This is a genomic window from Alsobacter sp., from assembly GCF_059501845.1.
This window is the reverse complement of record NZ_JCACDK010000009.1, coordinates 1-53,851: the sequence shown is the minus strand read 5'-3', so window position 1 is coordinate 53,851 and position 53,851 is coordinate 1. Positions and strand designations below refer to the sequence as shown.

Sequence of the window (53,851 nt, the reverse complement as noted above, 5' to 3'; positions counted from 1 at the left end):
GGTGGAAACCAGGGCGGCCAGTCCGGCGGTAACCAGGGTGGCCAGCAGGGTGGAAACCAGGGCGGCCAGTCGGGTGGCAACCAGGGTGGCAACCAGGGTGGCCAGTCGGGTGGAAACCAGGGCGGCCAGTCCGGCGGCAACCAGGGTGGCCAGTCGGGCGGAAACCAGGGCGGTCAGCAGGGCGGCAACCAGGGTGGCCAGTCGGGCGGAAACCAGGGTGGCCAGCAGGGCGGCAACCAGGGTGGCCAGTCGGGTGGCAACCAGGGCGGCCAGTCCGGCGGCAACCAGGGCGGCAGCCAGGGTGGCAAGCAGGGCGGCAACCGCTCCTGATTTCACCTCACCAGGAATGCGGAGCGGGCGCCTCGGGCGCCCGCTTTCTTATGACTCGAGGAACTCGCGTCGAATCGCGGCGCTGTGCTCGCCCACGGCTGGAACCGCGCCAAACGCCCTGGCTGCGCCTTGCCAGAGGACTGCGGGAGCCGGAATGCTCGCCTCACCGCGCGGCGTGGGTACCGAGATGCGGCGAAGATGTGGGTGCCCGGACAGGTCCGCCATGGTGCTGACGCGGGCGAAGGCGATGTCGGCTTCGGCGAGCTTTCTTTCCATCTCCGCCGCGGTGTGAACGCCAAACACCGCGCCGACCTTTGCATCCGTGTCGGCCCGCCGTGCCACCCGGGCCACATTCGTCGCAAAATCCGGGTCGGCGGCCAGTGCTGGGTCGCCCATTACGTCGGCGGCCAGCACGCGCCACTCGCGGTCGCTCTGGATCGAGATCAGGATGGCCTGCCCGTCCGACGTGGCGAAGACGCCGTAGGGTGCGATGGAGGGGTGCCGCAGGCCGACCCGGCCCGGGGACTTGCCGCCCTCGTGCTGCAGCAGCGGCACGGTGAGCCAGTCGGCCATCGCGTCGAACATGGAGATGCGCAGGTCGGCGCCTTCACCCGTCCGGCCGCGCCGGATCAACGCCTCGAGGATCGCCTCGTAGGCGTTCATTCCGGTGGCGATGTCGACAACAGACACTCCCACGCGCGCCGGCCCGTCCGGCCCGCCGGTGACCGAAGCCAGACCCGACTCGGCCTGGATCAGCAGGTCGTAGGCCTTGCGGTCGGCGTAGGGTCCCTCCTCGCCGTAGCCGCTGATCGAGGCCATGATGAGCCGCGGGTAGTCGCGGGCTAGCCGCTCGCGTGCGAAACCGAGCCGCGCGATCGAGCCCGGCTTGAGGTTTTGCACCAGCACGTCCGCCTTGGCGATTATCGCCTCCAGTAATGCGGCGTCCTCCGGCCTGGTGAGGTCGAGCGCGACGGATTGCTTTCCGCGGTTCAGCCAGACGAAATAGGAACTCTGCCCCGCGACCACGTCGTCGTAGCCACGGGCGAAGTCACCCTCCGGCCGCTCGATCTTGATGACGCGGGCGCCTGCGTCTGCGAGGCGGCACGTGCACATCGGTGCGGCCACAGCCTGCTCCAAGGCGACGACGAGAAGTCCTTCCAGCGGCAGCGGCATCGTTCCCTCGGCCAGTCGCGAGTGGGCAGGTGTTCGTACCTGCGCCGCGCCAATTCCCAGCCTCGCGGTGGATGCGCCATGGGGATTGTGGGAATAACTGTCATCAGGACCAATTGTGGCCGGCGCCGCGGCCCGGACAGGTCTGACCTTTGCATACAATAGCTGAAATTACGGGGGTCCCTTGGCGGTGGCCGTGTCACCGCCGCTAGGATTGCCGCAAGCGACAGCGAGGGGAGAAAACATGATCCGGGTCGGAGTCGATGTCGGAGGCACGTTCACGGACATCGTGCTTGAACGTGGCCTGCCCGGCGGCGGTCAGCAGGTCGTTGTCCACAAGGTGCCGAGCACGCCGGCCGACCAGTCCGAGGGTGTCGTACGCGGCGTCATCGAGATCTGCGGCATGGCGGGCGTGTCGCCTGGCGACGTCGACTTCCTGTTCCATGGCACCACTGTGGCCACGAATATGGTCATCGAGCGCAACGGCGCCGACGTGGGCATGATCACCACGAAGGGCTTTCGCGACATCCTCCACATGGCCCGCCACAAGCGGCCGCACAATTTCTCCCTGCAGTTCGATGTTCCCTGGCAGTCGAAGCCGCTCGTCAAGCGCCGCAACCGCATCGCGGTCTCCGAACGCGTCATGCCGCCCGACGGCACGATCGCGGTTCCGCTCGACCGGGACGAGGTGAAGCACGCCGCCGAGCTCTTCGCCAAGCGCGGCCTCAAGGCGGTCATCGTCGCCTTCCTCTTCTCCTTCCTGAACGACGAGCATGAGCGGGTGGCGGCCGAGATCGTCCGCTCCTACCTGCCGGATGCATACATCTGCACGTCGTCCGAGGTGGTGAACGTCATCCGCGAGTACGAGCGCTTCTCGTCCTGCGCGATGAACGCCTATATCGGCCCGAAGACCTCGGCCTACCTCAACATGCTCGAGGGGCGGCTGCGTGGCGCCGGCGTCAAGGCCGCCGTGCGTATCATGCAGTCGAACGGTGGCATCTCCACCATCGACAACTCGTCCAAGCACCCGATCGGCCTGCTGCTGTCCGGCCCGGCCGGCGGCGTCATGGGCGGGCGCTGGACGGGCGAGGCCTGCGGGTCCCCCAACGTCATCACCATCGACATCGGCGGCACCTCGGCCGACATCTCGGTCATCCAGGGCGGTGAGCTTCGCATCAAGAACCCGCGCGATACCGAGGTCGCCAGCCTGCCCGTGCTCGTGCCGATGATCGACATCGACGCGATCGGCGCGGGCGGCGGGTCCATCGCCTATATCGACGCCGGCGGCGCGTTCCGTGTCGGCCCGCGCTCGGCAGGTGCCGATCCCGGCCCGGCGGCCTACGGCAAGGGCGGAACGGAGCCGACAGTCACCGACGCGCAGGTGGCGCTCGGACGCCTCGACCCGCAGCAGTTCCTGGGCGGCGACCTGAAGCTCGACAAGGAGCTTGCGGTCAAGGCCGTGAAGACGCACATCGCGGACAAGCTCGGCCTCAGCGTCACCGACGCGGCGCTCGGGATCCTGAAGATCATCAACAACAACATGGCGCTCGCCATCAACGCCAACTCGGTGGCGAAGGGCATCGACCCCCGCAACTTCACGCTCATGGGCTTTGGTGGCGCCGGACCACTGCACGCTGTCGCGCTGGCCGAGATGATCCATGCGAAGGACGTCATCGCGCCGCTTCATCCCGGCATCACCGCCGCGATGGGGCTGCTCGTGACGGAATTGCGGTACGAGTCCACCCGCTCGGTTCTCACCGTGCTTCAGAAGGCGACCGCCGCCGACTTCGCGGCGATCAACGAGAGCCTGGAGAAGCTGACGGCGGACGCCGCCGCGCAGCTGGAATCCGACGGCATCCCCGCCTCGCGGCAGAAATTCACCCGCATCGCCGAGTGCCGCTATCTCGGCCAGGGCTTCGAGCTGCGCGCCGACATGCCGTCCGGGCCGCTCGGGCCTGACAACGTTGGAGAGGTGACCAAGAGCTTCTTCGCGGCGCACAAGCTCGTCTACGGCCACGCCTTCGAGGACCAGCTCGTCGAGATCGTTACGGTCCGCGTCGTCGCGACCGCCGACGTCGAGATGCTGCGGCTGCCCGATCTGGAGAAGGGCAACCGCAAGGATCCCAAGGACGCGCTGCTCTACACGGCGGAGACGATCTTCGACGACGGCAAGGCGCACGCCACGCCGCGCTACGCCCGCGGCCAGCTCCTAGACGGCGATACGATCACCGGCCCGGCCCTGATCGTGCAGCACAACTCCACAACCCTGGTGCCGCCCGGCTACAGGGCGAGCGTCCTGTCGCATGGCGACATGCGCATCACCCGCGCCTGAGAACGGGAAGGATTTCGACCATGACCGCGACCGTCGATCCCATCACCCTCCAGGTTGTCGGAGGGGCACTCCATTCCATCGCCGAGCAGATGGGCAACGTGCTCTACCGGATGTCCTACTCCTCGATCATCCGTGAATCGCAGGACCTCGGCGCCGGCCTGTTCGACAGGCACTTCAACACGCTGTGCGAGAGCGACTCGACGCCGATGCATATCGGCTCGCTGCCGGGCTACCTGAGGGGCATCGAGAAATCGATCCCGCTCGACGCCTGGAAGCCGGGCGACTGCGTCATCCACAACCACCCCTATTTCGGCGCCAGCCACTCGCCAGACATCGCCATCGTCATGCCGGTGTTTCACGAGGGTGAACTCGTCGGCTTCTCCGCCAACACCGCGCACCACGTCGACATCGGCGCGGCCACGCCGGGCCTCATCATCGACGTGCCTGACATGTATGCCGAAGGCATGCTGATGAACGGCCTGAAGCTCTACGAGGAGGGCAAGCGCAACGAGTGGCTGTGGAAGTACATCCGCGACAACACGCGCGTGCCCAGCCTCGTAATGGGCGACCTGGAGGCGCAGATCGCTTCCGCCGAGCTCGGGGTCCGACGCTTCCAGGAACTGCTCGGCACCTATGGCCAGGACCTCGTCCTGCGCTGCTGCAGCCAGCTCATGGACTATTCCGAGCGGATGATGCGCCGCGCCATCGCGGCCATCCCGGACGGCGAATACACGGCCGAGGGCTTTCTCGACGATGACGGCCGCAACCGCGACAAGACCCTGCCGATCAAGGTGACGGTGCGCGTGCAGGGCGACGGCGTCGAGGTCGATCTCACCGGCTCCTCGCCCCAGGTGCCAACCGCGTTCAACGTTCCCTTCGAGGGCTCGACCAAGGTGGCCTGCTACTTCGCGTTCCGCGCGCTGCTGCTGGACACCTACACGAACCAGGACCCGGTGCCGGCCAACGAAGGCTCGTTCCGTCCGGTGAAGGTGACGGCGCCGGAAGGCTGCATCTTCAACCCCATCGCGCCGGTGGCGGCCGAGGCCCGCTTCTGCCAGATCCAGCGCGTGGTCGACCTCATCATCAAGGCGCTCGCGCCGGTGGTGCCGGAGAAGGCGACGGCCGGCAACTCGGCGACGCTGTCATTCGCCGCCTATTCCGGTGTCCGGCCGAATGGCGACTACTGGGTGTTCCTGGAGGTCAACGAGGCGGCCATGGGCGGCCGGCCCTTCTCCGACGGGCCCGACACGGTCGAGGAGCTGATGCGCAACACGCGCAACAACCCGCTCGAGGACCTCGGCATGCACTTGCCGCTGATCTGCGACCGCTACGAGGTGCGCGACGACGTCATGCCGGGAGCGGGCAAGTTCCGTGGCGGCCAGGGCGTCGTGAAGTCCCAGCGCTTCCTGACGCCGGGCTTCGTCACGCACGAATCCGACCGCCACAAGGATACGCCGTGGGGCATCTTCGGCGGCAAGGAAGGCGCTGTCGGCAAGTTCGAGATCTACAACGCCTCGGCTCCCGACAAGATCACCCAGATGCCGGCGAAGTTCTCCGGCATGCGCGTCAACGAGGGTGACGTCGCGTCCTACTTCTCGCCTGCAGGCGGCGGCTACGGCAGCCCGCTGGAGCGCGATCCGGCCAAGGTGCTCGACGACGTGCTGGACGACTTCATCACGCCCGAGCACGCAAGGGACGTCTACGGCGTGGCCCTGAAGGCCGTCGACGACGGCTATGGATGGGCCGTCGACGAGGCCGGCACGAAGACGCTGCGCGCCGGCATGGCTGGCTGATCACGCCCGCCCGCGCCGCTGCGGGACCCGCAGCGCGCGGACGAGCTCGACGAACCGGGCGGCTGCCGGCACGGCAGCCCCCGTGTTCCAGGCGAGCACCGTCTGGATCCGGTTCGGCGCATCGGCGATGGGCCGGAACACCACGCCCTGTGGCCTCGTCCGCATCATCGTCTCCGACTGTACGGTAGGGCCAAGGCCTGCGGCCACGAGACCCAGGATTCCGAGAGTCCCCGTCGCCTCGCAGGCCACCGTCACGGGAAGGCCGACCGCGGCGAAGACGTCGAAGACGAGGGCGCGAAAAAATTCCCACTCCTCGCCGCTTCCGAGGACGAGCGGGTGGGACGCCACTTCCGCCAGCGTGGGCGCCGGGTTCTGCGCAAGCGGATGGTCGTCGGCCACGAGGATGCCGAGCCGCTCCTCCGACAGCGTCAGCGAGCGCAGCGCCCGGTCGCGCAGCGGCCCCAGCATGAACCCCAGGTCGATCTCACCGCGCAGCAGCGCTTCCCGCTGCGGCCTTGTGCCGAGATAGAAGGGGTCGACCGCCACCTCAGGATAGGCCAGCGCAAAGCGCCGGACCGCCTCGGGCATCTCGGCCAGCGCGGCGAAAGACATGTAGCCGATGCGCAGCCGTCCCGCCCGCCCCCGGGCCAGGGACCGCGCCTCCTCGGCTGCACGGTCGAGATCCCGCACGACGGCGCGGGCGCGCTCCAGGTAGGCCCGGCCCGCCTCCGTCAACACGACGTCGCGCGTGGTCCGCCGCGCCAGGCGGATGCCGAGATCCTCCTCCAGCTGCCGGACCCGGCGGCTGACGAGCGACGGGTCAACGCCCAGGCGGTCCGCCGCCTTTCGGAAGCCGAGTGTTTCACCGAGAGCGATAAAGGCCCGAAGGTCGCGAAGGGCGGGTTCGGCCGGCTCGGACATTCGTGCACTCTCCTGCTGGATCGCGCGTCTTCAGACGCCCAGTGAGCTGACCCATGCGGGTCTGAAGACCCGCGCTCCGCGCATTGTTGCACACTTCGCATGAATAATGGAGCAGCATGCTGTTTCCGCACGGACCGATCGGGTGTCTGATGCAGGTCAGAAGGCGCCTGCCGGGCGCTGCGGCAAAGGGACCGCGACCATGACCATCAAGATCGAGAACCTCGACGCCATCCTGCAGCAGGCCTTCGACGAGAGCACCCGCATCTATCGCGAGCGCGGCTTCCAGCGCCGTATCGGCTTCGGCAAGAAGCCGGCCCTCATCAGCGTCGATCTCGCCAACGCCTGGACGCGTCCCGGCAACCCGTTCACCTGCGAAAACATCGACGACCAGATCATCCCCGGGATGCAGAAGCTCCTCAAGGCGTTCCGCGAGACGAACAACGTCGTCGTTCACGTCACCACGGCCTACCAGAACACGGACCGCAATGACCCCAAGAGCGACATGGGCCTGTGGCACCACAAGATCCCGGTCGAGGCCGTCGACATCAAGGACGAACACCTCTGGGCCATCGACAGCCGCATCGCTCCGATCGACGGCGAGTATGTGATGCTCAAGAAGCGCGCCAGCTCCTTCAGCGGCACCCCGCTCGCGGGTTATCTGCGCGCAGCGGGCGTTGACACGATCCTCGTCACCGGCGTGACCGCGACGGCGTGCGTGCGCACCACGATCTGCGACGGCCTCGCCGAGGGATTCCGTACCATTGCGGTCAGAGAGTGCATCGGCGATCGCGTCCCGGGCGCAGTCGCGTGGAACCTCTACGACATCGACGCCAAGTTCGCCGACGTGGAAAGTGTCGACCGGTGCATCGATTACCTGTATTCCACGAAGGGGTGACGTTCCGACGTTGCGTGTAAGGAGCGGGATGGACAGGTCCGATCTCGTCGAGTTCGATCTTCTTCGGTCACTGGTCGCCGTCGTCGACGCGGCCAGCATGACTGAGGCGGCCTCGCGCCTGTCCCTTACGCAGCCCGCCATCAGCAAGCATATCGGCGCGCTGGAGAAACGCTACGGAGCGCGGCTTCTCCATCGCGACGGACGGGGCGTGTCCCCGACCGCGATCGGCGAGCTTCTCGTCCGGCGGGCGCGGATGATCCTGCGCCAGCTCGACGCTCTCGAGGCAGGCCAGGCCTTCTGCGACATGGGCCGCGTCGTCCGCGTCGCCCTGATGCCGACCGTCGCCGACCTCCTGGTCGTTCCGCTGGTTCAGGCTCTCGCGCGCAGGGAGCCGGAGCTTCAGTTGCGGGTTTCGGAGGGGTTCAGCGGACACACCGCCGAATGGCTCAGGGAAGGCCTGGCTGACGTCGCGGTCTGCTACACAACCGCCAACATGACCGGCCTCACAGTGGCCGCGACATTCACCGACACGCTCCACCTCGTCGTGCCCGCATCGACGCGCCTCCCGCCGGACGGCAGGCTGCGGCCCGCCGAGCTGGAGAAGCTCGATTTCGTGCTGCCGGGTGAGCCGCACGGCCTGCGCCAGTTGGCGGACCAGCTCGGCGCGAGCTTCGGCTTCAAGCTGCGCGTCACCTACGAGATCGCGTCCTTCGTCCTCATGCGCCGTCTCGTGACGGAGGGGCTGGCCGCGACCTTCCTGCCGTGGAACGCGGTGGCCGAGGAGGTTCGCACGGGGCGCGTCAAGCTGGCCACGGTGGACGGCGTTCAGACCGCCCGCTCCATGTCGGTGGTGACGTCGCCCGCGCGTCCGGTCACGACGGACATTCAGCTGGCGATCGACGAACTCTGTGCCCTGCTCGACAAGCGGCTCGGAGATGCCGCCCGCGACAGGGCACGGACGATCTCAAAGCTCGCCGAGCCATTCGCCCTTCTGGACGAGATTGCGGGCAGTCGCCACGCATAGCCTCGCCGCGGTGCGGGCCGCCGCCGTCAGGGGGCGTGCAGTCGTCGTCGCCAGGCACAGCGAGCGCTTGAGGTCGGGCTCGACGATGGGCCGCGCCGCGAGGATGCCCTGGGCGATCTCGCGCGAAACCGCGCAGCTCGGCAGGATCGTGTAGAACCCGCCCTGCCTGCAGAGATCCTTCGCCGGCGGCATGGCATCGATCTCGATGTGCACGTTCAGCGTCAGGCCGAGGGCTCGCGCCTCCCTGTCGACCAGCTGCCGCAACCCGTGGCGCTTGCTCGGCAGGGCGAGCGGCAGCGCGTAGGCGTCGCGCAGCGGGATCGCCGGCCGGGAGAGGGCGGGATCGCCGGCAGCGCCGACAAGGACGAGGCGCTCGACCAGGACGCGGTCGGCGGGCATGCCGGTGTGCGACTGGCCGGAATACAGGATGCCGATGTCTGCTTCCCCGTCGATCAGTGCCTTCTGGATGGCGCCGCTATAGCCTTCCAGCACACGCACCGTTGCTCTCGGCAGCGCCTCGCGGAGCGCCGTGATCAGCGGCGGCGCCAGCACGTGGCAGACGGAGGGTGGCAGGCCCAGCGTCACGTGTTCCGCCGGCTCGGCGCCCGCCTTGGCCATCTCGGACTCGAGGGCGTTCAAATCGGCGACGATGTCGCGCGCCATCCCCAGGGCGCGAACGCCCGACGGCGTCGCCACGATGCCGCGGCCGGTGCGCTCGAACAGCGTCTGTCCCAGCTCGGTTTCGATGTCGGTGATCGCCTGGCTCAGCCTCGGCTGCGAGACCCCGAGCAGGTGCGCCGCCCGCGAGATCTTGCCGTGGCGCGCCGCCTCCAGCAGGAATACGAGGCTCTGGGTCTTCATCCGTCTCCACTCCGGGCCATCATCGAGATGTCATCTGGGCCGGAAACGCGAGTGGGCGCAAGCCCGGGCTGTAGCTTGCGAGGGAACCTCCTCCATCCCACTTGCCGCAGTTGCGCGGGCGGTGGCTGGAGCGGGGCGCTTTCGCCGCGTTTCGTACACTGGCCGTGCCTGTCGAACTCGCCACGCGGGTCATTCATTTGATGTCGGGGGGCCCTGCAGAGGCAAGGCCATGAGACTCCTGACGCTCCTGGTCGCGGCAACCCTGGCGGCTCCCGCCATGGCCCACGACATCTATTCCAACCTCTACTCGCCCGCCGGCAAGCTGTGCTGCGGGGGCGATCCGGTGACCGGCGATTGCGAAGCCGTAACCTACCGCATGCAGGCGACAGGCGACGTCGAGGTGCAGAGCCGCCGGTACGGCGCAACGGTTCTCGTCTCGCGCGACAAGGTCACCTGGTCCGCCGTGCCCGGCAGCAAGGACGAGGCCCACTGGTGCGGCAAACCGCGGGCCAGCGGCGGGCCGAACTGGCCGGTCCAGTCCGACGACCCCGACCCGTCCTTCCACACTTTCTGCGCCTTCATCGCGCCGGGCGGGGCCTGATCGGCTTACCTTCCCGGGATGCGCGCCGGCTCCGCCTTGTGCCCGTACCGTTCGAAGTGCAGCGTCACCACCTCCGGTCCGAATCGGCCGGTGGTGGAGGCAAGCGTTGGTTCAGGATCCGGTCGAGGCGCTGCGGCGGAGTTTCGGGCATGCCGCCTTTCGCGGGCGGCAGGAGGAGGTCGTTCGCCACGTCGTGGCTGGCGGCGACGCCGTCGTGCTCTTCCCGACCGGCGCAGGAAAATCGATCTGCTACCAGGTGCCCGCCCTGTGCCGGGAGGGTTGCGCGATCGTGGTCTCGCCTCTGATCGCGCTGATGCGCGACCAGGTGGAGGCGCTGCGCCAGGCGGGTGTTCCCGCCGCGGCGCTCAACTCGTCGCTGACGGGCGCCGAGGCCGGCCAGGTCCGGCGCGACCTCGCCGAGGGCCGCCTCAAACTGCTCTACGTCACGCCGGAGAGGCTGGTCACCGACGGATTTCTCGACCTGCTGGAGCGCAGCCGGATCGCCCTTTTCGCCATCGACGAGGCGCATTGCGTGAGCCAGTGGGGCCACGATTTCCGGCCGGAATATCTGCAGCTTGCTCTTCTGGCGACACGCTTCCCCGGCGTGCCCCGCATGGCGCTGACCGCCACGGCAGACCCGCAGACCCGCGAGGATCTGCGGCGGCGCCTCGCGCTCGACACGGCCGAGGTCTTCATCACGAGCTTCGACCGGCCCAACATCCGCTACGAGATCTTCGACCGCGTGAAGCCGAAGCGGCAACTCCTGGACACGCTGGCGCGCCACCGCGGCTCGACCGGAATCGTCTACTGCCTCAGCCGCCGCAAGGTCGAGGACATCGCAGCGTTCCTGAACGGGGAGGGGATCCGCGCGCTGCCCTATCACGCCGGAATGGAACGGGCGGACCGTGACGCCAACCAGGACGCGTTCCGCCGCGAGGAGGGGCTGGCACTCGTCGCCACGATCGCCTTCGGCATGGGCGTCGACCAGCCCTCCGTGCGCTATGTCGCGCATCTCGACCTGCCCGGCTCGGTGGAGGCCTACTACCAGGAGACCGGCCGCGCCGGCCGCGACGGGCTGCCGAGCGAAGCGTGGATGATGTACGGCATGAGCGACATCGTCCGCCGGCGCCAGATGATCGACGAGGGCAACGCCCCGGACGAGGTGAAGCGCATCGAGCGCGGCAAGCTGTCGGCGCTGCTCGGCATCTGCGAGACGCCGGGATGCCGGCGCCAGGCCCTGCTGGCGCACTTCGGCGAGGCACATCCGGGCAGATGCGGAAACTGCGACACCTGCCTTGCGCCGGTCGAGACATTCGACGGCACCGAGGCGGCGCAGAAGGCACTCTCAGCGATCTACCGCACCGGCCAGCGCTACGGGGCCGCGCACGTCATCGACGTTCTGCGCGGCATCGGCTCGGAGAAGGTGCTCCGGGCCGGTCACGACAGCGTGCGCACCTTCGGCGTCGGAGCCGATCTCGGCGAGCAGGCGTGGCAGTCCGTCATCCGGCAGCTCGCAGCCTGTGGCGCCATCCTCGTCGACCATGAGAGCTACGGGGCGCTCGTGCTCGGCGACCCCGCCCGCGCCATCCTGAAGGGCGAGAGCCGCGTGCCACTGCGCCGCGACCGCGTCTTCAAGGCCGAGAGGGTGACGCAGAAGGCCCAGCGCAGCGCGGCGGCAGCGGCGCTGGACGCACCGGCGCAGCGGGTGTTCGAGGAACTCCGGGTCGAGCGCATGACAATCGCCAAGGAGCAGGGCGTGCCGCCCTACGTCGTCTTCCATGACTCCACGCTGCGCGACATGGCAATGTTGCGCCCACGCGACAGGACCGAACTCGCCGCCGTGCAGGGCGTCGGCGAGTCAAAGCTCGAGCGCTATGGCGCGCGCTTCCTGGCGGCGGTTGCCCGCGCGGTCGCCTGATCAGGGCGCGATGGCGTAGGTCACCTGCACCCGCGCACGGATCGCGACCTCTCCGCCCTCGATCGGGACAGGCGGTGCCGCGTCGGCCGCCATCGCCATGCGCGGCTGCGCGAATTTCGGCTCGGGGAAGCCGAACGCCTCCTCGCCCACGGCGCGCAGGGCGCCGAGCTTGACCCCGCCCGTCTCGGCATAGAGCTGCGCCTTGCGCATGGCCTCCTTCATGGCGCGCTTGCGTGCCTCATCCTGCAGGCCGCCGCGCTCGGCGAGGCCGAAATTCAGGCCGCGCAGTTCGTTGGCGCCCGAACCGACGCTCTTGTCGAGCAGGGTCCCGAGCTTCGACAGGTCGCGGACCCGCACCGTGACGGTGTTGCTGGCGCGGTAGCCCGCGAGCTTGGGGGGCTGGTTGTTGCGCATTGGCTCGTAGCGGGGATCGAGCGACAATCCGCTCGTCTGCAGGTCGCGGCTTTCGATGCCGTCCTTCTTCAATCCATCGATGACCGCCGTGAGCGCCTGCGAGTTCGCCTGCAGCGCCGCGGCGGCGGTGGCACCATCGGCGACGACGCCGATGCTGACGTCCGCCATGTCGGGCGCGGCGGTCACCTCACCCTCGCCGGTGACCGTGATCAGGCCGGGAGCCTGCGCCGGTGCCGGCGCATCCTGCGCCAAGGCCGTTCCGGCAGTCCCCGCAGCCGCTGCCCCGAGCGCCGCGGCGAGCAGCATCTGCCGCGCCAACCGGCCGTGGCGGAGGTCTTGGATCACGGTCCCCATCATCTTCGTCGTCCTCGCAAGCCGGATGCCCCGGCCGCCGCGAGGGTAACCGCAATCGCGGCTTTATTCCGGCGGGTCTGCAACCTGTGGACGGGTTTGCAGCATCTGCTCCAAACCAATGCAGATTAAAGCAAAGTTCGCCCCGTCCGGCTAACGTGTCTCCCGGGGAGACACTTCTGGAATGCCTCGCGCGACACGCCAGACGAGCCATCTGACGGGACGTTGGTTCGCCGTGCTCGGAGGTCTCGGCCTCGGCCTCATCCTCGTAGGCATCGCTGCCATGGCGTACGCCCTGGCGGGCTGACGCCCTCCGCAGCGCCTGGAACGATCCGCCTCTGCGCAGTGGTGAGCGCAAGTCCGCCCCGCTATGATGGCCCCGAACAGGGAGCCGCAGACGCGGAGGAATGATGGCGTCGTTTCTGAAGTCGTTGCTCGGGTCCGTGATGGGTGGAGGCTGGTCCGGAACTGGCCCCGCGCCCGAGGAGGCGACGGAGTACAATGGCTACCGGCTCTACGCGACGCCCTTCAAGGACGAGGGCCAGTACCGGACGGCCGGGCGCATCGAGAAGGATTTCGACACCGGCGTGAAGGAACACAAGTTCATCCGGGCCGAAAAGCACGCGAGCCTCGACGAGGCGCAGGACTTCTCCCTCAACAAGGCCCGGCAGATCGTCGACCAGAACGGCGACCGGATTTTCTCCTGAGTCACGCCCGGGGCGCGGCGGCCGCGAGGCTGCGCTTCATGTCACTGGCCATCTCCAAGCGAGACTACCGGACCTCCTGCGGCCTCCGCGTCCTCGGCATCGTGGCTGACGAGGATCGCGGGGATGTCGCGCGCGCGCAGGGCCTCCAGGACGAAGCTCCGGAACCGGCCGCGGAGGTCCGGGTCGAGCGCCGCGAAAGGTTCATCGAGAAGAAGCGCCCGTGGCTCGGCCACGAGGGCCCGCATCAGTGCGACACGGGCCTTCTGGCCTCCGGAGAGGGTGGCGGGGTCGCGCGGGCCGAAGCCTGCGAGGTCCGCCGCCGCGAGCGCTTCCTCGACGACACGTGCCCGTTCGCTTCGGCCGCGAACCGAACCGGCGAGGCCGAACGCCACGTTCCCGGCCACGCTGAGATGCGGGAACAGCACACCGTCCTGCATGATCAGTCCGATCCGGCGGCGCTCGGGAGGAAGATGGTCGACCCGGCTGTCTCCGAGCCACACCTCTCCGGCCACGGTGAAGGCGGGCGCCGCAGTCCCAGCGATCGCCGACAGGAGCGTCGACTTCCCTGCGCCGCTTGGACCCGTCACTGTCGCCACGACGCCGGGCGGAACGACGAGGTCGAGGGACGCCAGCGTCCGCGCTCCCAACGACACTGAAAGGCGGCGAAGCTCGAGTGTAGGGGGGGTCAATGCTGCATTCCCCGGCGATGGCGGAAGAGGAACGCCGGAATGAGTGCGGCCGATACGAAGCCGAGGAAGGGCATGGCGGCCTGGGCCAGGCCGTAGGCCGCCGCCACCCGGCGGTCACCGCTGCCCGCGAGCGCGACGGCTTCCGTGGCCAGCGTCGCCACCCGCCCCCCGCCGACCAGCAAGGTGGACAGGTATTGCGCAAGGCTCACGGAAAAGCCGAGCGCGAGTGCTGTCGCAAGTGGCCTCGCCAGGACCGGGAACCGGACGAACAGCAGGCGCGCGACGGGTCCATATCCCATCGAAGCCGCCACTGCGTCGTACCGCGGATCGAGGCGCCGCCAGGGGTCGGCCAGCGACAGAGCGACGTACGGGAGTACGAATACGAGATGCGCGATGACGACGCCGGCAAGCGGAGCCTCGATGCCGGCTGCGAGCAGGGCGCTTCGAAGCCCCGCAAGAAGCCCGATGTCCGGCAGCAGCAGCGGCAGATAGAGCAGAGGAAACCAGCTGGCCCCGGGTTCCGAACGCCGCTCGCCTTCAAGGAACGCGATGGCAAGCGCGAGTGAGAGCCCGGCGACGAGCAGAGCCAGCATCGCCGTCCCACCCGAGAGCGGCAGGAGCTCTTCCTGCCTCGTCCACACGGAAAGGCCGAAACCTTCCGGAACAAGGGAGGGAAAGGTCCACCGGGTAGCGAAGGACCAGACCGCGAGGCTCGCCAGGGCGGCGGCAGCGGAGGCGGACAGCAGGAGGGCGAGTGCGACCGCGGCGCCCCGGAAGCCCGCATCTCCCATCTGCCGCCTGCCCGCAAAGGCGGCGCGCCGTGCCACCCGGCCGCACAGCGCTTCTCCGGCGAGCCATGCGAGAAGGGCCGTGCCCGCCACGAGGACGACGCCCAGGGCGGCCGCCGCTGCGACGAAACGAAGTGACAGGTCCGGGTCTGCGCCGAGCCTCACGGCCTCCACTGCGAGGGGAGCCGGACCTATCGGGCCCAGGATCCGAGCCATGTCCACGGCCGAAAGCGAATATGCGAGCACAACCAGCACGGGTAGCCTGAGCAGCCGGTAGAGCCCGGGCCACACGGTGTGCAGGAAGGCGCTAAATGGCCCGTAGCCCAGGGAGCGCGCCACCGCGACGCAACGATCCGCGTCCAGCCGGGGCAACGCTGCCAGCGCCATCAGCAGCAGGAACGGCGTTTCCTTCACCACCAGCCCGGCGATCATGGCGAGGCCTGCCGGGTCATTGACGATCAGGAGGTCGGGCGGCCGGTCCCACCCCGTCGCCCAGGGCGACAAAGCGCGCGCGACCAGCCCGGAGGGTGCAAGCAGGAACGCGAAGCCGAGGGCGAATGCGGCATGAGGCAGCGCCAGGATCGGCGACAGGGCCCGCCGCATCCAGGCGAATGCCGGCGTGCCCCACAGGCCGGCACACAGGAGCAGCGTCGCGGCGAGCGACAGGACGGTGGAGGCGAGCCCGATCCAGGCCGTCAGGAGGATGGAGCGGCCGATCCCGGGTTGGCTGGCGAGATCCCGCCAGGGGTCAAGCGAAAATGACGTGCCGCCGAGGGCGGGCCACCAGCCGAAGGCGGGCAAGAGCGTGGCCGTCAATCCGGCAACGACCGGCAGGCCGACGGCGGCCAGGGCAGGCAGGCGCAGGACCAGAGACGCTTTCACCGGGTCAGCTTGCGCCGTAACGACGCCGCCACTCCATGCTCGCGAGAGTCATCCAGCCCGGATGCGGCTCGGGCAGCACGGGTCCCAGCTGTTCGGGCCGGACCCCGGCAGGCCCGGGATCGACGGCCGCGAACCATTTTCTTTCCCCGGGCGGAAGGGCGGCGACGTCGAGCACGGTCAGGGCGCCCCACACGGCCGGGTCCAGCTTGCGCGCCTGTGCCTCCGGCGAGAGCAGGAAGTCGGCCACCACCATGGCGGCCTCGGGGCTGGCAGCGTTGAACGGGATCGCCACGAAGTTGGCGTTGCCAAGTGTGCCGCCGTCCAGCGTCCAGACGCGAACGCCTGGAGCGAGCTCGCCGGACGTGACGGAGGCGGCGGCCTCTGCCGGGTCGAACGAGAGGCCGATCTCCACCTCGCGGTCGGCGACCAGCCGCCGCAGAGCGGCGCTGTCGGCGGGGTAGGCCCGGCCCTTGCGCCACAGGTTCGGGCGCGCTTCGTCGAGCCAGCTCCACATGGGCGCGAGCGCGGCCTCGGCATCCGGACCCGGAGCGGCCTGGAGCCTGCCTGGATCCGGCGTCCGGGTGATCAGCACCTGCTTCAGGAAGGTCGCGCCGAGAAAGTTCGAGGCATCGGGATAGGTGAAGCGCCCGGGATTGGCGCGGACCCAGGCGAGCAGATCTGCGATGGACCGGGGCGGCGAGGGCAGGGCGGCCAGGTCCGCGTAGAACACCAGCTGCGCCATGCTCCAGGGTGACTCATATCCCTCCACCGGCACCGTGAAGTCGCTCGCCAGCCCGGGCTTACCCTTGCGATCCAGCCATTTGGCGTTGGGCAGGCCGTCGGCCCACTCACCCAGCAACAGGCCCTTCTCCTTCATCGACGCGAAGTTTGGGCCGTTGATCCAGACGAGGTCGACGCTTCCGTCGCGGGTGCGTCCTGCGGTCTTCTCGGCGAGCACGGCCGAGACGGCGCTGGCGGTGTCCGTCAGCTTCACGTGCACGATCTCGACGCCGAAGCGCTCCTTCGTCTGCCGTCCCGCCCAGGCGATGTAGTCGTTGATCCGCGGTTCCCCGCCCCAGGCGTTGAAGTACACGGTGCGCCCCCGTGCCTGACGCAGGATCCCGGCCCAGTCCGTGGCGGAGGCACGAACGGGCCCAAGCCCACTCAGGGCGAAGAGGGAGGCGGCAGCGAGGAACTGGCGGCGACTGGGCATGCGTGGCTCCGGACGACCGGACAGGACCGGCCTGAGCGGAACCTAGGGTGGAGAGGTACCCATGGCCAGAGCAGGGTGCGCTGTGGGCGGCCGCTTTCCGACTACACTGCCGGTCAACCCGGCGTTTCGCCCCAGCCGGTCGGCAGGCCATCGATGCTTTCGCGATTGTGCTCGTCCCGGTAGGCAGCCGCGCCTTCCGGGCCTTTGGCCTGCCAGTACTTCTGCAGCGTGTCGCGTTCGCTCACCAGCTTCATTTCGGGCACGGCGTAGCCGCAGGAAGTCTGCGCCTGCGCGACCGAGATGCGGATGAACTGGCGCAGGCCCGTGTAGGCAGGAAACAGCGCGGCGAGGTCGCGGCCCTCCGCGCCGTCGGCGGGCACCACCCGGCCATGGCCGAACAGCCGCAGAATGCGGGCGTTGCGGGTGAACGAGCAGAACATCACCGTGATCCGGCCGTTCTGCCACAAATGCGCTGCCGTCTCGTTGCCGCTGCCGGTCATGTCGAGGTAGACGACCTCGTTCGGCCCGAGCACGCGGAACGTGTCCATGCCCTTCGGGCTGATGTTGACGCGGCCCTCGTGCGGCGCGCTGGCGACGAAGAACACCGGCTGGTCCTCGATGAAGGCGCGCAGCTTGTCGTCGATGCCGTCGTAGAACTCGGCCATCTCGTTTCCCTCACGCCGTCGCGGCGGCGCCCGTGTCGCCCAGCGCGTCGCGGGTCTCGGCCGCGAGGGCCTCCGCGAAGCGCGGGTCGTTGATATGCAGCGGCAGCCTGATCAGCCTGCGCCGCGCGGTCTGCACCAGCGTCTTCTCGATCGCGTCGAAGAGCGCGGCGTCCGCGACCGGATCGTGGAACGCCTGGCCCGCGGCGTCCAGCGCGGAAACTCCTCCTTCCGGGATGAGCAGCCGCACGATCCCGTCATGGCGGTTCAGCTTGCCCGCAATCCAGGTCCCGATGGCCGTGTTTTCCTCGGGGGTCGTGCGCATCAAGGTGACGTTGGCGTTATGGACGTGGAAATGCCGCCCGGCATAGCGCGGCGGCACGGTCTCCGGGCCCCAGAAGTTGACCATGTCGATGGCGCCGAGGGAGCCGATCCAGGGTGTCCCCGTGCGCGCGCAGGCCTCGAACCGATGCGGGCCGGCGGTGCAGACGCCGCCCAGCAGGTGATCCGCTGCCTCGGTCGTCGTGACGTCCACCACGGCCGCGACCAGTCCGGCATCGACGAGCGATTCCAGCGCGAGCCCGCCCTTGCCGGTGGCGTGAAAGACGAGGCAGTCGTACCGATCCTCGAGAAGCCTGTTGAGCTCCAGCACGCAGGCGGTGGTCACGCCGAACATGGAAACGGCCAGGGCCGGCCGCTCGTCCGCCTTCTCCGGCACCGGGTTGAGCAGCATGCCGGCGAGCGCGTGCGCGGCGTTCGCCAGCACTTTTCGCGACAGCCTGTTGAGCCCGGCGATGTCGGTGACCGGGAACACCATGGTGATGTCGGTGAGCCCGACATAGGGCGACACGTCGCCCGCCGCCAGGGTCGAGACGAGCACCTTCGGAGTGCCGATCGCCAGCGCCCGCATCGCGGGTGCGATCATCGTGGTGCCGCCGGAGCCGCCGAGGCCGATGATGCCGCCGAGATCCTCGCGGGAGGCGATGTAGAGCCGCAGTGCCTCGCCCATGGCGGTCACGGCCAGGCCGCGGTCTCCCGCCTCGAAGACGGCCGACGCGCCGTCCGGGTGGTGCGCGGCCAGCGCGTCCGCCGTCACCTCGGCGGCGGCGCCGCGCCCCTGCGTGCTGATGTCGACCCTGACCACCCGCAGCCCGGCGGCCGAAAGCAGCCCTGCGACGTAGTCGAGCTCGGCACCCTTGGTGTCGAATGTGCCGACGACATAGACGGCCTTGCCGTCGCCGCTCATGGGGACGCTCCTTGTTTCAGCGACTTGAACGGGCGTGGGCGCCTGACCGCGGCCGGCCTTGCGAGCAACGCGAAGCAATCCATGGCTGCTCGCCTTTTATGGCGGTTGCCAGGATTGCTTCGTCGCTGCGCTCCTCGCAAAGACGCTCGTGCCAGACCGGCCCGGGGGCCGGTCAGCTCGTTTCAGGACGCGGCGCCGCGCAGCTGGACGGGCTCACTGTGGTCGATGCGCGTTCCCAGCACGTTCAGGCACTCGCGCATGAAGGCGGCAAGCCCTGGCCAGCCCTTGGCGGAGACGAGGTTGCCGTCCACATGCGCACCGTTCGGCGGCACGTCGACATAGATACCACCGGCGAGGCGCACCTCTGGCTCGCAGAACTCAAGCGCCGCGCAGCGCTTGCCCTTGAGGACCCCGTCAACCGCCATCAGCACCTGCACACCGTGGCAGATCGTGAAGATCGGCTTCCCGGTCTCGTGGAAGTGGCGGACAATGGCCTGCACCTTCGGGTTGATGCGGATGTATTCCGGTCCACGACCGCCTGCCGAATAGACGGCGTCGTAGTCGGCCGGGTTGACGTCGTCGAACGTCTTGTTGAGCGTGTAGTAGTGGCCCAGCTTCTCGGTATAGGTCTGGTGCCCCTCGAAGTCGTGCAGCGAGGTCTGGATGTTCTCGCCGGCCTTTTTGCCGGGGCAGACCACGTGAACCGTGTGCCCGACCGCATGCATCGCCTGCTCGAAGACGAAGATTTCGTATTCTTCGCTGAATTCCCCGGTCAGCATCAGGATCTTCTTGCCCGGCATCGCACTTCTCCTTGTCGTTGTTCCGTCCGTCTGTGCGGACGTCCTGGGTGGCCGCCATGCGGCCCGATGGGCGGTCTCGCCGCCCGGTTCCTGCGCCGGGGGAGGCGGGCTGTCAGCCGCCCTGCATGCTGCGCAGATAGACGCCGTAGAGCAGGGCGGACCCGATCGCGACCGCCACGACCACGAAGAAGATGCCCAGCACGATCAGCCCGACCCGGATCACGCCGGAGAGCGGATAGCCCGGTTCGCACAGCGGGAGGAGGTTGTTGATCAGCCCGGCGACGACGACGAGCACGCAGCCGATGCTGAACAGCGTGAGGTTGAAGGGCTGGAATATGAGCAGCAGGGCGAGAACGCCGAGCCCGATGATCCCGTATTCCAGCCGCGTCGCGGTGCGGACGGACATGCCGCCCTTTGGTGTGGCCCCACTCATGAGCGCACCGCCTTTCCGCCCTTGTCGAACACATGGGTCTGGCGCGGGTCGCAGCGCAGATGCACGACCTCGCCGATCTTCATCCGCCGGTCGCGCGGCACGACGACACGAAGGTCCTGACCGGCCGCGCCGCGCGCATGCACCAGCGTCTCCGCGCCCATCGGCTCGATGAGCTCGGTGGTGGCGACAATGGTGTCGCCGGCCGCCGCATCCGCCACGCTGAAGGCGCGCGGGCGTATGCCGATGGTGACGTCGGATGCACCGAGACGGGTTGCGGCGGGATCGACCTGAAGCCGGATCTCCTCGCCGCCGACGTTCAGCACGGCCTTGCCGTCCTGCACCGAGAGCAGCTTCCCCGTGATCAGGTTCATCTGCGGCGTCCCGATGAAGCTGGCCACGAAGACGTTGGAGGGCTTGGCGAACACGTCGTGCGGCGAGCCCAGCTGCTCGATGATGCCCTCGCGCATGATGGCGATGCGGTCGGCCATGGTCAGCGCTTCCAGCTGGTCGTGCGTCACGATCACGGTCGCCTTCGAGAGCCCCGACAGCACCTCCTTGATCTGGCTGCGCATGGATTGGCGCAGCTCGACGTCGAGGCGCGACAGCGGCTCGTCGAAAAGGAAGCAGTTGGGGTCCCGCACGATGGCACGCGCCACCGCGACGCGCTGCTTCTCGCCTTCCGAGATCTGGCCGGGAAGGCGGTCGAGCACCTCACGCAGATGCAGGATGTCAGCGACCTTGCCCACCCGCCGCTCGAGTTCGTCGGCGCTCGGGCGCTCGTAATGGAGGGGAAAGGCGATGTTCTGGCGAACCGTGAGGGCGGGGTAGAGCGCGTAGAACTGGAACACCATGGAGATGTCCCGGTCCTCCGGCTTCAGGTCGTTCATGCGCCGTCCCGCGATGGTCACATCGCCGGCGGTGGCGCGCTCCAGGCCCGCGATCATGCGCAGCGTCGTCGTCTTGCCGCAGCCGGAGGGACCGAGGAGGCAGACCACCTCGCCCGCGGACACGGACAGGTCGACGTCACGCACGGCGGTGAAGCTGCCGAAGCGCTTTGTGAGTTTCTTGAGTTCGATCGTCGACATGGCGTCTCAGCGCTTGATGGTGCCGAACGTCACGCCGCGCAGCAGATGGTTCTGCAGAGCAAAGGTGACGACGATGACAGGGATGAGGAACAGCGTCTCGATGGCGGCGAGCAGACCCCAGCGCACGCCGATGTCGCCGCCGATGGTCTGCGCCATCGCGACTGGCACCGTGCGCGTCTCCACGCCCGTCAGCAGCAGCGCGAACAGGAACTCGTTCCAGGTGAGGATGAGGCCGAACACGGCGGTGGCGGCGAGACCCGCCTTTACCTGCGGCAGGCAGATCTTGAAGAACACGCGCCTGTCCGTCGAGCCGTCGAGGCGGGCGGCGTCCTCCACGTCCGGCGAAAGCTCGTCGAAGAAGCTCTTCATCATCCAGATCGTGAAGGGCAGGTTGAACGCCGTGTAGAGCAGGATGATGCCGGCGTAGGTTCCCGAAAGTCCGACGATGCGGAACATCAGGAAGATCGGGATGATCACCACGATCGCCGGCAGCATGCGCGTCGTCAGGATGATGAAGAGGTAGGTGTCGTTCCCCTTCAGCGGATAGCGCGAGAAGCCGAACGCCGCGAGCGTGCCGATGATCAGCGCCAGCAGCACGCTGGTCCCGGCGATGAAGATCGAGTTGAAGAAGTAGAGGCTGAAGCCCGTGTCCTGCGCCGCCGCCCCGGTGGAGTAGGCGCGGCTGAACACGTTGATGAAGTTCTCCAGCGTCGGCGTGAAGAAGAAGCTCGGCGGCACCGCCAGCGCATCGTTGTGCGTCTTGAAGGCGGTGAGGATGATCCACAGCACCGGGAAGAAGTAGATCAGGCTGATGACCCCGGCGAGGACCGTCCAGCCCCAGCCGGCTTCGCCCACGCCATGCTGCCGCTGCAGGCCGAGGCGTTCGAGGATGGTCTGGTCTGCGCTGTCGGCCATGGTCACGCTTCCTTGGCCCGCCGGTTGGCGAGGTAGAGGTACAGGTTGGTCAGCACGATGACCGTGAAGAGCAGGATGTAGGCGAGGGCGGTCGACTCGCTGGTCTTGAAGTACTGGAAGGCGACCCGGTAGACGTAGACCGCGATCGTCTCCGTCGACGTTCCCGGCCCGCCATCGGTCAGCAGGAACACCACGTCGAACAGCTTGAACGCCTCGATGGTGCGAAACAGCAGCGCCAGCATCAGCAAGCCGCGGATGTAGGGGAAAGTGATCGACCAGAAGCGCCGCCAGGACGAGACGCGGTCGATCGCGGCCGCCTCATAGAGGTACTTCGGCACGCTCACGAGGCCCGCGAGCACCAGCAGCATGACGAAGGGCGACCACATCCACGCATCGGCGAAGACGATGCCCGCCATCGCGCCCTGCGTCGTCTTGAGCAGGATGTAGGGCTCGCCCGTGAACAGGCGCACCGCCTGGCTGAGCAAGCCGAAGGTCGGCTCGTAATAGTAGCGGAAGAAGGCACCCACCGCGACGAAGGACAGCATCATCGGCGTGAGCACGAGGATCAGCAGGTAGCGCCGCAGCGGGAACTGCTTGGCGAAGAGCATGGCCAGCAGGAAGCCGATCACCATCTGCAGCGTGACCGTGAGGATCACGAGGATCGCGGTCGTGTGCAGGCGCTCCCAGACGACGGGGTCGGTGATGACCTTCTGGTAAAAGTTGAGGCCCGCAAAAGTTGGCGGGGCGGCTCGGTTCGCGCGGTAGTTGAAGAAACTCAGGCCAAACGACCACAGCAGCGGGAAAATGTTCATCACGAAGAGCATCGCGATGGCCGGTGCCACGAGAAGCCCGCCGGTGTGGCGGCCCCACGCGTTCACGACCAGCGACAGCGCGACGAGCGTGACGGCGGCTCCCGTCACCCAGAACGAAGCTGCCGGCGGAAGGGTCGCGATGGCCACCACGCTGACGACGATGGCGACGAGAAGGGCGAGCCGCCAGTTCGACCAGCGAAGCGATAGAAATGCCGGCGCCGGTGGAGCCGTCCGGAGTGTATCGGTCATGAATCAGCTGTCCCGAGCCGCTGCTGGACCGGCGCCCTGCGTGGGCGCCGGGAACATGGTGAGAAAGGCCGCGCGGACACCTGCCGCGCGGCCTGCAGTCATCACTCGATGAGGCCGTTTTCCTTCAGGAGCTTCTCCTGGAAGTTGGCGATGGTATCGAGCGTCGCCTTGGCGTCCTGCTGGCCCGTGATCGCCTTGTCGAACTGCTCCTGCTGCTGCACGAGGAGTTCGTAGAACACCGGCACGTGCCAGACGTCCTTCTGCCAGTCGAGCTGCGGCGCCCAGGCACGGTTCCAGGGACGGAACGTGTTGTAGGCCGGGTCAGTATACACCGACTTGATCGCGCTCTGGCCGCCGGCCTTCGCGAAGGAGATCTGGACGTCCTTGGACAGCCACCACTTCACGAAGTCCAGGGCTTCCTTGTTGGTCTCGTCGGTGTTCCAGGTCATCAGCACGAAGGGCTGCCCGCCGATGTTGTTCCAGCGGGTGATCTTGCCGTCCGCACCGCGCACGCCCGGGGTCTGGGCGAAGGCGATCTTGTCGACGACCTTCGACGTGGACGGGTTGATCGAGCTCTCGGCGAAGCCGATCCAGTTGATGTTCGAGGCCGTCTTGCCCTCGCGCCAGAGCTCGTCGGTCTTGAAGATGTCCATCGAGCCCGTCTTCACCACCGGCGGCATGTACTGCAGAAGCCGCAGGTAGTTGTCGAGGCCCTTCACGGACGCCTCGGAGTTCACCTGTCCGATGGCCTTGCCCTTGGGTGCCTTGGTCTCGTCCCAGATGTCTCCGCCGTACTGCCAGACGAAGCCGTTCACCTGCATCGACGAGAAGTCGTAGGCCTTGCCGGCCTGGTAGGAGATTCCGTAGAAGTCGTCGTCGAGCGCCTTGCCGGCGAGCTGCTCGCCCTTCTTGCGCTGGAAGAACTTCCCGAAGTCCTCGTACTGCTTCCAGTCGACGTTATCCATCTCCTCCGGCGTGCAGGGGAGCTTGTAGTTGAACTTCGCCTGGAAGTTCTTCTGCTCCGTTTCGTCGCAGAAGATGTCCTTGCGATAGTAGTTCACGAGGATGTCAGGGAACTGCGGGAACCCGTACAGGTTGTCGGACTTGTAGGGATAGGTGGAGTAGGCGTTCTTGACCGCAGGATGCAGCTCCTTGAAGACCTCCTGCAGGCCCGGGTCGGCATCCACGAACTTGTTGATCTTGAGGTAGTAGCCACCCTCGATGAAGGCGCCGAGCCACTGGCTGTCCGAAACCGCCATGTTGTACTTCTTCTCGCCCGAGGTGAGCGAGGCGGCGAGACGGGTGTAGTAGTCGGGCCAGGGAATGAAGTCCGGCTCGAGGCGGACGGTGTTGCCGCTCGGAGCCTTGTAGTTCTTGTCGGCCAGTTCCTTCATGATGCGGGTCGGCGGCCAATCCGGCACGGCCATGCGCAGCACGATTTCCTTGGCGGATGCCGGTGTCATCGCCGCGCCTGCGGCGGTCAGGAGAGCCGCGGTGGCCGTCATCGCGGCTGTCACGTAGAGTCTCGTCTTGCGTGCCATGGGTTGCTTTTCCCTCCCTGGATGGACCCCGTTTCCGTCCCGGAACCGTTCAGAGCATTGCCGAACCGTCCTGGGCACGGAAAACGTGGATCTTCGCCGGATCGATGACGACCGGAAGGTCGTCGCCCGGCTTGAGATGCGCCGCCTGCTGCTCCGGCAGCAGGATGCGCAACGCCGTGTCGCCGCTCTCCAGTGACACGACGGTCACGTCTCCGAGCGGCTCGATGAGGTGAATGCGGCTCGCTACGGCGCTCTCGCCGGGGCTGGCCACGCGGATGTCGCTGGGCCGGATGCCGATCAGCGCCTGCTCCCCGCCCTGGGCGGAGGCACGCGGCCGCGGCAGGCCGAAGGAGCCGAAAGCCGTCTGAACGCTGGCGCCGCCCGCCCCGACGGAGCCCTTCACCACGTTGATGGTGGGCGAGCCGATCTTTGACGCGACATAGAGGTCGGACGGCTGCAGATAGAGCTCGTCGGGAGTGCCGCGCTGGACCACGTGCCCGTCGCGCATCACGGCGATCTCGTCGCCCATGGACAGGGCCTCGAGTTCGTCCGGCGTGGCGTAGACGATCGTCATGCCGAACTGCCGGTGCAGCCGCTTCAGCTCGGCCCGCATCTCGTGGCGCAGCTTGGCGTCGAGATTGGTGAGAGGCTCGTCCAGCAGCAGGATGCGCGGCCGGCGGATCAGGGACCGCCCCAGCGCGACACGCTGCTGCTCGCCGCCGGACAACGTGTTCGGCTTGCGCTCCAGCCTGTGCGAAAGCCGCAGCATCTCGGCCGTCTCGCCGACACGCTTCTTGATCTCGGCGGCAGGCACGCCGCTCTCCTTGAGCGGATAGGCGAAGTTCTGCGCGACCGTGAGGTGGGGATAGAGCGCGAAGGACTGGAACACCATCGACACGCCGCGGCTCATGATCGGCGCAGCCGTCATGTCGACACCGCCGATCTCCACGCGGCCCGAATCCGGGATCACGAGGCCCGCAATGGTCCTGAGGGTCGTGGTCTTGCCGACGGAGCTTGGACCAAACAGCGCGAAGAAGCGTCCCTCCTCGACCTCGAACGAAAGGTCACGCAGAGCGGTCACGCGGCCGTAAGCCTTCGTCACCTTCTGCAATCGGAGCGCGAACTTGCCGCCTGGCTGCATCCTGATGTGTCCTCCCCGAACACCTCAACCCTGGATCATCGACTGGCCGGTCTTGTTGCCGGGCTTTACGCCTCTTCACGGGCGCGGGACGGGATTAGAACTGTGTTTCTTCCCAAGCGCAAGTCGAAGTCCCTCTCTCCCAAGAGATTTCTGTGTTGCGGTACGCCCATCAGGATTTGATGCACAGCAATCAGCCGCAATGCAACTTTCCTGCATTTCACGCAAGTGCTGCTTCGGAACGCCGGACGCTACTTTACACCAGTTCTTCGAAGCTTGTTCTTGCTGCATTGCAGCAATGCCTGCGAGGAGCAAAGAGGACCGGTCGTGAGCCGGCCCCTGGGTCCCTCGACCCGGCTAGCCCTCCGACACGTCCTCCCATTTCCGGGATGCGGCCGAGGCCAGAACGGCGTCGGTCACCCGGTCGGTCGCCAGCGCGTCGCGGAAGGTGGGGGCGGCTGGCTTGCCGCTTTCCAGCCCCTTAATGAAGTCGGCGACCTGATGGATGAAGGTGTGCTCGTAGCCGATCTGCAGGCCCGGCACCCACCAATGCTTCATGTAGGGATGGTCGCCGTCGGTGATGTGGACGGACCGCCAGCCGCGCAGCGGACCCTCGTCCTTGTGGTCGAAGAAGGAGAGGCGATGCAGGTCGTGCAGGTCCCACGCGATGGAGGCGTGCTCGCCATTGATCTCGAGCGTGTAGAGCGCCTTGTGACCGCGCGCATAGCGCGTCGCTTCGAACAGGCCCAGCGAGCCGTTTCCGAAACGGGCAAGGAAGGCGCTGGCATCGTCGATGCCCACCTTCTCCTTCTTGCCGGTGAGGACGTGCTGGCGCTCCTTGATGAAGGTCTCGGTCATGCCGGAGACACAGTCGATCCCGCCGTTCAGCCACATCGCCGTGTCGATGCAGTGCGCCAGCAGGTCCCCCGTCACGCCGCTGCCCGCGACGCCCGCGTCGAGCCGCCAGAGGCCTGCGCCGCCTTGCGGCAGGTCGGCCGATATCGTCCAGTCCTGCAGGAACTGCGCCCGGTAGTGGAAGATCTTGCCAAGCCGGCCGGAGGCGACGATCTGCTTGGCCATCGTCACTGCCGGCACCCGCCGGTAGTTGTACCAGACCATGTTGGCCACGCCGGCCACCTCGACGGCCTTCGTCATGGCCTCCGATTCGGAAGCGTTGCGGCCCAGCGGCTTCTCGCACATCACCATCTTTCCCGCCTTGGCGGCAGCGATGGCGATCTCGAAATGGGTGTCGTTGGGGCTGGCAATGTCGATGACGTCGATGTCCTTGCGGTCGACGAGCTTGCGCCAGTCCGTCTCGGCGCTCTCATAGCCCCACTGGTCGGCGAAGGCGTCGATCTTTGCCCTGTCGCGGCCACAGACCGCCTTCAGGACCGGCCGGTGCTGAAGGTCGAAGAAATGGCCGACCTGGCTGAAGGCGTTCGCGTGCGTGCGGCCCATGAAGCCGTAGCCGACGACGCCGATGTTGAGAGGCTTCTTCGCGCTCATCGGTCCGCCCTCACTGCTGCCAGCCATGGGCGTCGCGCACGGCGACCATGGCTCCCAGGATATCGGTCCACGTTTGAGGATCGCGCATCACCGTGTTGGGGAACATGCAGCCATCCCAGCAGATGTGCTGGAATGCCTTGGTGAGGTTGCCGTTGCCGTCCCGCAGCCAGTAGCCGGCGTGGCGGGCGATATCGAGCTTGCCGTTCGGATCCTTCGGCAGGCAGTGCCGGCCGGTCTTGTCGTGATAGCCGAGCCCCTTCACCGTGCCGTCATTCTGGGCGACGTGGAAGTCGGTCGTCCAGGGCCGCAGCGCGTCCGTCATCTCCTTGATGGCAGCGTCCAGCACCTTCGGGTCCTTCCAGTCATAGCCTTCGGGAAGGATCCGGTTGCTCTCGGCGTTGTAGCCCATCGTGTACAGCAGGGTGTGGGCCATGTCGGCCTGGAAGCCTAGCGTCTTCGGCCGGTCCACCATCTGAAGCAGCTCCACCATGTGCTTCCAGCCGTGCATGCCGCCCCAGCAGATCTCACCCTCCGCGGCCAGGCGCTCGCCATGCTCCTCGGCGATGTCGCAGGCCCGGCGGAAGGTGTCGGCGATCTTGCGCTGGCTGGCGACGGCATCGGCGTCCCACGCCTCCACCCCCGTCGAGGAATCGATACGCACGAGGCCGTAGGGGCGTACCCCAAGCTCCTTCAGCGCCTTGCCGATGCGGCACGCCTTGCGCACCTGGGTGAGAAACCGGTCGATTTCCTCGGGCGAGCCCATGGCCGAGCCGCCTCCGGTAGGCGGCCACACCGGCGCGACCAGTGATCCGATGGCGAAACCGTAGCCGCGCACCTTGTCAGCCAGCTTCTGCAGGTCCGCGTCGGTGGAATCGATGCTGACATGGGGGTCGGAGACGAAAAGGTCGACGCCGTCGAACTTCTGGCCGTTCACGTTGGCCGCGGCCGTGAGGTCGAGCATCTCGTCGAGACCGATGCCGGGCTCGCTGTCCGGGCCCTTGCCGACGAGGCCGGGCCACATTGCATTGTGCAGTTTGGGATACGTGTTCGTGTGCGCCACGTCGGACCGTCCTTCTGCCGTTTCCTCACGGGGACGGTCCCGCCGGCCGAGGCCGAGTGGCCGTCCTTGGACCCGTTTTGGGTCTTGCCGCAGGCAGCCGATCGCGTTGCGTCGGCCATCTCTGGCGGCGCTTCATGAATGCATGAATTCGGTGCGCTGTGAACCGCCTTTGAGGTGCGCCGCTCAGCGGAGCAGCCTGGGCCGTGCAACCCGCAGGCGCGCAACATGTCCGGCAGCCTGACGATAAGAAAAAGGCGGCGTGGAGATCCACGCCGCCCCAATCTTCAATTCGACAAAGGCCGTCAGCGGCGGCGGGAGCCGCCGATCAGCATGCCCACGCCGAACGCGATGCTGAGTGCCAGGAGCGGGTTGGACTTCACATAGTCGACCACGGCACCGCCCGTATTGGCGGCCACGGCGCGGGCCTGGTTGGCCGTGTCGCGGGCCTGTGCGGCGAGGTCGTCGCTGGAATGCCCGGTGAGACGCTCGGCGCCGGAGCGGAGTTTCTCGGCCCCCGCCTCGAGCGAGGAGCGGACGCTGGAGACCGTGTCCTGGACACGCTCGCCGATAGCATTGGACGGGTTGCCACGCTCGTCGAGCGCAAGGGTGGCCTCATCGTCGAGGATGGACGTGACGCGCTCGAACTCCTCGCCCATCACGGCGACACGGACCACGTAGCCAGCGGCCGAGGATCCCGAGCGGGAGCCTTCCTCGATCTTGACCCGGTCGGCGCCAAATCCGGCGCTGCGAAGGTTCTCGGTGGCCTTGTCTGCGGCACGCCGCGTTGCGAAGAAGGCCGTGACGTCGCGGTGCTCGCCGCTCTCCTGCATGGACATGCTGCATCCCTCCGGTAACGAGTTGCGAAGTGGCGCGCGCCGGCGCGGTTCGGCATGACAACCCTACGGCCCTGTTCGAGTTCCATCGGCCCGCTCTGCGCGAACCGGCTTCGCACACCGAGTTTGCGTTCGTGCAAGCGGTAGCCGGAGGCCTTGCGCATGGCGCAACAGGCGGGCGAACCTACATCAGGGCCACTTCCCTGGAGGATAAACCCATGAAGCTCCTCGGCCTGCACCACGTGACCGCCGTCTCGGCCGATGCACCCGGCAACCACGCCTTCTACACCGGCCCGCTCGGCATGCGGCTCGTGAAGAAGACCGTGAACCAGGACGACCCCGGCGCCTACCACCTCTTCTATGCCGACAAGGAGGCGACGCCCGGCTCCGACCTCACTTTCTTCGACTGGCCGGTTCCGCGCGAGACCCGCGGCACGAACAGCATCTCCCGCACGGCCCTGCGCGTCGCGGGGGAGGGCGCACTCGCCTGGTGGTCCGACCGCCTGAGGGAGCATGGCGTCACGCCCGCGCCGATTGTCGAGCGCGACGGGCGCGCGACGCTCGACTTCGAGGATCCCGAGGGACAGCGCCTGTCGCTCGTCGACGACGGCGGGGCAGGCAACGCCCATCCGTGGGAGAAGAGCCCGGTTCCGGCCGATCGCCAGATCCGCGGGCTTGGGCCGGTGACGCTCACCGTCCGCGACCTCGGGCGCCTGCACCTCGTGCTCACCATGGTGATGGGAATGGAGCCCGTGCGCGAGTACGACGACCCCGAGGGCTCCGGCCAGAAGGCGCGGGTCTACGCCATGGGCGAAGGCGGCCCGGCCGCCGAGGTCCACGCCATCGAGCGCCGCGACCTGCAGGAGGCCCGCCAGGGCGCCGGTGCCGTCCACCACGTCGCCTTCCGCACGCCGGACGAGGCCGAGTACCATGGCTGGGCCGAGAAGCTGAAGTCGATGGGCATCCCCAACAGCGGCGAGGTCGACCGGTTCTGGTTCCAGAGCCTCTACTTCCGCGAGCCCAACGGCATCCTGTTCGAGATCGCGACGGACGGCCCCGGCTTCGCGGTCGACGAACCCGCCGACAAGCTCGGCGAGAAGCTGGTGCTGGCCCCATTCCTGGAGCCCCACCGCGCGACGATCGAAGCCGCGCTGAAGCCGCTCTAGGCCAGGCTTCTCCTGGATAGAAGGTGTGCGTGTCATCCCGGGCGCGCCGCGGCGCGAAGCGGTGCCGACCCGGGATCAAGGACCACGACGGACGGAGAGCCTGGATCCCGGCTCTCCGCTTCGCTGCGGCCGGGATGACGAGGCATGTATCGACCTACAACTCGACGATGGCCCAGGGCTTTCCCGTGGGCTTCTCGATAGCGTAGGCGACGTTGTAGACGGGGATCCCCGCCGGCGTGGCGCCTTCGAAGGTGCCGCGATGAGCGTGGCCGTGCACGACGGCGCCGACCTTGAAGCGGTCGATCGTCTCGGCGAGGCGCGAGCAGCCGAGGAAGGGATAGATCTCCAGCGGCTCGCCCACCACCGTCGCCTCGACCGGCGCGTAGTGGAGGATCACCATGGCCCGGCGGCTGCGAACCTGCCGCAGGGCGTTCTCCAGCAGCATGGCCGACTGCGTAGCCTCGCCGACGAAACTCTTCACGGCCGGCTCGCCGAACGAGCCCAGCATGCGCCGCCCGAAGCCGCCGCCGAAGCCCTTCACCCCGACGAAGCCGACGCCCTTCACTTCGGTTGTCTGCCCTTCCAGCAGCATCACGCCGCGGTCGCGCAGGATGGCGGAGACGTGCTCGACGGCGCCGCATTCGTAGTCGTGGTTGCCGAGCACGGCGATGACCGGGATCGAGCAGGCGCGCAGGTCCTCGGCCAGGATCTCCGCTTCGCGCGGCTTGCCGAGGTCGGTGAGGTCGCCCGTCAGCACCAGCACGTCGGCGTCCCGCGACACCTCCGCGAAGAGGTCACGGTGCTGCCCGGGTGCGCCTTCCTTGGCATGCAGGTCGCCTATGGCGGCGATCCGGATGCGCTCGCCGCCGTCACTCATTGCGCCACTCGCCCTCGCCGCCGACGTCCGCGAAGCCCCATTCGCGCACGTCGATGTCGTAGTCGATGCGCGAGAACATGCGCCCGCGGCACACCTTCATCTGCGGCGGCGGCAACTCGCGCTGGCTCGAGAGCCGATCGAGCAGCTCGTCCATAAGCCAGCGCGGAACGCGGTCGCGCTCGGTGGGATAGATCCAGCGGAAGTTGAGGAGGTGGGTGAGCAGCACCTCCCAGTGCAGCTCCATGTAGGCGAGCAGCTGGTGCCAGTCGATCTGGTCGTGCGCCTTCAGGATCGTGTGCACCACGTCCGCGCCGTCATAGCGGTGGCGCAGCTGGATGAAGCATTTGGAGTAGACCAGCTCGGTCGGCCCGACGATGAGCACCGAGTGCCCCATCGCCTCGCTGCGCCTGGCGTGCTCGAACCATGTGTCGCCGATCGGCATCGTCCCGTTGGACGAGGCGAAGATGACGTCGAAGAAGTGCTGGCCCTTGTAGACCTTGCCCAGCCAGCGCTCATCCTCGATCTCCACCGCGTAGCCGAGCGACTGGAAGTGCGCGAGAATGCGCTGGTAGTCCCCCGCCTTGCAGAAGACGTCGAGGTCCTTCGTCGGACGGCTGATGCCCGTGTAGGCGCTGAGCGCGTAGGTCCCGGCGAGCAGGAAGGGGAAACCGGTCGCCGTCAGCTCCCGAATGGCTTCCGTATAGAAGCCTTCCGCCTCGGGATGATGCAGCGTCGGGATCGCCTTTGGCTCGATCGTGGCGTGGGGCGCCGGCTGCGCGGCGGCTTTCGGCAGGCTGGGATCGGTGGTCGCGTCGGTCGTGGCCATGTCCGGTCTCGCTCAGCCGCCCTTGCGGCGGGCGATCAACCGGGCAGGGGCATCGCGGGTTCCTTAGGAGCGTGCGTCTGATCGAGCGCTTGCGGAAGCTCGGAAGATCTGCGCGCACCAATCAAGAATTCAAAGTACGAAATCAAAGAAGAAGTAAACCATAAGAAAAAATATTGGAATTTTAAATAGAATCTGTAGTATGAACAAATCGTTTCTATCTTGCTTATCGTATCGCCACCAGTAACTCGACATATAATCAGATCTCTTTGTGCGAGTGGCAGCCAGATAGTATACGAAACTGCGCACGCAATACAGAATCAGATTTCCAACCAACACGAAGAATACGAGCGAAAGAATTTGCATTGTGAGAAAAATATATGATCGATGTATAACGACCTATTATATAGTCTCATGATCTAACCTAGGCAAGTACGTCACACCCGCACGTCGCGCGCCACGACACCCTCCTCGCCGAAGACGCGCCGATACCGCTCGATCGCCTCACGCGGGCCGGACGCCTTGGCGCGGTTGTCGGACAGCTTGACGGCAGGGCGGCCGTTCACCTCGGTTACCTTGCAGACGAGCGAGATGGCGTCGAGCCGTCCGTCGTCTCCGGCCGGGATGCAGCCCCGGAAATCATTGGTGAGGTTGGTGCCCCAGCCGAAGGACAGGTTCACCCGGCCGGTGAACCGGCGCACGGCCTCCTCGATCGTGTCCACGTCCATGCCGTCGGAGAGGATGATCAGCTTCTCGCGCGGATCCTCGCCGCGGCTCTTCCACCAGGCGATCAGCTCCTCGGACGCTTCCAGCGTCGGCTTGGAATCCGGCCGCGCGCCCTTCCACTTCGCCACCCAGTCGGGCGCGCCGGCCAAGAAGCGCGTCGTGCCGTAGGTGTCGGGCAGCACGACCAGCAGGTTACCGCCGTAGAGCTGCGCCCAGTCCTCCAGCACGGCGTAGGGAGCCCGGCGCAGCGCCTCGTCGCTGTCGGCCATGGCGGCATAGGCCATGGGCAGCTCGTGAGCATTCGTGCCGATGGCCTCGAGTCCGAGATCCATCGCCATCTTCACGTTGGAGGTGCCGATGAAGTCCGGCCCGAGGGCGTCCTTCATGGCCTCCACGCACCAGCGCTGCCACAGGAATCCGTGACGGCGGCGGGTGCCGAAGTCGGCGATCTTGAACGGGCCCTCGTCGCGCAGTGCGTTCAGCCGCTGCGCCTTGCGCCAGGCCTTCGCCTTGGCCTGCGCGTAGAGGATGTCGAGTTCCAGCCGGCTCATCGGCCGCATGACAGCACGGGCGCGCAGCTCGTTCAGGATCGACAGCGCCGGGATCTCCCAGGCGGTCGTCTCGCACCACGGGCCCTCGAAGCTCAGCTCGAACTGCCCGTCGACGACGCGCAGGTCGTAGTCCGGCAGCCGGAACTCGGCGAGCCAGGCGAGATAATCGGGCGAGAAGATCTGGCGCACGCCGTAGAATGTGTTGCCGGCAAGCCAGATCAGCTCGTTCTTCTGCAACCGAACAGTGCGTGCATGGTCCAGCTGCTCGCGCAGCTCGCGTTCGTCGATCATCTCGGCGAGGCGCACCCTGCTGCTGCGGTTGATGACGGAAAACGTCACGCGCACGGTCGGATGCAGGGCCCGGATCATCTGCTGCATCAGGAGCTTGTAGAAGTCGTTGTCGAGCAGCGTCCGCACCACCGGGTCGATGTGGAAGGTGTGGTTGTAGACGCGTGACGCGATGTCGAGGGTCATGCTGCGGGTCCGGGACGGCCCGTCTCGGAACCGCCCGGCCACAATCTACGCTGCCGCGCGCTTTTCAAGGGGGCGCGCCTGCGAAACCGGAGCGCCCGCCCAGCGCCTCATTCCCGTGACGTGATGTCCGGGCCGCAGCGGAACCGGGCGGCAGCTGCCGCGTCATCCCGCCGTTCCGCACGGCACAACAAGGAGGACGACGCCATGGGCGAAAACTGGTCGCTCGAATCGGTGCATCATCTGCGCGAGCTGGCGCTCGAAAAGGTCCCCGTGCCCGTCATTGCGATGACGATGCGCCGGGGCGTCGGAGACATTCACGCCAAGCTCGCCGAGTTGGGGCTGACCGCTCCGATGGGAGCGGATAGCGACGCGGATACCTCCGGCGAAGATGCCGGCCCCGAGGCACCGCAGGTGCCGGCGCCCGGCTTCGGCCTGATGGGCGACGACGCCGATCGGGAATCCCGCATGGCGACACCGCCTCAGCCGGAACCGGGGTCGGCTTCGTTCTGATTGGCTGCAGCGCCGGGGTCGGGCAGCGCGCCCGTTCCCGGCGTCTTGTCATGATCCGTCAGTGCCGGGTCCGCATGCGGTCCCGGTGCCGGCTGACGGCCCAAGCCGCCCTGCCCGGGCGATGGCGCCGGCATGTCGCCCGGGCGGTGCTCGATCGCGTCCGCGGCAGCCTTGTCGTCACCCATGAGCCTCTCCTGTGCCTTGCGAGCCAAGAAACCGGCCGCATCCGCACTGCCAACGTAACGCCGAGAACGCCGTTCCCGACGCAAACGGAACCGCATCGGAGGCCCGGAAGTTGCGACGGCAGAGCCATCCATCCATTGGCAGCGGGAGAGAATGATGCAGCAGCAGGGCATGAACGCAGACGCGTCCGGAGCGCAGGACGAAGGCCCGGGCAAGGTCACGAAGGTCCACGTGTTCGAATCGCCCGGCAGCACCGAGTACGGCTTCACCTGTGACCAGACCGGCGCAAATCTCCCGGCACCGGACGGCGAGCCCTGGAAGCACTGGCGCACGGTCGACATGGGCCCGGGCGCGGAGATGCAGGTCGGTGTCGATCCCGACGAGATCGAGCAGGGCATCCGCGAGAAGGGCTACCTCGTCTCCACGATCAACGACCTGCCGACGATCTGATCGTCCCTCTTTCCGTCATTCCGCTGGCACCGCCGCCGGGGCACGGCGGCGCAGCCGCCCCAGCCTCCGCCCGAGCGCGTAAAAAGCCAGGTAGATGGCCGGCGTGGTGTAGAGCGTCAGCGCCTGCGACACGATGAGGCCGCCCGCGATGGTAATGCCCAGCGGGCGGCGCAGCTCGGCACCGGGACCCGTCGCCAGGATCAGCGGCAAAGCGCCGAGCAGAGCGGCAAGTGTCGTCATGAGGATAGGCCGGAAGCGTTCCAGGCACGCCTCACGGATCGCCTCGCGCGGACTCATCCCAAGCCGGCGCTCGCACTCGAGTGCGAAGTCCACGAGCATGATGCCGTTCTTCTTCACGAGCCCGATCAGGAGCACCAGTCCGATCATCGCGATCAGGGTCAGTTCGCTGCCCGTGACCTGCAGGGCAAGCAGCGCGCCGAGGCCGGCGGAGGGGATGGTGGACAGGATGGTGAGCGGCTGCGTGAGGCTCTCGTAGAGCACTCCGAGGACGATGTAGACCGCCGCCACGGCGGCAAGCAGCAGCCACCCCTGGTTGCCGGAAGACTGGATGAAGGCCTTCGCGTCGCCCGCCGCCTCAACGCGGATCGAGTCGGGCAGGTGCAGTTCGGCGATGGCCCTGTCGATCCGCTCTGAAGCCTGCGACAGCGTCGTGCCCGGTGCGAGATTGTAGGAAAGGGTGATGGCCGGGAACGGCCCCTGATGGTTCACCGATAGGGGCGCCAGCGTTTTCTCCACCTTCGCAACGGCACTCAGCGGCACCTGCGTGCCGTTGGCGCCGGGAACGTGGAGCTGGGAGATGTCAGCCGGGTCGCGGCGCGCATTCTCCTCCACCTCCAGCACGACCTTGTACTGGTTGCGTGGCCCGTAATAGGTCGAGATCTGCCGTTGGGCGAAGGCGTTGTTCAATGCCGCCCCGACATCCTCCATCCGCACTCCGAGCCGTGCTGCCGTCAGTCGTTCGATGCTGACATCCGCCTGGAGCCCGTTCTTCTGGCGGTCGGAGTTGACGTCCGCGAGCCCCGGGACCCCCTGCAACTTCTCCAGCACGACCGGGCCGGCTCTGGTCAATGCCGTGAAATCCGGCCCCCACAGCGTCAGCTGGTAGGCGGAACGCGAGCTGCGGCCGCCCATGCGCAGATCCTGGACGGGAAAGAGATAGGTGCTCACGCCGGGGATGCCGGCCACCCGCTTGCGAAGGCCATCGACGGCCAGAGGCACGGCCGGCCGCTCGGATGGCGGCTTGAGGGTGACGTAGAGGCGGCCATTGTTGACGGCGGCACCGAAGCCCGAGCCGCCGATGGAAGACCCCACCCCGGCGACGTTGGGGTCGGCCTGGATGGCTTCCGCCACCTGATGCTGCAGTGAAGACATCGAGGGGTAGGAGATATCGGTCGACGCCTCCGTAAACCCGAACAGGAGTCCCGTCTCGCCCTCGGGAATGAACCCCTTCGGCGTTTGAATGAAGAGGAACACCGTCGCCGCGACCGTGCACAGCAAAGCGAGCACGCCCCAGCCCCAGGCACGCAGGAGGGGATCGAGCGTGCGCGCATAAAGCCTGACCGACGCGTCCAGCGTGCCTTCGACCAGCCGGTCGAAGCGCCCCCGCTCGCTGCGCGGCGGCCGCATCCGGGCGCACAGCATCGGCGTCAGCGTAAGCGCCAGCACGGTCGAGACCGCAATGGCGAAGGCCAGCGTCAGCGAAAACTCGCGGAAGAAGAGCCCGAGCGTGCCGCCCATGAAGACGAGCGGGATCAGCGCCGCGATCAGCGAGAGGGAGATGGCGACGACCGTGAAGCCGATCTGCCGCGCCCCCAGCACGGCGGCTGTGAACGGGTCCTCGCCGGCCTTGCGGCGCCGGTCGATGTTCTCGATGACCACGATCGCGTCGTCGACGACCAGCCCGACCGCCACTGCGAGCGCCATCAGCGAGAGGTTGTCCACCGAGAAGCCGGAGAGCCACATCAGCCCCGCGGTGCCGGCCAGGGAAAGCGGCACGGTCGCGCCGGCCGCCAGCGTCGGGATGAGCCGGCGCAGGAAGACGAGCACCACGCCCATGACCAGCAGTGCCGTCACCCCGAGCGTGATCTGCATGTCCTGCACGCTGGCGCGGATGGTTTCGGTACGGTCCGAGAGAACCTCGACGTCGAGCCCGGCCGGGGTCCATCGCTTCAGGGTCGGCAGCAGGGCGCGGATCCGGTCCGTGGTCTCGATGACGTTGGCATCGGCCTGCTTGGTGACAATCAGCAGCACGGAAGGCCGGCCGTTAAAAAACGCCTCCGAGCGGCTGTTGCGCGTGCCGTCCTCGACCGTGGCGACACTGGACAGGCGCACCGCGCCGCCGCTGTCGTCGGCCTTGAGGATCAGGTTCCCGATCTGCTCCGCCCGGCGAAGCTGGTCATTGACCCCGATGGCGTAGAAGCCGGATGGACCGTCGATGGCGCCGGCCGCGCCCAGTGCGTTGGTGCCGGCGACGAGGGTGCGGACATTCTCGAGGCTCGTGCCCATCGCGGCGAGGCGCCCGGCATCGACGCGCACGCGCACCGCCGGTTGGTCGGACCCGCTGACGCTGACCTCGCCCACCCCCTCCACTTGCGCGATGCGCTGGGCGACGACGCTGTCGGCGGCGTCGAAGATGGCGCTGGCCGTCATCGTGTCCGAGGTCAGCGCCAGGATCATGATCGGCGCGGCGGCCGGGTTCGTCTTGCGGAAGGTGGGAAGGGTCGGGAGATCGCTCGGCAGGTCCGAGACCGCCGCGTTGATGGCGGCCTGAACGTCTCTCGCCGCGCCGTCGACACTGCGCGAGATGTCGAACTGGATGACGATGCTGGTGCTGCCCAGCGAGCTGGACGAGGTGATCTCCGTCACCCCCGCGATCTCGCCAAGGCGGCGCTCCAGCGGGGCCGCGATCGTGGACGCCATCGTTTCCGGGTCTGCGCCGGGCCGGCTGGCGCTGACGCGGATGGTGGGCAGGTCGACGGCGGGCAGGCTCGCGACGGGCAGGTGGAAGTAGGCCACGATGCCGACGATCAGCAGTCCGAGGCTGAGCAGCGTCGTCCCGATGGGGCGGCGGATGAAGGGCTCAGACAGCGTCACCGGCGACCTCGGCAGTCAGGGGGCCGCCCGGCCCGGCCGCGCGCCGGCGGCGCAGCCGCTCCAGCACGAGGTAGAGCACCGGCGTGGTGTAGAGCGTGATCAGCTGGCTGAGGAGCAGTCCGCCGACGACGGTGATGCCGAGCGGCACGCGCAGCTCCGATCCCGGGCCGCCGTCGAGCGCCAGCGGCAGCGCGCCGAAGAGGGCGGCCAGCGTCGTCATCATGATCGGCCGGAAGCGCAGGACGGACGCCTCGGTGATGGCTCGGCGCGGATCCATGCCGCCGCTGCGTTCGGCCTCCAACGCAAAGTCGATCATCATGATCGCGTTCTTCTTCACGATGCCCATCAGCAGGATGATGCCGATCAGCGCGACGACAGACAGCGGATGGCCCGTCAGCTCGAGCGCCAGCAGCGCGCCGACGCCCGCCGAGGGAAGCGTTGAGAGGATCGTCACCGGGTGCAGGGCGCTCTCGTAGAGCACGCCCAGCACGATGTAGATGGTCACGATCGCAGCCAGGATCAGCCAGGGCTCCCCCTCGAGCGACGAGGCGAATTCCGCCGCGTCCCCGGAGAACCGCCCGGTGACGGTATCGGGCATGCCGATATCCGCCTCGGCCCGGGCGATCGCCGACACCGCGTCGCCGAGCGCTCCCCCCTCCGTGACGTTGAAGCTGATGGTTGCGGCCGGGAACTGCTCGTCGCGCGACACGACGAGCGGTGCCGTCAGCGTCTCGACCCCGGCGACTGCGCCGATCGGGACCTGGACGTCCCCTGTCCCGGGCAGGAACAGCTTCAGGAGCGAATTCGGATCCTCCCGATAGCGGTCCTGCGCCTCCAGAATCACCCGGTACTGGTTGGCCTGTGCGTAGATGGTCGAAATCTGCCGCTGGCCGAAGGCGCTGTTCAGCGTGTCGCTGACGTCCTGCACCGAGACGCCCAGCCGGCCCGCCTTTTCGCGGTTCACCCTCACGAACAGCCGGCCCCCGCCCGGCTCCGTCTCGGTCGCGACCTGGGCGAAGGCCGGCTCGCGCGTCAGCCGCGCGGCCAGCTTCTCGGCCCAGCCATTGACCTCGGCCGAGTCGGTGCCGGTCAGCACGTACTGGAATTGCGCGCGGCTCGACCGGGTCGAGATCTGCACGTCCTGGACGGTCTGGAACGTCACGTCGATGCCGGGGAGGGTCGCAGCCTCTCGTTGCAGGCGCGCGATGACTTCGGAAGCGGACGCGTCCCGCTCACCGCGCGGCTTCAGCGTCACGATCAGGCGGCCGGTGTTGGGCGAGAGCGTCTGCGGCCCGGTTCCCAGCACCGACCCTACGCCTGTCACGTCGGGGTCGCGGGCGATGAGGTCGGCCATCTGCTGCTGGCGCTCCTTGAGCGCCTCGAACCCGACGGTCGGTTCCGCCCGCGTGATGGCGGAGAGCAGGCCGGTGTCCTGCAGCGGCAGGAAGCCCTTCGGCATGGTCACATAGAGCCACGCCGTCGCACCCAGGGTGGCGGCCATGACCAGCAGCATCAACCCCACGCGGTCCAGCACGGCCTCAAGGCTGCGGCGATAGATGCGCAGGATCCAATGCTCGCGCGCCGCTTTCGCCTCGCGGCGCGGCGCCGCCTTCAGCATCCGCCCGCACATCATCGGCGTGAGCGTGAGCGAGACCACGGCCGAGACCACGACGGCAATGGTCAGCGTCAGCGCGAACTCGCGGAACATGCGCCCCACGATGCCGGTCATGAACAGAAGCGGGATGAACACCGCGATCAGGGATACGGTCAGCGAGATGACGGTGAAGCCGATCTCGCGGGACCCCTTGAGCGCCGCTTCGAGCGGCGGGTCACCGTCCTCGACGTGACGCACGATGTTCTCGATCATGACGATCGCATCGTCGACGACGAAGCCGGTGCCGATGGTCAGCGCCATCAAAGAGAGGTTGTCGAGGCTGAAGCCCGCGTACCACATCACCGCGAAGGTGCCGACGAGCGACAGCGGCAGGGCGGCACCCGCGATGATCGTCGCCCGCCAGCTGCGAAGGAAAAGCAGCACTACCAGCACGACGAGCCCGACGCTGACGGCGAGCGTCAGCTGAACATGCTCGATCGAGGCCCGGATCGTTCCGGTCCGGTCGTGCACGACTTCGATCTCGACGCCGCTCGGCAGTCCCCTTCGCAGGCGCGGAACCTCGTCGAGCACGCGCGCGACGGTCTCGACGACGTTTGCGCCGGGCTGGCGCTGGACATCGAGGAGCACCGCGGGTTCGCCGCGATACCAGCCGGCGATGCGCGCGTCCTCCAGCCCCTCGACCACGTCGGCGACATCGGACAGCAAAACCGGCGCGCCGTTGCGGTAGGCGACGACGATGCCGCGGTAGGCGGCGACATCCGCGATCTGGTCGTTGGCGGCGATGGTATAGGACTGCTGGGCCCCGTCCAGAGAGCCCTTGGGGCCTGAGACGTTGGCGGCGACAACGGCCTGCCGGACGTCGTCGAGGCCCAGTCCGTAGCCGGCAAGCCGGCTGAGATCGGCCTGGACCCGCACGGCGGGACGCACGCCGCCCTGCACCGAGACGCGGCCGACGCCGGAGATCTCGGCCAGCCGTTGCGAAACCAGCGTGTCGGCGAAGTCGCTGAGCTGGCGCACGGAGTAGGTCCGGGACGTCAGCGCCAGGGTGACGATGGCCGCGTCGGCCGGGTTGATCTTGGCGTAGATCGGCGGGGAGGGCAGGTCCTTCGGCAGCGTCGAGCCCGCGGCGCTGATGGCGGCCTGCACGTCCTGGGCCGCGCCGTCGATGTCACGGTCGAGCGCGAACTGCAGCGTGATCTGGCTGATGCCGAAGGCGCTGGCCGACGTCATCGACGTCAGGGAGGGGATCTGCCCGAGCTGGCGCTCCAGCGGCGCGGTGACGAGCGCGGCCATCGTGTCGGGATTTGCCCCCGGCAGCCTTGTCGTCACCTGGATCGTGGGAAAGTCGACCTGCGGCAGGGACGAGACCGGCAACGCCCGGTAGCCCATGATGCCGGCGATGAGGATCGCGACGGCCAGGAGCGCGGTGGCGACGGGCCGCAGGACGAAGAGCGCCGAGATCCCCGACCAGGAGGCGGCGCGCGGCGCACTCACGGCGTTGCAGTCCCGCCCCGGCCGCCGGCATCGGCGCGCGGCCGGGTCGCGGCCGGGTCGCTGGACGCAGCCTCGCCGCCCGTGGCGGGGCGGCGTCGGTGCGGCGCGCCGGCGGGCGTGTCGCCCGGCGTAGCCGGAGCGGCAGGATCGGAGACGGTGATCTTGGTGCCCTCGGCCAGCCGGGCGAAGCTCGACGTGGCCACCTGCTCGCCTTCCCTGAGCCCGTCGGTCACCACGGCGCGCGTCTGGTCCTGCTGGGCGATCTTCACCTCACGCACGGAGACGGTGCCGTCTCCCACGACGTACACGAACGGTCCCTTGGGTCCGCGCTGGACGGAGGCGGTCGGCACCGTGACGACGCCCTGCAGCGTCTCCACGAGGAGCTTGACGTTGACGAACGCGCCCGGCCAGAGCGCGAGCCCGCTATTAGGGAAGTTGGCCTTGAGGCGCACCGTGCCGGTCGTCGGGTCGACCTGGTTGTCGACCACCTCCAGCACGCCGCTGTCGACCGGCTTCTCGTCGTTCGCATCCATCGCCTGCGCGGGCAGCGCCCCCTTGGCCATCGCCGCGGCGATCCGGGAAAGCTCCTGCTGCGGCACGTTGAAGACGACGGAGATCGGCTGGATCTGCGACACCGTGACCAGCCCGGTGGCATCGGAGGCGCGCACCAGCGTACCTTCGTCGACGTTGCGGATTCCGGTCCGGCCGTCGAACGGCGCCACGACGCTGGTGTAGGCGAGGGTGGCGCGCGCGCTGTCGATCGCGGCCTGGTCGGACTTCAGCTGCGCGACGAGCTGTGCGACCGTGGCCCGCTGGGTGTCCGCCTGCTGGCGGGTAGCCGCGTTCGTCTCGGCGAGGCGGACATAGCGATCGAGGTCACGCCGGGCGTTATCCAGCTGCGCTTCGTCCTGCGCCTTCTTCGCCAGTGCCTGGTCGAGGGTGGCCTGGTAGAGCGTGGGGTCGATGCGGGCGAGAACATCGCCCTTCTTCACGTCCTGGCCCTCGCGGAACAGGATCTCGACGATCTGCCCGTCGACCTGGGGACGGATCGTCACGGTCTGCGCCGGCTTTGCCGTGCCGACGGCGGCGATCGTGACGGGCACGTCGGCGCGTGCCGCCAAGGCCGCGAGGATCGGGACGGGATCGTTCGCGCCTGCCGCTCCGCCGCGGCGGCGACCTTCCTGCCTGGGCGCCTGCTCGGTCGTCTGATGCCGCTCCAGCACCGCCGGGGCGAGCAGCGCTCCGGCCGCGACGAGCACCGCCGCGACGGCAGCAACCCGCCAGAACTTCGCCATCAGACCCCTCGTCCGCGTGTGAATGCTGTGGACATATAGGGTGAGATCATGGCTTCGCCTTGTCCTGCCCGCCCGCCGGAGCAGTCCAGCCGCCTCCGAGAGCCTGGTGGAGCTGCACTGCGGCGAGAAGCCGCGACAGCCGCGTGCGTGCCACGGCGTCCTCGTCCTCGAACAGCGTCTGCTGCGTCGTCAGCACGGTGACGATGTCCACCGTGCCTTCCCGCAGCCGCTGTTCGGAGATTTCATAGGCCCGCCGCGCGCTTTCCAGCGCGTCACGCTGCAGCTTCTCCTGCAGGGCCAGCTGGCGGGTGGCGATCAGCGCTTTCTCGACGTCGGCGAACGCGCTGATGACGGACTTGCGGTAGGCCTGCAGGAGCTCGGCCTCGCGTCCCTGCGCCTGCTCCAGCTGGCCCTCCAGCCGAAAGCCCTGGAAGATGGGCTGCACGAGATTGGCGCCCATGCTGGCGAAGCCTGCAGCCGGGTTGAACAGGCTGCGCAGGGCGAGGCTCTCGAAACCGCCCTGCGCCGACAGGCTGATGGACGGGAAAAAAGCGGCCCGCGCCGCGCCGACGTCGGCATGGGCCCCGGCAAGCTGCGCTTCGGCATAAGCGATGTCGGGCCGGCGCAGCAGGAGTTCGGAGGGAAGTCCGGGCTTCACCGCCGGAAGCGCCGTGGCGCCGAAGCCGCGCCCTTTCACGGTGATGCGCTCCGGGGCGCGGCCGAGCAGGATGGCGAGGTTGGCCTCGTTCTGCCCGATCTCCTGGTCGAGCGGCGGGATCTGCGCCTTGAGGTTGGCGACCACGCTCTCCTGCTGGGCGAGGTCGAGGGAGGTCGCCGTGCCGACCGCCAGCCGCTCCTGGATGATGCCGAGGATGCGGCTCGCGCTTTCGATGTTCTTGCGCGCGATGGACCGGCGCTCATAGGCACCGAGCACCTGAAAATAGGTGGTGGCGGTCGATGCGACGCTCGACAGGGCGATCGTGTCGCGGTCGAAGCGGGAGGCCTGCGCCACGTCCTGCACCGCCTGATAGGTGAGGCGGTTCTTGCCCCAGAAATCGAGTTCGTAGCTGGCGCCCAGACCCGTCGAGAACAGGTTGCGAACCGTGTTCCCGTTCACGCCGCGAATGCGCGCAAGATCCGCCGAGCGGCTGCGTTCGCCAGACCCGTTCAGGTCGATGCTGGGCAGCAAGGGCGCGCCTGCGACCCTGGCATTGGCGTCCGCCTGGACGATGCGGGCCTGCGCCGCTGCGATATCGAGGTTTCCGGCCTCTGTATCCTGCACGTAGCGCGTCAGCTCGGGCGACCGGAACGCCCTCCACCAGTCCGTCGCAAGCGGGGCCGCAGCACCTCCGCCGGCGTTCGTGTAGCGCGAGGGCACGTCCAGCTTCGCGTCGGGCGGCGGGGTCGTGATGCAGCCGCCCAGAAGCACCGCGATCAGGGCGGACTTCGCGACGGACCACGAGAAGTGTGACGGCATGGAGGTGGTACGCAACACGGGCTGCTGGCGGGAGCTTTCGATGGAAGACGGTTCCATGCCGCCCGTCTACACCGGATTCGCATCGGCAGGACTGCCGCGATGTCTCACCGCCAGTCAGGCGCGCTTTCGTGATGTGCGAAACGTTTCAGATCGGCAGGCCGTCGTTCGGCTAGTGTTCAGGTTGAGCAGCCTAGGGTTGCGCAACCTTGTATGGAGGGCGTCATGTTGATGAAACGCACAGGAGCCGTCGCGCTCGCCGGGCTCGCGCTCGGCGCCAGCCTTCTCGCAGCCATTCCCGCCGAGGCCGGTGCCCGGACGGGGACGTGGCGCTACGGTCCCTATGGTCACGGCTACGGGTATGGCTACGGTCACGGCTACGGATATCGGGGTGGCTGGAACCCCGGCGCGGCGGCGGCAGCCGGCGTCATCGGCGGGCTGGCGCTCGGCGCACTCGCGACGGCACCGTCCTACGGCTACGGTGCGCCGGTCTACGCGGGGCCGCCGGCCTATGAGGCTGGTTACGGGTATGGCGACGAGTGCTTCTACCAGCGCCAAGTCGTCTACGACTCCTGGGGCAACCCGCACCGCCGCAAGGTTTTGGTCTGCCCCTGATCGCGCTTGAGATGCCCCGGCCGGTCAGGCGCCGGCCGGGAGCATCGCCAGAACGGCGAGAAGGCTCGCTGCCGCGATCAGCGGCACGAGGCGGGCGAAGGCCGGGGTGTCTGTCCTGATCATGTGACGGTCCCTCCGTTTTGCCCCAACGCATATGCAGCGCCGTGGTTCGCGGGGCTGGCGGTTGGCAGCGAACTCAGCTCTCGTGCAGGGCCTCGGGCGTGGCCAGCCCCGGCCAGCCATCCGGCGCCCGCCAGCCGACCTCGCGGGACAGCCGGCCCGTTTCGGCGATCATCGAGGCCACCTCACGAGGCCCCGGTTCGGCAGACAGGATCTCCACGCACCCCCGCCGGCCGGCCTGCTCCGCCACATGGCCCGCGAGGTCTGCCAGCGTGACCGGCCGGCCGCTGGCGACATTCACCGCGTCCTGGCAAGACGACGAAACGAGCGCAGCCAGCGCTTCACCGGCGGCGGTCACGGGAAGGTAGTCACGCACCAGGGCGCCGTTGCGCACGCGGGCCCGGCGGCCCGCAGCGAGGTCGGAGAGGAGCGACGGCACGAACCGGCGGGCATGCTCGCCCTTGCCGTAGAGGTGAAACAGACGCCCCCAGGCAAAGGACGATTCTTTCTCGCGAAAGTAACGCGCCAGCAGGCGGTACGCTGCCGCCTTCGCCTCGCCATAGACCGTATCCGGCCCCAGCGGGTCGCTTTCGAAGCGTGGGCAGGCGCCGCCGTCGCGCCAGTCGTATTCCGCGCAGGTGCCGACGCCCACGAACCGGATCGTGCCCGCCTCGGCGGCCGCCCGGGCCAGCGCAAGAGTGGCACCGGCCCAGTCGAGATTGTCCGGGCTGGACCAGAAGCGGTCGTGATCCACCGTCCATGCACAGTGCAGGACGTGGCTCGGGCGCACGCGCAGCATCAGCACTCCAGCCTGCCCGGCATCGCGCAGGTCGGCCTTCCACCACGTCACGCCGGCAGAGGGGCTCGGTGGCGAGCGCGACACCGCATGCACCTCGAACCCTGCCGCCACAAGAGGCTCGAGCGTGCGGCTGCCGACGAAGCCCGACGCCCCCGTAACGAGCACGCGGCGCGTCACGACCCGGCCTCCCAGGCCGGCCAGGACAGGTCGCGCTGCGACACCACATTGGCCACGCGCGGCCAGTTGATCGCGAAGGCCGGGTCGTCGAAGCGGGCACCGCGGGCGGAATCCGGCGCGTAGGACGCGTCCATCGCGTAGTGCACCTCGGTCGCATCGGCGAGGGTGATGAGCCCGTGCGCGAAGCCCCGGGGCACGAACGCTGCATGGCGCTCTCGGGCGTCGAGATACATGCCGTGCCACCTGCCTCGTGTCGGCGACCCCGGACGCAAATCGACGCAGACGTCGAACACTGCCCCGGCGGTCACCCGCACGAGCTTGGCCTCGTCGTGCGGCGGTTCCTGCCAGTGCAGCCCCCGCAGCGTACCGGCCGTGGCACTCCACGAGACGCCCGACTGCACCGGAGCGAATGCGATGCCGGCTTTCCGGAAGTCCTCCGCGCACCAGGTCCGGGCAAAGAACCCCCGGTCATCCTCGACGGGTCGAGGCACGACGACGACGAGGCCGGGGAGGGGTGTCGGCTCGATGCGCAACGCGCTAGACCGGCCGCGACGATATTTCGGGAATGGCGGTCACCATGCGCCCGCCCCATTCGCGCATGGGATGAAGCACCGCCGCGATCTCATCCGCGATGTTCCAGGGCAGGGCGAGCACCTCGTAAGGCCTACCGTCCAGCATCTCCTGCGGCGTGACCACGGGAATCCGGCTGCCCGGCAGCAGGCGGCCCTGCTTCGCACGGCCGGCATCCGCGACGCACGGGATGTCGGCAGCGCCGACGCAGGCGGCATTCAGGAAGGTGTTGCCCTTGGCGGCCGCGCCATAGGCGGCGATGGCGTGCCCGTCCCTTCGGCTGCTGTCGAGCCAGGCTGCAAACCCGTCCAGCACGCCGAGGACACGGCGCTGGAAGCCGTGATAGGCGAAGCCGTCCTCCAGCCCCAGGCAGCACTCCTCCACCCGCACGGCGGCGAGGCGGGGCGTGGTCTCGTAGCTCCTCAGGCTCTTTGCGAGGATTCGCAGGGACCCGCCATGGGTGGACAGGCGCTCGATGTCGAAGACGTGCAGACCGTGCGCGGCGAGGACGCGTTCCGCGGCGTGAAAGGACCAGTAGGCGTAGTGCTCGTGGTAGATCGTGTCGAACTGCACCTGCGTCACCAGCCTGGCGAGGTGAGGCGTCTCGATCGACACGGTCCCCGACTGGCCAGCCAGTCGCGCCAGACCGGCGACGAAATCGTTCAGGTCCGGCACATGCGCGAGCACGTTGTTGGCGACGACGAGGTCCGCATGGCCGTGGAGGCTGACGATTTCGTCGGCGAGGCTCTTGCCGAAGAAGCCGATCATCGTCGGCACGCCGTTGGCGATCGCCTGCGCCGCGACGTTGGCGGCCGGCTCGACGCCGAGGCAGCCGACCCCGGCCCGCATGACGTGGCTGAGCAGCCCCCCGTCGTTCGAAGCCACCTCGACGACGAAGCTCCTGCGCCCGAGCCGGAAGCGCCGCACAGCTGCCTCGACGAAGTGCCGCGTATGACGGTCCCAGGTCGAGGACACGGACGAGAAGTAGGCGTAGTCGCGAAAGATCGACCGGGCGTCGACGATATGGTCGAGCTGCGCGAGCCGGCAGCGCGAGCATACCCTCACGGCGAGCGGGTAGGCGGGATCCGGGGTGTGGGCGTCGGCCGGGTCAACGTAGCCATTGGCCAGCGGCTGCCGTCCGAGATCGCAGAGGAGGTCGCCCAGATCACCGTCGCAGAACCGGCAGCGGACGACCGCACGGCATGCCGCCTCTCGCGGGTGGGCTGGTGCCTCGACCGTCATCGTGCCACCGCCTCTGCCGCGGCGCGGCGCGAGCGAGCCGCCATGTCCTCGCCGGTCCGCCACGCCGCATGCCAGCGCGCCGTGTCAGCCACGGCTTCGGCCGGGGTGAAGCGAGGCGTCCAGCACAGGGTGCTCCGCGCGAGCCCCGAATCGAGCGCCAGCTTTTCGGCTTCCGGCAGCGCCTCCGAACCCTCGGGCACCCACGGCAACCGCTGGCCGGCGGCTTCGCAATAGGTGGAGACGACCTCCTCGACACGGAGCGGCGGGCCTTCGGGGCCGAAATTGAGCGCCGTCGGGGTCGCCCGCGGTTTCCGGCAGAGATCCTCGACATGCAGGAGATACCCGGTCAGCACGTCCAGCACGTGCTGGAACGGACGAGTGGCCCGGGGCCTCCGCAACCGAAGCACCTCACCGGACTGAGCCGCACGCAGAAGGTCAGGCAGCAGCCTGTCCTCGCCAAAGTCGCCTCCGCCCGCGACGTTGCCGGCGCGCGCCGTCGCGACCGCGCCCAGTATTCCGTAGGTCGTGGTGAAGGCGGCGACCGCCAGTTCGCAAGCGGCCTTCGACGCGGAGTAGGGGTCTTCTCCGCCCAGCGGATCCTCCTCGCGAAACGGCTCGCCTGTCCCGCTGTTCCGGTAAACCTTGTCGCTCGTCACCATTAGCGCCGCCGTCCAGCCGGGCTGGTGCACAAGAGCCTCCAGCAGCGTGGCCGTCCCGCCGACGTTCACGGAGAAAGTCTCGGCCGGCGCCGCATGGGCACGCGACACGATGGCCTGCGCGGCGAGGTGGACCACGACCTCCGGCCGCGCCGCGGCGAGAACGTCGCGCAGAGCTCCGGGATCGCGGATGTCGCCCGTCCATCCGGCAACGCTCCGGCCGGCGCCGAGGGCGGCGTAGGCCGACGCGCCCTTCTCGGGCGGCAGCGCGAAGCCGCTGGAGAGCGCGCCGAGTTCCTCCAGCATCAGGAGCAGCCAGGAGCCCTTGAAGCCCGTATGCCCCGTCACGAGCACCCGGCGTCCCTTCCAGAAGCTGCGGTCGGGAACGCGCATCACCACACCTTCCACGGCGCGTTGCCGGTCGCCCAGAGCTCCTCCAGCACCTTGCGGTCCCGCACCGTGTCCATCGGCTGCCAGAACCCGCGATGCTCGAAGGCCATGAGCTCACCGTCGCGCGCGAGCCGCTCCAGCGGGTCGCGCTCCAGCACGGTCTCGTCGCCCGGTATGAAATCGATGACCCGCGGCGACATGACGAAGAACCCGCCATTGATGGTCCCGCCGCCGGTCTCCGGCTTCTCGACGAAGCGGGCGACCCGGTTGCCCTCGCGCTGCAGGGCGCCGAAGCGGCCGGGCGGCGTCACGGCCGTCACGGTCGCCAGCCGGCCGTGCGACCGGTGGAACGCCAGGCTGGCGGCGACGTCGACATCGCCGACGCCATCGCCATAGGTGAGCAGGAAAGGCTGATGCGGATCGAGATGGCGCGCCGCGCGACGAAGGCGCCCGCCCGTCTGCGTGTCTCCGCCGGTCTCCACGAGCGTGACGCGCCAGGGCTCGGCCGGCCCTGAATGATAGGTCACCTCGCCGCTGGCGAGGTCGACGGTCACATCCGATGCTCGCAACCGGTAGCGGACGAACCACTCCTTGATCTGGTCGCCCTTGTGGCCGAGGCAGATCACGAACTCGGTGATCCCCGCTGCCGCGTAGATCTTCATGACGTGCCAGAGGATCGGCCGGCCGCCGATCTCCACCATCGGCTTGGGGCGCAGGTCGGTCTCCTCGGCGAGCCGCGTCCCCCGGCCGCCGGCGAGGATCACTGCGCGCGTCATGGTACCTCCTCCATCCACGCCAGCGCTGCATCCTGGAAGTCGCGAATGAAGGTGCGTGGCTGCCCGAGCGGATGATCCGCGATGCGCTGCCGGGCGTTGCGGCGAAAATCGGTCCGCCAGGCGACGTCAGCCGCCGCCTTCAAGGCGAGCGCCACATAGGTGGCGCGATCGAAGGCGCACCACTCTCCCAGTCCGGCATTGTTCAGGTTGGAGTATGAGAGCCGCTCGAAGAACGCCTCGCCGACCAGCGTGACCACCGGCACGCCCATCCACAGCGTCTCGCAGGTCGTCGTCCCTCCCGTCTGCGGAAAGGTGTCGAGTGCCACATCGATGGCGTTGTACCAGCCGAGATGGTCACCCCGGATGCCGACGAAACGGAGCCGGCTGCGCGAGACGCCGCGTTCTTCGAAGAAGCGCCCGACATTGTCGCGGAAGGAGACCATGCCCGCTTCCGGCCGCACGAAGAGCAGGTCGGAGTGTGGCAGCGCGAGAAGGATTTCCGTCCAGGTTGCAAAGAGATCCGGGTTGAACTTGTAGATGTTGTTCATCGTGCCGAACGTCACCCTTCCCGTCCGCTCGGAGGGCACCAGGGGATCGATCGCGGGCAGCGGGGAGAACCCGGGCTGGTGCAGCGCGACCCAGCTGTGGCGCAGCCGGAAGGGCTTCTCGACGAGCAGGGCGGGGTCGGGCGGTTCCAGCCAGGGGTCGACGAGAATTCGGTCGATCGTCTCCAGGCCGGCGGAATGCGGATAGCCGAGCCAGCTCGCCTGGCGCGGAGCCGGTTGCCACGCCATCGTGGCTATCTTGTTCATGTCGGTCGATCCGCCGAGTTCGAACAGGATGTCGAGCCCGTCGGCCGCGATGAGCTGCGCGGCGTCCCGGTCGGTGATGGCGGGGTGCTTGCGGAACGTATCGACGCTGGCCGCGATGCGCCGCTCGATCTGATCCGCGGGGCCCGTGTTCCAGGAATAGCAGAAGACCTCGAAGCGCGAGCGGTCGAGCCCGGTGATCAGCGGCTCGGCGAAATAGGCGACCGGGTGATGACGCAGGTCCGACGACATGAAGCCGATGCGCACTTTCGCGCGCCGGGCCGGAGGAGGGCGCGACACCGGCGTCTGGCGGGCAATCACCTCGAGCGGCCGCAAGGCTGTCCGGTGCAGGTCGACCAAAAGCCGGCGATGCGCGGGCGTCGACACCTGGCCCAGCATGTAGTGAAGGGCAGCCTCTTGGCCCGTCGTTGCGAAGTGGTGCCCGAGATCCTCGAAGCTGCCCAGGGATTCAGCGCGCTCGAAGTCACAGGATCGGCTCAGGATGCCGCGCAGGGCCTTGGCATCCTGCCGCGGATTGCCGAGTACCAGGCGCAGACGGGCGAGGACGTAGGCGGCGGCCATGGCCTTCTGTTCCGCCGGTCCTCGTGTCCGATCGAGATTGTCCGCCGCGGCCGAGACGATCGCGGTGTCGTCCGGAGCGAGCCGCAGGGCTTCGGCGTAGTGCACGCTGGCGGTCGGGCGATCGTCAAGGGCGAAGGTCCGGGCCAATTCCGCACGCAGCCACGCCGCGCGGGGCTCGGCGGTGATCCGCTCGCCGATGTAGTGTCTGGCTTCCTCGTAGCGGCCATCGCGCCGCAGCAGCTTGATCCGCGTATCGACGAGCGCGCGGGCCGGTCCGATCAGCGAGATCGCACGGTCGACAATGGCGAAGGCCTTGTCGCGCCTGCCCTTGTCCTCCTCCAGTGCCACGAGGTCGACCCAGGCCAGCACGTCCAGCGGCTTCATGGCGCGGGCGGTCTCGGCGTGTGCGATGGCCTCGTCGATCCGGCCCGCCCGCCGCGCGGCGAGGCCGAGCATGCGCCTGGCCTGCCCGTCGCCGGGGCGCCGATCCACCAGCATCGCAAAGACGCCTATGGCCCGCTCGGCCTTGCCTTGCGCCAGCAGGACGTTCCCGAGATTGGACAGGAGCACGCCTTCACCCGGCGCGAATTCGAGGGCACGCTCCAGCTCGGCCGTCGCCTCGTCGAAGTGTCCGAGAGCCTTGAGCGCGACTGCGATGACGTTGCGAAGCCGCCAGTCCTCGCCCGTCAGGCGCAGCCCTGTGCGGCACCAGCGCTCTGCGTCCTCGTGACGCCGCGCCTCATGCAGCAGGATGGAGAGCTGCAGGATATCCGTGGCGGCCGGCGTTTCTCCGCTCTCGATTTGGCCCTGCAAAGCCGCCTCGAGACGGGCGGCCTTCTCCAGGCGCGTGACGGCGCCGGGCACGAGAGTGCTGTCGGGAGAGCTTGCGTGCTGAGCTGCAGACATGTCCGGTTGCCGCCAAACAGCGGCGCAATCAATGAGTGAATCAAAAGGCGTCGATCAATGAGCTGGAGTTTACGCGATCCCTCGCCCATGCGGCAAGGGCGTGCTCTCCGGCGGACACCCTGCCACGCTCCAGGTGAATGCCGCGTTTCCGCCCGGGCTCTTTCCTCCCGCGCCGGCGCCTGTATCGTGGCGGCAGGGGAGGACGACATGAGCTGGATCGACACGTCTTACATGGGGCGGCTCGGCGTGGCCAAGGGCGCGCGCGGCGACACGCATGCGCTGACCGAGGCGGCGCAGGGCGAATACAAGTTCGTCTATGGACCCTACGCGGCTCCCGTGCTGCGCATCCGGCCCGGAGACGTGGTGGCCGCCGAGACGCACGACGCCTTCCACGGCGCCATCAAGACGGAGAAGGACCTTCCCTCCAAGGTCCTGACCATGCCCTTCGTGAACCCGCAGAACGGGCCCATCGCCGTCGAGGGCGCGAAGCGCGGCGACACGCTGGCGGTTCACATCCTCTCCATCGTGCCGCGGGGGCCGCAGCCCGTCGGCACCACCGCGCTGATTCCCGAATTCGGCGGGCTCGTCGCCACGCCCACCACCGCCATGCTCAACGCCCCACTGGCCGAGAGGGTGAAGAAGATGGAGGTGACGACGGAGGGCGTGAAGTTCAGCGACCGCGTGACGCTGCCCTACGAGCCCTTCATCGGCACGCTCGGCGTCAGCCCGCAGATCGAGGCGGTGTCGTCCCTCCAGCCCGACTATTGGGGCGGCAACATGGACCTGCCGGACGTCGCGCCAGGGGCCGTCGTCTATTTCCCGGTCCTGCACGACGGCGCGTACCTGTTCCTTGGCGACTGTCACGGGCGGCAGGGGGATGGCGAACTCTGCGGCGTGGCCGTCGAGATGCCGGCCGTCTGCACGGTGCAGGTCGACCTCATCAAGGGCTGGTCGGTCCCGGGCCCCAGGCTCGAGACGGAGGACTTCATCATGAGCGTCGGCAGCGCCCGGCCGATGGAGGACGCGGCCCGCATGGCCTATCGCGACCTCGTCCGCTGGATCGCTACCGACTACGGCTTCGACGAGGACGAGGCGTATTTCCTGTGCACGCAGGCCGGCCGGGTCCGGCTCGGCAACATGGTCGACCCGAAATACACCGTCGGCGCGTCGATGAAGAAGGCCTACATCGCCTGAGGCCGGAAGGCCGGGCTGGAACACCGGGAGGGGACGACATGGATCTGGGATTGAAGGGGCTGAATGCCGTGATCACCGGCGGCAGCAAGGGCATCGGACGGCGCTGCGCCGACATCCTGGCCGGCGAGGGCGCGAACGTGGCGATCTGCGCACGCAATGCGGCCGAGGTCGACGAGGCGGTCGCGGCGATCAAGGCCAAGGGCGTGAAGAGCTTCGGCCAGGCGGTGGACGTCGCCGACAAGGCGGCGCTCGAGGCCTGGGTCGGCGCGTCCGCCGCGTCGCTTGGCGGGATCGACATCCTCATCGCCAACGTCTCCGCATTGGCGGTGGAGGACAACGAGGAGGCCTGGCGCAAGCAGTTCGAGGTCGACATGATGCACACGGTGCGTGCCGTGAACGCATCGCTGCCTTACCTGGAAAAGAGCAGGGCGCCGGCGATCGTCGTCATCTCCAGCGTGTCCGGCCGTGAGATCGACTTCACCGGTCCCGCCTATGGCGCCTTCAAAGCGGCGCTCATCCACTATGCGCAGGGCCTTGCCTACAAGCTCGCGGGCAAGATGATCCGGGTGAACAGCGTCTCGCCCGGCAACACCTATTTCGATGGCGGCATCTGGCAGTACATCGAGAACAATCTGCCGGACCTGTTCAACCAGGCTCTCTCGCTCAACCCGACCGGGCGCATGGCGACGCCCGAGGAGATCGCGCGCGGCGTCGTCTTCCTGGCGAGCCCGGCCTCGTCCTTCACCACCGGCACGAACCTCGTCATCGACGGGGCGCTGACGAAGGGCGTGCAGTACTGAGCCGGACCCGGCGGCCGGCCGCCGGTCTCCCGACCGCCTCTGCCTGAGCCGCCGGCCTTCCGGGCCGGCGGCTTTTCGCGCGTGGGTGTCCCGATCCGGGATTCTGGTCGATTCTGCCGGTTATTCCAGCATTCTCCGGGCCACGAGCCTCATTGACGTGCGCTCCCGCCTGTTTCTACTCTGCGCCCAGGCCCGCACCGCCGGACTCTCCGGCGGCAAGGACGGGCGTGCCCTAATCGACATGGGAGGACGCGATGGCGAGTGGGATGCAATTGCCGCGTGAGGATTTGTTGA

At 68.1% G+C, this 53,851-nt stretch carries 48 protein-coding genes; 15 read left to right on the top strand and 33 right to left on the bottom strand.

Going from position 1 to position 53,851, the window contains the following annotated elements:
• The coding region (locus AC5JCN_RS07230) for a hypothetical protein (protein ID WP_495754364.1) at positions 1-330 on the top strand (330 nt) is incomplete at its 5' end.
• A 48-nt stretch (positions 331-378) separates the two neighbouring features.
• Here AC5JCN_RS07230 and AC5JCN_RS07225 read toward each other — a convergent pair.
• On the bottom strand, positions 379-1,503 hold the full coding sequence (locus AC5JCN_RS07225) for a CaiB/BaiF CoA transferase family protein (protein WP_495754363.1): 1,125 nt from the start codon (positions 1,501-1,503) through the stop codon (positions 379-381).
• Between the two features lie 241 nt (positions 1,504-1,744).
• Between AC5JCN_RS07225 and AC5JCN_RS07220 the strand changes: the two genes are divergently transcribed.
• Both AC5JCN_RS07220 and AC5JCN_RS07215 read left to right on the top strand, forming a co-directional pair.
• Positions 1,745-3,832, top strand: a complete 2,088-nt coding sequence (locus AC5JCN_RS07220) for a hydantoinase/oxoprolinase family protein (protein WP_495754362.1) — start codon at positions 1,745-1,747, stop codon at positions 3,830-3,832.
• Positions 3,833-3,852: 20 nt separating this feature from the next.
• The gene (locus tag AC5JCN_RS07215) at positions 3,853-5,625 is read left to right on the top strand and encodes a hydantoinase B/oxoprolinase family protein (protein ID WP_495754361.1); all 1,773 of its coding nucleotides are present in this window, start codon (positions 3,853-3,855) and stop codon (positions 5,623-5,625) included.
• Here AC5JCN_RS07215 and AC5JCN_RS07210 read toward each other — a convergent pair whose 3' ends face one another.
• Positions 5,626-6,546 (bottom strand): LysR family transcriptional regulator, encoded by a 921-nt coding sequence (locus AC5JCN_RS07210; RefSeq protein WP_495754360.1) that lies wholly within the window; start codon positions 6,544-6,546, stop codon positions 5,626-5,628.
• 199 nt (positions 6,547-6,745) lie between these two features.
• On the opposite strand from AC5JCN_RS07210, the gene AC5JCN_RS07205 reads away from it, so the two are divergent.
• Positions 6,746-7,441, top strand: coding sequence for an isochorismatase family protein (locus AC5JCN_RS07205; RefSeq protein WP_495754359.1), 696 nt, complete (start codon positions 6,746-6,748; stop codon positions 7,439-7,441).
• Positions 7,442-7,469: 28 nt separating this feature from the next.
• Complete coding sequence (locus AC5JCN_RS07200; protein WP_495754358.1) at positions 7,470-8,465, top strand: LysR family transcriptional regulator; 996 nt, start codon at positions 7,470-7,472, stop codon at positions 8,463-8,465.
• On the opposite strand, the gene AC5JCN_RS07195 is transcribed toward AC5JCN_RS07200, so the two are convergent.
• On the bottom strand, positions 8,406-9,326 hold the full coding sequence (locus tag AC5JCN_RS07195) for a LysR substrate-binding domain-containing protein (protein ID WP_495754357.1): 921 nt from the start codon (positions 9,324-9,326) through the stop codon (positions 8,406-8,408). The two genes, AC5JCN_RS07200 and AC5JCN_RS07195, sit on opposite strands and share 60 nt — an antisense overlap.
• 229 nt (positions 9,327-9,555) lie before the next feature.
• Here AC5JCN_RS07195 and AC5JCN_RS07190 point away from each other — a divergent pair, with 229 nt between their 5' ends.
• Both AC5JCN_RS07190 and recQ read left to right on the top strand, forming a co-directional pair.
• Positions 9,556-9,927, top strand: coding sequence for a hypothetical protein (locus AC5JCN_RS07190; protein WP_495754356.1), 372 nt, complete (start codon positions 9,556-9,558; stop codon positions 9,925-9,927).
• A 106-nt stretch (positions 9,928-10,033) separates the two neighbouring features.
• Positions 10,034-11,845, top strand: coding sequence for a DNA helicase RecQ (recQ, locus tag AC5JCN_RS07185; RefSeq protein WP_495754355.1), 1,812 nt, complete (start codon positions 10,034-10,036; stop codon positions 11,843-11,845).
• Here recQ and AC5JCN_RS07180 read toward each other — a convergent pair whose 3' ends face one another.
• Complete coding sequence (locus tag AC5JCN_RS07180) at positions 11,846-12,616, bottom strand: SIMPL domain-containing protein (RefSeq protein WP_495754354.1); 771 nt, start codon at positions 12,614-12,616, stop codon at positions 11,846-11,848.
• A 178-nt stretch (positions 12,617-12,794) separates the two neighbouring features.
• Between AC5JCN_RS07180 and AC5JCN_RS07175 the strand changes: the two genes are divergently transcribed.
• Together AC5JCN_RS07175 and AC5JCN_RS07170 are read left to right on the top strand one after the other, a co-directional pair.
• Positions 12,795-12,917 (top strand): hypothetical protein, encoded by a 123-nt coding sequence (locus AC5JCN_RS07175; RefSeq protein WP_495754353.1) that lies wholly within the window; start codon positions 12,795-12,797, stop codon positions 12,915-12,917.
• Positions 12,918-13,020: 103 nt separating this feature from the next.
• Positions 13,021-13,317 (top strand): HlyU family transcriptional regulator, encoded by a 297-nt coding sequence (locus AC5JCN_RS07170; RefSeq protein ID WP_495754352.1) that lies wholly within the window; start codon positions 13,021-13,023, stop codon positions 13,315-13,317.
• Between the two features lie 41 nt (positions 13,318-13,358).
• Here AC5JCN_RS07170 and AC5JCN_RS07165 read toward each other — a convergent pair whose 3' ends face one another.
• The 15 genes from AC5JCN_RS07165 to AC5JCN_RS07095 form a co-directional block, all read right to left on the bottom strand.
• Positions 13,359-14,006, bottom strand: coding sequence for an ATP-binding cassette domain-containing protein (locus tag AC5JCN_RS07165; RefSeq protein ID WP_495754351.1), 648 nt, complete (start codon positions 14,004-14,006; stop codon positions 13,359-13,361).
• The gene (locus tag AC5JCN_RS07160; RefSeq protein WP_495754350.1) at positions 14,003-15,676 is read right to left on the bottom strand and encodes an ABC transporter permease; all 1,674 of its coding nucleotides are present in this window, start codon (positions 15,674-15,676) and stop codon (positions 14,003-14,005) included. The genes AC5JCN_RS07165 and AC5JCN_RS07160 overlap by 4 nt, the downstream gene beginning before the upstream one ends.
• Before the next feature lie 4 nt (positions 15,677-15,680).
• A complete protein-coding gene (locus AC5JCN_RS07155) occupies positions 15,681-16,889 on the bottom strand; it encodes an ABC transporter substrate-binding protein (protein WP_495754349.1) in 1,209 nt (402 codons plus the stop codon).
• Positions 16,890-17,002: 113 nt separating this feature from the next.
• Positions 17,003-17,554, bottom strand: a complete 552-nt coding sequence (locus tag AC5JCN_RS07150) for a pyridoxamine 5'-phosphate oxidase family protein (RefSeq protein ID WP_495754348.1) — start codon at positions 17,552-17,554, stop codon at positions 17,003-17,005.
• A gap of 10 nt (positions 17,555-17,564) precedes the next feature.
• Positions 17,565-18,797, bottom strand: coding sequence for a Tm-1-like ATP-binding domain-containing protein (locus AC5JCN_RS07145; RefSeq protein WP_495754347.1), 1,233 nt, complete (start codon positions 18,795-18,797; stop codon positions 17,565-17,567).
• A 182-nt stretch (positions 18,798-18,979) separates the two neighbouring features.
• On the bottom strand, positions 18,980-19,597 hold the full coding sequence (locus AC5JCN_RS07140; RefSeq protein WP_495754346.1) for a DJ-1/PfpI family protein: 618 nt from the start codon (positions 19,595-19,597) through the stop codon (positions 18,980-18,982).
• A 112-nt stretch (positions 19,598-19,709) separates the two neighbouring features.
• Entirely contained in the window at positions 19,710-20,003 is a 294-nt protein-coding gene (locus AC5JCN_RS07135) for a hypothetical protein (RefSeq protein WP_495754345.1), read from the bottom strand.
• Positions 20,004-20,026: 23 nt separating this feature from the next.
• Positions 20,027-21,115: an ABC transporter ATP-binding protein gene (locus AC5JCN_RS07130; protein WP_495754344.1), complete on the bottom strand. Its 1,089-nt coding sequence runs from the start codon at positions 21,113-21,115 to the stop codon at positions 20,027-20,029.
• 6 nt (positions 21,116-21,121) lie between these two features.
• Positions 21,122-22,030 carry a carbohydrate ABC transporter permease gene (locus tag AC5JCN_RS07125; protein WP_495754343.1) on the bottom strand — a complete coding sequence of 303 codons (909 nt, stop codon included), beginning with the start codon at positions 22,028-22,030 and terminating at the stop codon, positions 21,122-21,124.
• A gap of 2 nt (positions 22,031-22,032) precedes the next feature.
• The gene (locus AC5JCN_RS07120) at positions 22,033-23,091 is read right to left on the bottom strand and encodes a carbohydrate ABC transporter permease (protein WP_495754342.1); all 1,059 of its coding nucleotides are present in this window, start codon (positions 23,089-23,091) and stop codon (positions 22,033-22,035) included.
• A gap of 101 nt (positions 23,092-23,192) precedes the next feature.
• The gene (locus tag AC5JCN_RS07115) at positions 23,193-24,632 is read right to left on the bottom strand and encodes an extracellular solute-binding protein (protein ID WP_495754341.1); all 1,440 of its coding nucleotides are present in this window, start codon (positions 24,630-24,632) and stop codon (positions 23,193-23,195) included.
• A 49-nt stretch (positions 24,633-24,681) separates the two neighbouring features.
• Positions 24,682-25,773 carry an ABC transporter ATP-binding protein gene (locus tag AC5JCN_RS07110; protein WP_495754340.1) on the bottom strand — a complete coding sequence of 364 codons (1,092 nt, stop codon included), beginning with the start codon at positions 25,771-25,773 and terminating at the stop codon, positions 24,682-24,684.
• 354 nt (positions 25,774-26,127) lie between these two features.
• The gene (locus tag AC5JCN_RS07105) at positions 26,128-27,276 is read right to left on the bottom strand and encodes a Gfo/Idh/MocA family protein (RefSeq protein ID WP_495754339.1); all 1,149 of its coding nucleotides are present in this window, start codon (positions 27,274-27,276) and stop codon (positions 26,128-26,130) included.
• A 10-nt stretch (positions 27,277-27,286) separates the two neighbouring features.
• Positions 27,287-28,336: a sugar phosphate isomerase/epimerase family protein gene (locus AC5JCN_RS07100; RefSeq protein ID WP_495754338.1), complete on the bottom strand. Its 1,050-nt coding sequence runs from the start codon at positions 28,334-28,336 to the stop codon at positions 27,287-27,289.
• Positions 28,337-28,638: 302 nt separating this feature from the next.
• Positions 28,639-29,172 (bottom strand): hypothetical protein, encoded by a 534-nt coding sequence (locus AC5JCN_RS07095; RefSeq protein ID WP_495754337.1) that lies wholly within the window; start codon positions 29,170-29,172, stop codon positions 28,639-28,641.
• A 215-nt stretch (positions 29,173-29,387) separates the two neighbouring features.
• On the opposite strand from AC5JCN_RS07095, the gene AC5JCN_RS07090 reads away from it, so the two are divergent.
• The gene (locus tag AC5JCN_RS07090) at positions 29,388-30,335 is read left to right on the top strand and encodes a ring-cleaving dioxygenase (protein WP_495754336.1); all 948 of its coding nucleotides are present in this window, start codon (positions 29,388-29,390) and stop codon (positions 30,333-30,335) included.
• Between the two features lie 154 nt (positions 30,336-30,489).
• On the opposite strand, the gene AC5JCN_RS07085 is transcribed toward AC5JCN_RS07090, so the two are convergent.
• The 3 genes from AC5JCN_RS07085 to AC5JCN_RS07075 form a co-directional block, all read right to left on the bottom strand.
• Positions 30,490-31,212 carry a metallophosphoesterase family protein gene (locus tag AC5JCN_RS07085; RefSeq protein WP_495754335.1) on the bottom strand — a complete coding sequence of 241 codons (723 nt, stop codon included), beginning with the start codon at positions 31,210-31,212 and terminating at the stop codon, positions 30,490-30,492.
• The gene (locus tag AC5JCN_RS07080) at positions 31,205-32,038 is read right to left on the bottom strand and encodes a nucleotidyltransferase family protein (protein WP_495754334.1); all 834 of its coding nucleotides are present in this window, start codon (positions 32,036-32,038) and stop codon (positions 31,205-31,207) included. Before AC5JCN_RS07080 ends, AC5JCN_RS07085 begins: the two co-directional genes overlap by 8 nt.
• A 434-nt stretch (positions 32,039-32,472) precedes the next feature.
• Complete coding sequence (locus AC5JCN_RS07075) at positions 32,473-33,786, bottom strand: nicotinate phosphoribosyltransferase (RefSeq protein WP_495754333.1); 1,314 nt, start codon at positions 33,784-33,786, stop codon at positions 32,473-32,475.
• 204 nt (positions 33,787-33,990) lie between these two features.
• Between AC5JCN_RS07075 and AC5JCN_RS07070 the strand changes: the two genes are divergently transcribed.
• Positions 33,991-34,296 (top strand): hypothetical protein, encoded by a 306-nt coding sequence (locus AC5JCN_RS07070; protein ID WP_495754332.1) that lies wholly within the window; start codon positions 33,991-33,993, stop codon positions 34,294-34,296.
• Here AC5JCN_RS07070 and AC5JCN_RS07065 read toward each other — a convergent pair.
• The gene (locus tag AC5JCN_RS07065; protein ID WP_495754331.1) at positions 34,266-34,481 is read right to left on the bottom strand and encodes a hypothetical protein; all 216 of its coding nucleotides are present in this window, start codon (positions 34,479-34,481) and stop codon (positions 34,266-34,268) included. The two genes, AC5JCN_RS07070 and AC5JCN_RS07065, sit on opposite strands and share 31 nt — an antisense overlap.
• Before the next feature lie 154 nt (positions 34,482-34,635).
• Between AC5JCN_RS07065 and AC5JCN_RS07060 the strand changes: the two genes are divergently transcribed.
• On the top strand, positions 34,636-34,929 hold the full coding sequence (locus AC5JCN_RS07060) for a hypothetical protein (protein WP_495754330.1): 294 nt from the start codon (positions 34,636-34,638) through the stop codon (positions 34,927-34,929).
• A 15-nt stretch (positions 34,930-34,944) separates the two neighbouring features.
• Here AC5JCN_RS07060 and AC5JCN_RS07055 read toward each other — a convergent pair whose 3' ends face one another.
• The 4 genes from AC5JCN_RS07055 to AC5JCN_RS07040 are packed head-to-tail and all read right to left on the bottom strand — an operon-like array spanning position 34,945 to position 43,981.
• Positions 34,945-38,043 (bottom strand): efflux RND transporter permease subunit, encoded by a 3,099-nt coding sequence (locus AC5JCN_RS07055; protein WP_495754329.1) that lies wholly within the window; start codon positions 38,041-38,043, stop codon positions 34,945-34,947.
• Positions 38,030-41,152, bottom strand: coding sequence for an efflux RND transporter permease subunit (locus AC5JCN_RS07050; RefSeq protein ID WP_495754328.1), 3,123 nt, complete (start codon positions 41,150-41,152; stop codon positions 38,030-38,032). Before AC5JCN_RS07050 ends, AC5JCN_RS07055 begins: the two co-directional genes overlap by 14 nt.
• Complete coding sequence (locus AC5JCN_RS07045; RefSeq protein WP_495754327.1) at positions 41,149-42,447, bottom strand: efflux RND transporter periplasmic adaptor subunit; 1,299 nt, start codon at positions 42,445-42,447, stop codon at positions 41,149-41,151. The genes AC5JCN_RS07050 and AC5JCN_RS07045 overlap by 4 nt, the downstream gene beginning before the upstream one ends.
• 46 nt (positions 42,448-42,493) lie before the next feature.
• Positions 42,494-43,981: an efflux transporter outer membrane subunit gene (locus AC5JCN_RS07040; RefSeq protein ID WP_495754326.1), complete on the bottom strand. Its 1,488-nt coding sequence runs from the start codon at positions 43,979-43,981 to the stop codon at positions 42,494-42,496.
• Positions 43,982-44,152: 171 nt separating this feature from the next.
• Between AC5JCN_RS07040 and AC5JCN_RS07035 the strand changes: the two genes are divergently transcribed.
• Positions 44,153-44,536 carry a hypothetical protein gene (locus tag AC5JCN_RS07035; protein ID WP_495754325.1) on the top strand — a complete coding sequence of 128 codons (384 nt, stop codon included), beginning with the start codon at positions 44,153-44,155 and terminating at the stop codon, positions 44,534-44,536.
• 196 nt (positions 44,537-44,732) lie between these two features.
• Here the strand turns inward: AC5JCN_RS07035 and AC5JCN_RS07030 are convergent, their stop codons facing one another.
• From AC5JCN_RS07030 to AC5JCN_RS07005, 6 genes are read right to left on the bottom strand one after another with little or no spacing between them, the layout of a single operon-like run.
• Positions 44,733-45,632, bottom strand: a complete 900-nt coding sequence (locus AC5JCN_RS07030; RefSeq protein ID WP_495754324.1) for an NAD-dependent epimerase/dehydratase family protein — start codon at positions 45,630-45,632, stop codon at positions 44,733-44,735.
• Positions 45,629-46,165, bottom strand: a complete 537-nt coding sequence (gene rfbC / locus AC5JCN_RS07025) for a dTDP-4-dehydrorhamnose 3,5-epimerase (protein ID WP_495754323.1) — start codon at positions 46,163-46,165, stop codon at positions 45,629-45,631. The genes AC5JCN_RS07030 and rfbC overlap by 4 nt, the downstream gene beginning before the upstream one ends.
• 4 nt (positions 46,166-46,169) lie before the next feature.
• Positions 46,170-47,444, bottom strand: a complete 1,275-nt coding sequence (locus tag AC5JCN_RS07020; RefSeq protein ID WP_495754322.1) for a class I SAM-dependent methyltransferase — start codon at positions 47,442-47,444, stop codon at positions 46,170-46,172.
• Positions 47,441-48,493 (bottom strand): CDP-glucose 4,6-dehydratase, encoded by a 1,053-nt coding sequence (gene rfbG / locus AC5JCN_RS07015; RefSeq protein ID WP_495754321.1) that lies wholly within the window; start codon positions 48,491-48,493, stop codon positions 47,441-47,443. Before rfbG ends, AC5JCN_RS07020 begins: the two co-directional genes overlap by 4 nt.
• Positions 48,493-49,266, bottom strand: coding sequence for a glucose-1-phosphate cytidylyltransferase (rfbF, locus tag AC5JCN_RS07010; protein WP_495754320.1), 774 nt, complete (start codon positions 49,264-49,266; stop codon positions 48,493-48,495). Before rfbF ends, rfbG begins: the two co-directional genes overlap by 1 nt.
• On the bottom strand, positions 49,263-51,563 hold the full coding sequence (locus AC5JCN_RS07005; protein ID WP_495754319.1) for an O-linked N-acetylglucosamine transferase, SPINDLY family protein: 2,301 nt from the start codon (positions 51,561-51,563) through the stop codon (positions 49,263-49,265). The genes rfbF and AC5JCN_RS07005 overlap by 4 nt, the downstream gene beginning before the upstream one ends.
• 207 nt (positions 51,564-51,770) lie before the next feature.
• Here AC5JCN_RS07005 and AC5JCN_RS07000 point away from each other — a divergent pair, with 207 nt between their 5' ends.
• Both AC5JCN_RS07000 and AC5JCN_RS06995 read left to right on the top strand, forming a co-directional pair.
• Positions 51,771-52,757, top strand: coding sequence for an acetamidase/formamidase family protein (locus AC5JCN_RS07000; protein ID WP_495754318.1), 987 nt, complete (start codon positions 51,771-51,773; stop codon positions 52,755-52,757).
• 38 nt (positions 52,758-52,795) lie between these two features.
• Positions 52,796-53,557 carry an SDR family NAD(P)-dependent oxidoreductase gene (locus AC5JCN_RS06995; protein ID WP_495754317.1) on the top strand — a complete coding sequence of 254 codons (762 nt, stop codon included), beginning with the start codon at positions 52,796-52,798 and terminating at the stop codon, positions 53,555-53,557.
• The last annotated feature ends 294 nt before the right edge of the window (positions 53,558-53,851 follow it).

Excerpts from the sequence above, each read along its gene's own strand:
- AC5JCN_RS07225 (WP_495754363.1), bottom strand. The coding sequence starts at position 1,503 with ATGCCGCTGCCGCTGGAAGGACTTCTCGTCGTCGCCTTGGAGCAGGCT.
- AC5JCN_RS07220 (WP_495754362.1), top strand. The coding sequence starts at position 1,745 with ATGATCCGGGTCGGAGTCGATGTCGGAGGCACGTTCACGGACATCGTG.
- AC5JCN_RS07215 (WP_495754361.1), top strand. The coding sequence starts at position 3,853 with ATGACCGCGACCGTCGATCCCATCACCCTCCAGGTTGTCGGAGGGGCA.
- AC5JCN_RS07210 (WP_495754360.1), bottom strand. The coding sequence starts at position 6,546 with ATGTCCGAGCCGGCCGAACCCGCCCTTCGCGACCTTCGGGCCTTTATC.
- AC5JCN_RS07205 (WP_495754359.1), top strand. The coding sequence starts at position 6,746 with ATGACCATCAAGATCGAGAACCTCGACGCCATCCTGCAGCAGGCCTTC.
- AC5JCN_RS07200 (WP_495754358.1), top strand. The coding sequence starts at position 7,470 with ATGGACAGGTCCGATCTCGTCGAGTTCGATCTTCTTCGGTCACTGGTC.
- AC5JCN_RS07195 (WP_495754357.1), bottom strand. The coding sequence starts at position 9,326 with ATGAAGACCCAGAGCCTCGTATTCCTGCTGGAGGCGGCGCGCCACGGC.
- AC5JCN_RS07190 (WP_495754356.1), top strand. The coding sequence starts at position 9,556 with ATGAGACTCCTGACGCTCCTGGTCGCGGCAACCCTGGCGGCTCCCGCC.
- AC5JCN_RS07180 (WP_495754354.1), bottom strand. The coding sequence starts at position 12,616 with ATGATGGGGACCGTGATCCAAGACCTCCGCCACGGCCGGTTGGCGCGG.
- AC5JCN_RS07175 (WP_495754353.1), top strand. The coding sequence starts at position 12,795 with ATGCCTCGCGCGACACGCCAGACGAGCCATCTGACGGGACGTTGGTTC.
- AC5JCN_RS07170 (WP_495754352.1), top strand. The coding sequence starts at position 13,021 with ATGGCGTCGTTTCTGAAGTCGTTGCTCGGGTCCGTGATGGGTGGAGGC.
- AC5JCN_RS07155 (WP_495754349.1), bottom strand. The coding sequence starts at position 16,889 with ATGCCCAGTCGCCGCCAGTTCCTCGCTGCCGCCTCCCTCTTCGCCCTG.
- AC5JCN_RS07150 (WP_495754348.1), bottom strand. The coding sequence starts at position 17,554 with ATGGCCGAGTTCTACGACGGCATCGACGACAAGCTGCGCGCCTTCATC.
- AC5JCN_RS07145 (WP_495754347.1), bottom strand. The coding sequence starts at position 18,797 with ATGAGCGGCGACGGCAAGGCCGTCTATGTCGTCGGCACATTCGACACC.
- AC5JCN_RS07140 (WP_495754346.1), bottom strand. The coding sequence starts at position 19,597 with ATGCCGGGCAAGAAGATCCTGATGCTGACCGGGGAATTCAGCGAAGAA.
- AC5JCN_RS07135 (WP_495754345.1), bottom strand. The coding sequence starts at position 20,003 with ATGTCCGTCCGCACCGCGACGCGGCTGGAATACGGGATCATCGGGCTC.
- AC5JCN_RS07130 (WP_495754344.1), bottom strand. The coding sequence starts at position 21,115 with ATGTCGACGATCGAACTCAAGAAACTCACAAAGCGCTTCGGCAGCTTC.
- AC5JCN_RS07125 (WP_495754343.1), bottom strand. The coding sequence starts at position 22,030 with ATGGCCGACAGCGCAGACCAGACCATCCTCGAACGCCTCGGCCTGCAG.
- AC5JCN_RS07120 (WP_495754342.1), bottom strand. The coding sequence starts at position 23,091 with ATGACCGATACACTCCGGACGGCTCCACCGGCGCCGGCATTTCTATCG.
- AC5JCN_RS07115 (WP_495754341.1), bottom strand. The coding sequence starts at position 24,632 with ATGGCACGCAAGACGAGACTCTACGTGACAGCCGCGATGACGGCCACC.
- AC5JCN_RS07110 (WP_495754340.1), bottom strand. The coding sequence starts at position 25,773 with ATGCAGCCAGGCGGCAAGTTCGCGCTCCGATTGCAGAAGGTGACGAAG.
- AC5JCN_RS07105 (WP_495754339.1), bottom strand. The coding sequence starts at position 27,276 with ATGAGCGCGAAGAAGCCTCTCAACATCGGCGTCGTCGGCTACGGCTTC.
- AC5JCN_RS07095 (WP_495754337.1), bottom strand. The coding sequence starts at position 29,172 with ATGTCCATGCAGGAGAGCGGCGAGCACCGCGACGTCACGGCCTTCTTC.
- AC5JCN_RS07090 (WP_495754336.1), top strand. The coding sequence starts at position 29,388 with ATGAAGCTCCTCGGCCTGCACCACGTGACCGCCGTCTCGGCCGATGCA.
- AC5JCN_RS07085 (WP_495754335.1), bottom strand. The coding sequence starts at position 31,212 with ATGAGTGACGGCGGCGAGCGCATCCGGATCGCCGCCATAGGCGACCTG.
- AC5JCN_RS07080 (WP_495754334.1), bottom strand. The coding sequence starts at position 32,038 with ATGGCCACGACCGACGCGACCACCGATCCCAGCCTGCCGAAAGCCGCC.
- AC5JCN_RS07075 (WP_495754333.1), bottom strand. The coding sequence starts at position 33,786 with ATGACCCTCGACATCGCGTCACGCGTCTACAACCACACCTTCCACATC.
- AC5JCN_RS07070 (WP_495754332.1), top strand. The coding sequence starts at position 33,991 with ATGGGCGAAAACTGGTCGCTCGAATCGGTGCATCATCTGCGCGAGCTG.
- AC5JCN_RS07065 (WP_495754331.1), bottom strand. The coding sequence starts at position 34,481 with ATGGGTGACGACAAGGCTGCCGCGGACGCGATCGAGCACCGCCCGGGC.
- AC5JCN_RS07060 (WP_495754330.1), top strand. The coding sequence starts at position 34,636 with ATGCAGCAGCAGGGCATGAACGCAGACGCGTCCGGAGCGCAGGACGAA.
- AC5JCN_RS07045 (WP_495754327.1), bottom strand. The coding sequence starts at position 42,447 with ATGGCGAAGTTCTGGCGGGTTGCTGCCGTCGCGGCGGTGCTCGTCGCG.
- AC5JCN_RS07040 (WP_495754326.1), bottom strand. The coding sequence starts at position 43,981 with ATGGAACCGTCTTCCATCGAAAGCTCCCGCCAGCAGCCCGTGTTGCGT.
- AC5JCN_RS07035 (WP_495754325.1), top strand. The coding sequence starts at position 44,153 with ATGAAACGCACAGGAGCCGTCGCGCTCGCCGGGCTCGCGCTCGGCGCC.
- AC5JCN_RS07020 (WP_495754322.1), bottom strand. The coding sequence starts at position 47,444 with ATGACGGTCGAGGCACCAGCCCACCCGCGAGAGGCGGCATGCCGTGCG.
- rfbG (WP_495754321.1), bottom strand. The coding sequence starts at position 48,493 with ATGCGCGTTCCCGACCGCAGCTTCTGGAAGGGACGCCGGGTGCTCGTG.
- rfbF (WP_495754320.1), bottom strand. The coding sequence starts at position 49,266 with ATGACGCGCGCAGTGATCCTCGCCGGCGGCCGGGGGACGCGGCTCGCC.
- AC5JCN_RS07005 (WP_495754319.1), bottom strand. The coding sequence starts at position 51,563 with ATGTCTGCAGCTCAGCACGCAAGCTCTCCCGACAGCACTCTCGTGCCC.
- AC5JCN_RS07000 (WP_495754318.1), top strand. The coding sequence starts at position 51,771 with ATGAGCTGGATCGACACGTCTTACATGGGGCGGCTCGGCGTGGCCAAG.
- AC5JCN_RS06995 (WP_495754317.1), top strand. The coding sequence starts at position 52,796 with ATGGATCTGGGATTGAAGGGGCTGAATGCCGTGATCACCGGCGGCAGC.